Origin of the sequence: Actinocorallia libanotica, from assembly GCF_039525175.1 — a bacterium.
Taxonomy (GTDB): Bacteria; Actinomycetota; Actinomycetes; order Streptosporangiales; family Streptosporangiaceae; genus Actinocorallia; species Actinocorallia libanotica.
In genome coordinates, this window is record NZ_BAAAHH010000005.1 from 55667 (window position 1) to 113337 (window position 57671).

The window sequence follows — 57671 nt, forward strand, 5'->3', positions numbered from 1 at the left end:
TAAGCTCATACTGACCGAACCCCATTCGGTTTAATGGGACGGAACCCACCCCTAGATTCTTTGGAGGCGTTGTGGCCGAGGCGTACATCGTCGGCGCGGTCCGTACCCCCGTCGGCACCAAGAAGGGCGCGCTGGCCGGAGTCCACTCCGCCGACCTCGGCGCGCACGTCCTGAAGGCCCTCGTCGAGCGCACCGGGATCGACCCGGCCGCCGTCGAGGACGTGATCATGGGCTGTGTGTCCCAGGCCGGCATGCAGGCCCTGGACATCGCCCGCACCGCGTGGCTGTCCGCGGGCCTGCCCGAGAGCGTCCCCGGCGTCACCATCGACCGCCAGTGCGGCTCCTCGCAGCAGGCGATCCACTTCGCCGCGCAGGGCGTCCTGTCGGGCACCCAGGACCTCGTCGTCGTGGGCGGCATCGAGAACATGGCCGCCGTGCCGATGGGCTCCAACGTGCCGTTCGGGCCCGACGGCCTCAAGGCCGGCTTCCCCTACGGCGCCGGCTGGGCCGAGCGCTACGGCGACCAGGAGATCTCCCAGTTCCGCGGCGCCGAGCTCATGGCCGAGAAGTGGGACCTGAGCCGCGAGGACCTGGAGCGGTTCGCCCTGGAGTCCAACGTGCGCGCGGGCAAGGCCATCGAGGCCGGCTACTTCGACCGCGAGATCGCCCCGCTGAACGGCGCCGAGCGCGACGAGTGCGCCCGTCCCGACACCACCCTGGAGAAGATGGCGGGCCTCAAGCCGCTGCGCGAGGGCGGCCGGATCACCGCCGCCGTCTCCTCCCAGATCGCGGTCGGCTCGTCCGCGCTGCTCATCGCCTCCGAGGAGGCCGTGCGCACGCACAACCTGACCCCGCGCGCCCGCATCCACACCCTGGCGCTGGCCGGCTCCGACCCGGTCTACATGCTGACCGGCCCGATCCCGGCCACCGAGAAGGCCCTGAAGAAGTCCGGCCTGAAGATGGACGACATCGACGTCACCGAGATCAACGAGGCGTTCGCCCCGGTCGTCCTCGGCTGGCAGAAGGACCTGGGCGCCGACCCGGCCAAGGTCAACCCCAACGGCGGCGCCATCGCCCTGGGCCACCCGCTGGGCGCGACCGGCGGCATCCTCATGGCCAAGCTGCTGCACGAGCTGGAGCGCACCGGCGGCCGCTACGGCCTGCAGACGATGTGCGAGGGCGGCGGCCAGGCCAACGCCACCATCATCGAGCGCCTCTAGTACGGCGGACCCCTCTTCGGGGAGGGTGTCGGCGACCGGAACGGGCCGCGGCGGGACTCCGCCGCGGCCCGTTCCGCCTCCCCGGGTGCTGGGCGAAGCATGCCCCTGGCTTCACCCGCAGGTGGAAGACCCGTCGCTAGGGTCTTGCGCATGCCGACGACCGACGACGTCCAGCAGCCAGAACAGCCGCTCCACGAGACCCCGGAGGCCGAGGGGGCGCCGGCTCCGCAGCAGGCCGCGGTGCGTCGGCCGGCGGGCCGTCCCAAGAAGCGGCTTCCGATTCCTCCCCTGATGGGAATTCCGGGAGAATCTTCCGTCGAGTAACTTGACGAAACGGCTTGACCTGACTTCCCCCGCGGTGTTCGCTTTCCGTGATGGACGGTACACGCAGGCCGACGCTGATCGCCTCGGTGCAACGTGCGCTGCACCTGATGGAGGTGGTGGTGGCGCACCCCTCGGGCGCGCCGGCCAAGCAGCTCGCCCGGCTGGCGGAGCTTCCCCTGGCGACCACGTACCACCTGCTGCGCACCCTGGCGCACGAGGGCTACGTCACCAAGCTGCCCGACGGCGGCTGGGTGCTGGGGGAGCGCCTGGCGGACCTGTACGCCCAGGGCCGCGCCCAGATGACGCTGGCCCGGGTGCGCCCGGCCCTGACCGCGCTGCGGGACGAGCTGGGCGTCGCCGTCTACTTCGCGGTGCACCGCGAGGGCGGGATCGAACTGGTCGACGTGGTCGACGGGCCGCGCGAGCGCCGGGTCGACCTGTCCGTCGGCTTCGACGAGGCGGCGCACGCCACCGCCCTGGGCAAATGCCTCCTGGGCCAGCTCGACGAGCCCTCCCGCGGCGACTACCTCACCCGCCGCCGGCTGCTCGACCTCACCCCGCACACCATCACCGACCGCAGGGCGCTGTCCCGGGGGCTGGTCGGGCGCGACGGCCTGTCCTACGACCACGAGGAGTACGCGCTGGGCACCGTCTGCGTCGCGGTCCCGGTGGCGGACGCCTCCGGCGGCCTGACCGGCGCGCTGGCCGTCTCCTGCCGGGCCGACCGGCTGGCCCGCGTCCAGGGCGCGGGGCGCAGGCTGCACGAGACCGCCGCGCGCCTGTCCCGGCTCGCCGCGCTGAGTTGAAATACCGGACACCCGACGGTGCGCGGTACCAGCCGGTAAACTCCCCGTGATCCCGGAACCGAGCACGAGTGGAACCCATGTCTGAGAACTTCCAGCCGGTCCAGCCCGCGGCCGGCGAGGGCGCCCTGGAGAACCACCTCGGTGGCGACGAGGCGCGCAACTACCGCAAGTACGAGTACGACATGGTCGCTCCGCACGTGGGGCGCTCCCTGCTGGAGATCGGCTCCGGGCTCGGCCACTTCTCCGAGCAGTTCGCCGGCCGCCTGGACTACCTGGCCGTCAGCGACAACGACCCGTACTGCGTCGAGCAGCTGGGGAAGCGCTACGCCGAGGACCCGGACGTCGAGGTGCTGTCGCTGGCGCTGCCGGCCAAGGTGGAGATCCGCCAGAAGGTCGACACCGTGGTGATGATGAACGTCCTGGAGCACATCGCCGAGGACGCCCAGGCGCTGCGCGACCTGGCCGCGGTGGTCGAGCCCGGCGGGCGCATCGTCATCTGGGTGCCGGGCTACATGCAGCTGTACGGGGACTTCGACCGCAAGGTCGGGCACGTCACCCGCTACACGCCCAAGACGCTGGGCGCCACCATCGCCGCGGCGGGCCTGGAGGCCGAGGTGCTCAAGCCGATCAACTTCCTGGGCGGCATCGCCTGGTGGGCGGCGGTGCGCCGGGGCGGCGTGGGCTACCCCGACCCCCGGCTGGTGAAGATCTACGACCGCACGGTCATCCCGACCACCCGCTTCCTGGAGCGCCTCTTCCGCCCCCCGTTCGGCCAGACGGTCTTCGCCGTCGCCCGGGTACCCGGATAGAGCACCACGAAAAGTTTCAGGTACTGAAAACCGCGGCCGCCCTATCGGGAAGTCTTCCCATGCCGGAGGCGGGTTCGGCCGACAATGAGGGTGGCCGCGGGAGCGTTCTGTCGCCTCTCCGCCCGGACGTTGCGGGCGTGCCCCGAACAGGCGTCTCCGACGGCCAGCCACAATTCCCGTGTGGTCCGACGGCTCGGTGGCGGGGGGACGGAGAGGGTCCTCCCGCCATCGGGTCCGGATGGCGATCATGATCGCTGAGGGCGATAATTGCTGGGTTGTGGCTGAATATCCTGTCATCCTGGTCATATGCCCCCTTCTTCCCCGCTGATCGGCCGGACCGGGGAACTGGCGCGCCTGCGCGAGGCGTGCCGCCGCCTGCCCGGCGTCGTGCTGGTGGGCGGCGAGGCGGGCATCGGCAAGTCACGGCTGGTCCGCGAGTTCACCGCGGAGTTCGCCGCGGGCCGCGCCGGCGCCCGGGTGCTGACCGGCGGCTGCGTGGAGCTCTCGGCCGAGCTGCTGCCGTTCGCCCCCTTCACCGCCGCGCTGCGCGGGCTGGTGCGCGAGCTGGGGACCGGCGGGATCGAGGAGCTGCTGCCCGGCGCGCGGGGCCTGGCCCGGCTGCTGCCGGAGTTCGGCGACCCCGACGAGGCGCCCGCCGACGAGGCCAGGGCGCGGTTGTTCGAGCTGGTGCTGACCCTGCTGGAGCGGCTGGCCGAGCAGGGCCCGCTGATCCTGGTGATCGAGGACGCGCACTGGGCCGACCGCTCCAGCCGCGACCTGCTGGACTTCCTCATCCGCAACCTCGCCGGCGCGGTGCTGGTGCTGGTCACCTACCGCAGCGAGGCGCTGCACCGCGGCCATCCGCTGCGGCCGCTGCTGGCCGAACTCGACAGGGTCGACCGGGTGGAGCGGCTGGAACCGGGCAGGCTCACCCGTGCCCAGACCCGCAGGATGCTCGGCGAGGGCGCGGACGCACGGCGCGCGGCGGAGGTCTTCCGGCGCAGCGAGGGCAACCCCCTGTTCGTCGAGGCGCTGGCGGGCGAGGAGTCGGCGGACCTCCCCGAGTCGCTGCGGGACCTGGTGCTGGCCGGAGTGCGGCGGCTGCCCGGCGCGTCGCAGGAGGTGCTGCGGATCGCCGCGGCGGGCGGGCAGACCCTGGAGGACGGCCTGCTGGCCGCCGTGACCGGGCTGGAGGGCGCCGGGCTCGACGAGGCGCTGCGCCCCGCCGTCGAGGCGAACGTGCTGGCCGTGGACGGCGAGGGCTACGTCTTCCGGCACGCCCTGATCCGCGAGGCGGTCCGGGAGGACCTGCTGCCGGGGGAGTCGAGGCGGCTGCACCTGGCCTACGCCCGGACGCTGGAGGAGCGGCCGTGGCTGGTGCCGCCGGGCCGCGCCGCGTCCGAGCGCGCCTACCACTGGTACGCGGCGCGCGACCTCCCCCGCGCGCTGGAGAGCGCGTGGCTGGCCTCGGGCGAGGCGATGAGGTCCGCCGCGTACGCCGAGGCGCTCGCGCTGTCGGAACGGGTGCTGGAGCTGTCGGAGCGGGTGCCCTCGGCGGTCGACCGGACTGAGGTCCTGAAGCGGGCGATGATCGCCGCCGAGCTGGCCGGAGAGCTGGAACGGGGGGTCGAGCTGGCGGGCGCCGCGCTGGAGCGCGTGGACGAACCGGTGGCGCGGACGGAGCTGCTGAGCTGCCGGGGCCGGATGAAACTGCACCTGCACCGGGCCGAGGGTGCTGCGGACCTGCGGGAGGCCGCGGCACTGCTGGCCGACCGGCCGCCGTCCGCGACGCGGGCCAGGGCGCTGGCCACGCTCGCCAAGTACGCCTTCAAGCTCCCTGATTCCCTGGACGAGACCTGGCGCATGGCGCAGGAGGCGGTGCGGGCGGCCCGCGAGGTGGACGACGCGACCGCGCTCGTCAGCGCGCTGATGACCCTGGCGCTGCGCGACAACGTGCCGGACGAGAGGCGGCTGGCCCTGCTCGAGGAGATCGAGCCGCTGCTGGAACGCTGCGAGGACTACAACGAGGTGCTCCGGTACAAGCTGAGCGTCTCGCACGTGCTGGAGTCCGCGGGCCGGCACGAGGAGGCCCACCGGGTCGCCCGCTCGGGGCAGGAGGACGCCGTCGTCCGCGGGCTCGGCCGCATCATGGGCACCATCCTGGCCTACAACGCGACGGAGCCGCTGGTCTCCCTGGGCCGCTGGGACGAGGCGCTCCAGACCATCGAGGAAGTGACCGAACGGCTTCCGCTGAGCCGCCACATGGGCAGCCTGCGCGGCCTGTCCGGGGAGATCCACACCGCGCGGGGCGACCTGCGCAGGGCGGCGGCCGACCTCGACTTCTTCCTCAAGGCGGTCAGAAGAGGGCCGGTGCGCAGAGCCGAGGACCTCTTCGCGGTGATCCGCCTGGAGGTCTCCTTGCGGCTGGCGGAAGGCGACCACGAGGGAGCGCGCGGATCGGCGGAGCAGCTGCTGGACTGCGGGGAGATGGCGGACGACGCCCGGTACACCTGGCCGGTGCTGGCGCTGGTGGCCCGCGCCTGCCATGACGAGAAGGAACTGGACCCGTACCTGAAGCGGGCCGCGGAGCTGTCCGTCATCGGGCCGGTCATGGAAGCGCACCGGCTGGCCTTCGAGGCCGAGTGCGCCCGCATCACCGGCTCCGGCCCGTCCTGGACGGAGGCCGCCGAGGCCTGGCGTGCGCTCGGCCGGCCCTACCAGGAGGCCTACGCCCTGCTGCGCGCGGCCGTGGAAGACCGGAGCGGCGCCGCGGAACGGCTGGAGCGGGCCCGGAAGCTCGCCGCGGACCTGGGCGCCGTTCCGCTGCTGGCCGAGGTCGAGGAGGCGCGATCCCGGCTGGGCGGCGCGTCACCGGTGCGCGGCCTGACCACCCGGGAGACGGAGGTCCTGCGGGAGCTGGCCGAGGGCAGGGCCAACCGGGAGATAGCGCAGCTGCTGTCCATCTCGGCCAAGACGGTCAGTGTGCATGTGAGCAACATCCTGGGGAAGCTCGGCGTCTCCTCCCGGGGCGAGGCCGCCGCGCTGGCGCGGAGGCTCGGCCTGTGAACGGGAACTTGCATCAGAAATGTCCGATTGCGCTGGCATGCTGGGGGAATGGACGTGGGTAGGGCTGGCGTGTGCCCGGTGCTGGTCGGGCGGGAGACCGAACTCGACGCGCTGGACGGCGCGTTCACCGAGGTCCTGGCGGGGACGGCGCGGGCGGTGCTGCTGGGCGGCGAGGCCGGGATCGGCAAGTCCCGCCTGACCGAGGAGTTCGCCGGACGGGCCCGCGCGCGGGGCGCGCGGCTGCTCCTGGGCGGCTGCCTGGAGCTGGGCGTCGACGGCTTCCCGTTCGCGCCGTTCACCGCGGTGCTGCGCCAGCTCGTCCGGGAGCTGGGCACCGACGGGGTCGCCGAGCTGGTCGGCGGGCGGACCTCCGAGCTGGCCCGGCTGCTGCCGGAGTTCGGCGAGCCCGAGGGCGACGGCTCCGGCCACCACCAGGCGCGCCTGTTCGAGCTGGTGCTGACCCTGCTGGACCGGCTCGCCCAGCGCGGCCCGGTCGTGCTGCTGATCGAGGACGCGCACTGGGCCGACCGCTCCAGCCGCGACCTGCTGGCCTTCCTCGTGCGCAACCTCGGCGCGGTGGCCGCGCTGATGGTCGTCGTCACCTACCGCTCGGACGAGCTGCACCGCGGCCATCCGCTGCGCCCCCTGCTCGCCGAGCTGGACCGCCTGGAGCGGGTCTCCCGGCACGAGCTGGACCGGCTGACCCGCCAGGAGGTCGGCGAGCTGATGACCCGGCTGCACGGCACCGAGCCCAGCGGCCGCCGCGTCGAGGCGTTCTTCACCCGCAGCGAGGGCAACCCGCTGTTCGTCGAGGCGCTGATGGAGACGGACGGGGACATCGCCTGCGAGCTGCCCGAGTCGCTGCGGGACCTGCTGCTGGCCGGCGTCGAGCGGCTGCCGGAGGAGACCGGGGAGCTGCTGCGGGTGGCCGGCGCGGGCAGCGTCCGGATCGAGCACCGGCTGCTGGCCGCCGTCAGCGGCCTGGACGAGCGCGCCCTCACCCGGAGCCTGCGGCCCGCCGTGGAGAGCAACGTCCTGGTGGTCGAGGGCGAGGGCTACCGCTTCCGGCACGCGCTGATCCGCGAGGCCATCCACGAGGACCTGCTGCCGGGCGAGCACACCCGCCTGCACACCCGGTACGCCGAGGCCCTGGAGGAGGACGCCACCCTGGTGCCGCCGGGCCGCGCCGCCGCCGAGCTGGCCCACCACTGGTACGCCGCGCACAACCTGGAATGGGCGCTGATCAGCGCCTGGAAGGCCGCGCAGGAGGCCGATCGCGCCGCCGCGTACGCCGAGGAGCTGCGGATGCGCGAACGCGTCCTGGAGCTGTGGGAGCGCGTGCCGGACGCGGAGCAGAAGATCGGCGTCACGCGGCAGGAGGCGCTGCGGCGGGCGGTCTGGGCCGCGGAGTGGGCCGGGGACAGCGAGCGCGGCATCAGGCTGGCCACGGCGGCGCTGCGGGAGATGGACGGCGACGTGCTGAGCCAGGCGTGGCTGCTGGAGCGCCGCGGCCGGATGCGCCACCAGCTGGGCCGCAAGGGCTGGCTGGAGGACCTGCACGAGGCGGTCCGGCTGGTGCCCGCCGAACCGCCGTCCCCCGACCGCGCCCAGGTCCTCGCCGCGCTGGCGCAGCACCTCTTCCTGGGCATCGGGGTGGAGGAGGCCAGGCGGGCGGCCGAGGAGGCGCTGGAGGCGGCGCGGGCGGCCGACGACCCCAAGTCCGAGGCGCACGTGCTGCTCACCCTGATCTGCCTGATGGCCGAGCCCAACTACGAGAACGCCACGGACCAGGCGGGGGAGGGCTGGGACCTGCTGGACCGGGCGGAGCGCATCGCCCTGGAGATGGGCGCGGGCCAGCTGACGCTGCGCGCCGCGATCAACCGCTCCCACCTCCTGGAGGGCTCGGGGCGGCACGCCGAGGCGATCGAGGTGGCCGCGCGCGGTATCGAACGCGCCAAGGACATCGGGCTCTTCTGCATCCAGGGCTCCTTCCTCAGCATCAACCACGCCGAGTCGCTGCACTCCCTCGGCCGCTGGGACGAGGCGGTGGAGGTGATCGAACGGGCGCTGGAGTCCGACCCGCCGCGGGCGCACCGCGCCAACCTCGTGCTGCTGCGCGGTGAGATCGGCCTGGCCCGCGGCGAGCACGCGCTCGCCGAGCGGGGGCTGGAGGTGGCCTACCAGTTCACCCGCTGGGAGGTGGACCGGCGGCTCCAGGAGCACTATCCGGTGCTGCGGCTGGAGGTCGGCCTCCGTCTCGCCGAAGGCGACCGCCGGGCGGCGCTGACCGCGCTGGAACCGGTGCTGACGGCCACGGGCCGCCCCGACGACAGCCGGTACGCCTGGCCCGTCCTGGCCAACGGCGCGGCGGCGTGCGACACCGTCCTGGAACTGGAGCCGCTGGCCGCCCGGGCGGCGGGGATGGCCGTCCAGGGACCGGTCCAACGGGCCTGGTCGATGACCTTCCACGCGGAGTCCGCCAGGTGCCGGGGGAGGGACCCCCGCTGGGACGCGGTCGCCGACGCCTGGGGGGAGCTCGGCCAGCCCTATCCGCGCGCGCAGGCGCTGCACCGCGCGGCCGAGCACGCAGCGGCGGCGGGCGAGCGCGCCCGTGCCGCGGAGCGGCTGATCGAGGCGGCCGCGCTCGCCCGCGACCTGGGCGCGGCGACGCTGCTGGAGGCGATCGAGGACCTCAGGCGGCGGCTGGGCGCGGGGGGGCGCGCGACGCCGGCCCACGGGCTCACCGCACGGGAGCTGGAGGTGCTGGCCCGGCTCGCCGAGGGCGGCTCGAACAGGGAGATCGCCGAGGCGCTGTTCATCTCGGCGAAGACCGTCAGCGTCCACGTCAGCAACATCCTCGGCAAGCTCGGCGTCTCCTCCCGCACCGAGGCCGCCGCTGCGGCGCACCGGCTCGGCATCCTCCCGGCCGGCCACCCCTCCGTGGCCTGAGCCCGTCTTAGGCGTCCGTACCGGTTCTTAGCCGGACGGACCCTGGGATTTCCCCGTGGAATAAGGCATCTGCCTCATGTGCCCGGCGGGGTCTTAGCGCGAGATTGAAGGTGTCGGAAAACGGCGTCGACGAAAGCCGAGGACACCATGCTGCACCACGATTTCAGCCGGGCGGTCATCAAGGACCGGGTCGCGCGCTACCACGAGGAGGCGCGGGCCGACCGGGAGGAGCAGGAACGCGAGGAGCCCTCCGAGCGTTCCGGGAAGACCGCGGCCAAGTCGGTCTTCCTCCGGGTAGCCAGGTCATTACCGAGGCTCCTGTAGCCACAGACGGGGAACATGCCGGGTCCCAGCCGGCGTGTTCCCCGTCTGCATTCCCGGCCTCAGACGGCCAGGGCGGCGATCGAGTCGTCGTCGCAGGCCTCCCAGAAACCGCCCGCGACGTCTTCGAGGTGGTCCATGGACTCGGCGCGGAACAGAAGCGTCTGGTACTTGGTGATGTCGTAGTCGGCGCTTCCCATCTCCCGGACGTCCAGCGGCCGGACGTCCATGGCGCGGAACTCCTCGATCTCGCCGTAGGAGGAGAGGATGCCCGCGCCGTAGGCCTTCAGCTCCCCGCCCTCCTGGAGCACCCCGAACTCCATGGTGAACCAGAAGACCCGGGAGACGAACTCCAGCGCCTCCCTGCCCTCCACCCGGCGCGCCGCCTCTCCCGCGGCCCGGTACAGGGCGGCGAACCGGTCGGAGGCCAGCGCGTTGGCGTGGCCGATGACCTCGTGGACGACGTCGGGCTCGGGCGTGTAGAGCGGCATGCTGTGGTGCCGCAGGTACTGGGTGGAGTGGAAGAGCCCGTCGGCCAGGGAGCCGTAGAACTCCCGCAGCGGCACCAGCCCGGCGGCGGGCAGGTAGCGGAAGCCGGTGAGGGGCTCCAGCAGGTCCGAGACCTCCTGGAGCTGCGGGACGCGGTCCTCCGGCAGCCCCAGGCGCTCCTTGGCGTCCAGGAACTCCCGCACCGCGTAACGCCGGTGCCGGGACGCCAGCTCCGCCGAGACCAGCCGCCACACCTCCTGCTCCTCCCCGGTGTACGCGACCTCCGGGAGCGGGTCGCCGCGCCGGTGGCCGACGGCCAGCCCCGCGATCAGGTCGCGGCGCTCCCGGTAGGCGGGGTCGGCGAACCCGGGGTGGCCGCGGGCCAGCCGCACCGTCACCCTGCCGTGCTCGTCCTCGTTGACGGGCGAGAAGTACTGGGCTTCCTCGAACACGTCCGCGCCTCCTCGTCGAAGCGACGTCTGTACCTGTGAATGTGCCCACTCCGCGCTTGATCGACCGGCGCGCGGGCGGTCGCCGCAGGCCCGCGCGCCGTTTTGGCGGAACGTCCGAACGGCCGCCGCGGCGGGTCCGGCGCGGTTGTGGCTACGTCCGCAGACCCGCGGGCGGGTTTGGCGGGGAGTGGCGCGATGACCGATGCTTTGTCGGTGACATCTGTGAACGAGCTGCGGGGCATCCTGCACGGGCTGCCCGGAGTCGACCAGGTCGGCGTCGAGGCGCGTGCGGCACGGCTGGGCACCCGGTCGGTCAAGAACGAGAGCAAGGCCAGGGCGGTCGACCTGGCGATCTCCATGGTCGACCTGACCACGCTGGAGGGCGCCGACACCCCCGGCAAGGTGCGCGCGCTGTGCGCCAAGGCCGTGCACACCGCGCCCGGCGCGCCGAAGGTCGGCGCGGTGTGCGTCTACCCCGACCTGGTGAAGGTCGCCGTGGACGCGCTGGACGGCTCCGGAGTCGGGGTCGCCTCGGTGGCGACGGCCTTCCCGGCGGGCCGGGCGCCACTGACGGTCAAACTCGAGGACACCCGGCAGGCGGTCGCCGACGGGGCCTCGGAGATCGACATGGTCATCGACCGCGGCGCGTTCCTGGCGGGCGACTACGCCAAGGTGCACGACGAGATCGCCGCGGTGAAGGACGCCTGCGGGCGGGCCCACCTCAAGGTGATCCTGGAGACCGGCGAGCTGGCCACCTACGACAACGTGCGCCGCGCGTCCTGGCTGGCGATGCTGGCCGGAGCCGACTTCATCAAGACCTCCACCGGCAAGATCCAGCCCGCGGCCACCGCGCCGGTCGTCCTGCTCATGCTCCAGGCCGTCCGCGACTTCCGGGAGCGGCACGGGCGCACGGTCGGGGTGAAGCCCGCCGGAAGCATACGTAACACCAAGGACGCGATCAAGATGCTGGTCCTGGTGAACGAGGTCGCCGGGCCCGACTGGCTGGACCCCCGCCTGTTCCGCATCGGCGCCTCCAGCCTGCTCAACGACCTGCTCATGCAGCGGGAGAAGTTCGCCACCGGCGTCTACTCCGGCCCCGACTACTTCACACTGGACTGAGGCGAAGATGAGCGAGATGTTCGAGTACGCGCCTGCGCCCGAGTCCCGGAGCGTCGTACGGATCGAGGACTCCTACGGCTTGTTCGTCGACGGGGAGTTCGTCTCCGCCAAGCGGACCTTCCCCACGCTCGACCCGGCCACCGAGGAGGTGCTCGCCGAGGTCGCCGAGGCCGGGGCCGAGGAGGTCGACCTGGCGGTCGCCGCCGCCCGCACCGCGTTCGAGCGCGTCTGGGGCCCGATGCCGGGCCGGGAGCGCGCCAAGTACCTGTACCGGATCGCCCGGATCATCCAGGAGCGCTCGCGGGAGCTGGCCGTCCTGGAGTCCCTCGACAACGGCAAGCCCATCCGCGAGACCCGCGACTTCGACCTGCCCCAGGCCGCGGCGCACTTCTTCCACCACGCGGGCTGGGCCGACAAGCTGGAGTACGCCGGGTACGGCACCACCCCGATCGGCGTCGCCGGGCAGATCATCCCGTGGAACTTCCCGCTGCTCATGCTGGCCTGGAAGATCGCCCCGGCGCTGGCCTGCGGCAACACCGTGGTGCTCAAGCCCGCCGAGACCACCCCGCTGACCGCGCTGGCCTTCGCCGACATCTGCCGCCAGGCCGAGCTGCCGCCGGGCGTCGTCAACATCGTCACCGGCGGCCCGGAGACCGGGCGGCTGCTGGTGGCGCACCCGGGCGTCGACAAGATCGCCTTCACCGGCTCCACCGGGGTCGGCAAGGACATCGCGCGCGCCGTGGTCGGCACCGGCAAGCGCCTGGGCCTGGAGCTGGGCGGCAAGGGCGCCAACATCGTCTTCGACGACGCACCGCTGGACCAGGCGGTCGAGGGGATCGTCGACGCCATCTTCTTCAACCAGGGCCAGGTCTGCTGCGCCGGATCGCGGCTGCTGGTCCAGGAGTCGGTGGCCGAGGAGCTGCTGGACCGGCTGAAGGCGCGGATGGCCACGCTGCGCGTCGGCGACCCGCTGGACAAGAACACCGACGTCGGGGCGATCAACTCCGCCGCGCAGCTCGCCCGGATCACCGAGCTGGCCGCCTCCGGGGAGGCCGAGGGCGCCGAGCGCTGGTCCCTGGAGTGCGCGCTGCCCGACCGCGGGTTCTGGTTCGCGCCGACCCTCTTCACCGGCGTGGCGCTCAGCCACCGCGTCGCCCGGGAGGAGATCTTCGGCCCCGTGCTGTCGGTGCTCACCTTCCGCACCCCCGCCGAGGCCGTCGAGAAGGCGAACAACACGCCCTACGGGCTCTCGGCGGGAGTGTGGACCGAGAAGGGCTCCCGCATCCTTTCCATGGCCGAGAAGCTGCGCGCGGGCGTGGTGTGGGCCAACACGTTCAACCGGTTCGACCCGGCCTCGCCGTTCGGCGGATACAAGGAGTCGGGTTTCGGCCGCGAGGGCGGCCGTCAGGGTCTGGAGGCCTACCTTGCCCAGTAAGTCCGGGAAGCCCGCGCAGGAGAAGAAGGGCGCCGCGACCGCCCCGGCGCGGCTGCGGGTGCGCAAGACCTACAAGCTTTTCATCGGCGGGGCGTTCCCGCGTTCGGAGTCCGGCAGGTCCTACGTCGTGAACGACAGCAGAGGCGAATTCCTCGCCAACGCCTCCTGGGCGTCCCGCAAGGATGTGCGGGACGCGGTGGTCGCCGCCCGCAAGGCGTTCGGCGGCTGGTCCGGGAAGACTCCTTACAACCGGGGTCAGATTCTCTACCGGATCGCGGAAATGCTGGAGGGCAGACGGAGGCAGTTCGTCGAGGAACTGCGCGACACCGGCCTTTCCCGCCAGGACGCCGAAGCCGAAGTGGACGCCGCCGTGGACCGCTGGGTCTGGTACGCCGGATGGGCCGACAAAATCGCGCAGGTGGCCGGCTCCGTCAATCCCGTCGCGGGCCCGTTCCTCAACGTCTCCAAGCCCGAACCGACCGGTGTGGTCGGGGTGCTCGCTCCGAATGACTCCCCGCTGCTGGGCCTGGTGTCGGTGCTGGCGCCCGCCATCGTCACCGGCAACACCGCGGTGGTCATCGCCGACTCCCCGCTCGTCGCCGTCACCTTCGCCGAGGTGCTGGCGACCAGCGACCTGCCCGGCGGAGTCGTCAACATCCTCACCGGCCCCCGCGAGGAACTCGCACCCTGGCTGTCGGCCCATATGGACGTCAACGCCGTCGACCTCACCGGCGCCTCCGAAGAACTCGCGAACGCCTGTGAGACCGAGGCCGCGGGAAATCTGAAGCGCGTACTGCGCCCCGTCTCCACCGACTGGTCGGCCGACCCGGGAACGGAACGGATGACCGCACTCCTGGAGACGAAAACCGTGTGGCACCCCATTGGTGTGTAACCGCGTGTAAACGGTTCTGGTCAAGATGGGTGTAGCAAGAAGGTAAGTGTGGAATATCTCCCCCCGTAGCTGATCACTACGGGGGGATGGATCAGTGCCTACCAAAACGACAACGCGTGCGGCCTCTCGCCGTAGTACCGCGAAGAGCCGCACCCCGGCCGCCAAGAAGACGACCGGCAGGAAGTCCACGACCACGGCGAAGAGCACGGGCGCCAAGCGCGCGCCCGCCAAGCGGACCAGTGCCGCTGCCACGACCGGGACCCGGGTCACCACGCGGACGGCGGCGTCGAAGACCCGTCCGGCCGCGCGCAGGACCACCGCAGCCAAGCCCGCGACCCGTGCGGCGTCACGCACGACGGCGTCGCGGACCGGCACGACGGGCCGCGCCACCGGCACGGCCTCGCGCACCGGTACGCGGACGGCTGCGGCCAAGGGCACCACCCCGGCCAAGGCGGCGACCAAGGTCAACTCGGCGGCGAGCAAGATGACGACCGCCACCACCAAGATGACCGCGGCCGCCACCAAGGCGGGGACCTCGGCCAAGTCCATGAACGCGGCGATGACCGCGATGAAGAACGCGACCAAGTCGATGGCGACCGCCGCCAAGGCGATGTCGGACGCGGCCAAGGTGCTCAAGACGGTGAAGGCGCCCGCGGCTGCGGCCGCCGCCAAGCCGGCGGCACGGCGCACCACCACGAGCCGCGCCGCCACCGGGACCACGGCGCGCAAGCCCGCCACCCGGCGGGCCGGCACCGCGACGGGCACCCGCACCAGCGCGGCCCGCAGGTCGACGACCGGCAGGACCACCGCGACCACCCGCGCCGCGGGCACCCGCTCCACCGGTACCCGCGCCACGGGCACCCGGGCGACGGGCACCCGCGCCACCGGCACCCGCGCGGGCTCGACCGGTACGCGCTCCACCGGTACCCGCGCGGCGGGCTCGACCGGCACCCGGGCGACCGGCACCCGTGCGACGGGAACGCGCTCGACGGGGACCCGGTCCACCGGTACCCGGGCTACGGGGACCCGCTCCACCGGGACGCGGTCGTCCTCCACGGGGACGCGTTCGTCCTCCGCCGGGACGCGGTCGAACGGGGCGAAGGCGACCGGATCCCGCGCGGCGGGCACCCGTTCGACCGGTACCCGGGCGACGAGCAGCCGCTCCACCGGGACGGCCCGCAAGTCGGCGGCCAAGCCCGCCACCCGCCGTTCGACGGGGACCAGCCGCACCACGGGGAAGGCGGCGGCCGAACCGGTCGCCGAGACCCCCGCGGTGCGCCGGCCCGCGGAGCGGGGCACCATGCCCGCCATGGAGCGCGCTCCGGAGCCGTACCAGAGCGGGGAGGGCCGGTCCGAGTCCGGCTCGTCCCGCGGCGAGGAGGCGGAGCACAAGTCGGGACTGGCCGGCCTGTTCAGCCGGCTCTGACCGCGCACGCTCCGGGCCCCTTCCCCGTTCCGGGGGAGGGGCCCTGCGCATGTCGATCGATCCCCCCGGCCCGGGTCATCATTCGCCGAAACCGCGGGTCGCGACGGGGCGCACGGTGTACGGGCGACTACCGTGAGCTACCATGCGCCTCGCTCTCGCCGTCACCGGTCCCGCGCTCCTCCTGCTGCCGCTCGTGCCCGGCCAGGCCTCGGCCCGGGACGAGCTGCTGCCCGCCCTCACCCGCACGGTGCGCTACAAGGACTACAACCAGGACGTCCAGATCCTCCAGGAGCACCTGAGGCGCCAGGGGTACTCGCCCGGCCCGGTCAACGGCTACTACGGGGACGAGACCAAGACGGCGGTCTGGACGTTCCAGAAGGTCAACGGGCTCCGCCCCCTCATGCGGGTGGACGAGCGCACCCGCGACGCGCTCTTCGCCCCCGTCCGGGTCCGCCCCCTGGTCAAGGGCGCGCCGGGCCGCAGGATCGAGATCGACCTGCGCCGCAGGCTGCTCGTGGTGTGGAAGCGGCACCGCCCGGTGCTGGTCACCCACGTCTCCACCGGCGCCGACACCAGCTACTGCGACCACGGCGTCTGCGGCTACGCCCGCACCCCCGTGGGCGACTTCCGCGTCACCCGCCGCATCAGGGGCTGGCACACCGGCCGCCTGGGCGCCATGTACTACCCCGCCTTCTTCCACGGCGGTGTGGCCCTGCACGGCTCCCTGAGCGTCCCCCGCGCCAAGGCCTCCCACGGCTGCGTCCGCATCCCCATGCACGTGGCCCGCAAGATCTACCGCCAGGCCAAGGTCGGCACCCCCGTCTACGTCCGCAAACCCGCCAAACCCGCCAAGCGCGCGAAGCACACCAAGCACGCGAAGCACAGAAGATCCTGACCCACCGAACCCGCCGAACCCGCCGAACCCACCGAACCCGCCGAACCCACCGAACCCGCAGAACCCGCAGAACCCGCGGAGCCTGCGGAGTTTGCCGAGCCCCTGGAGCTTGCGGAGCCCGCCGGGCCCGCCGGGCCCACCGCGCCCGCCGAATCCGCGGAGCCCGCAGAGTCTGCCGAGCCCGCGGAGCCTGCCGAACCTGCGGAGCTTGCCGAGCCCGCCGAGCCCGCCGAGCCTGCGGAGACCGCGGAGCTTGCGGAGACCGCGGAGCCTGCCGGGCCCACCGCGCCCGCCGAATCCGCGGAGCTCGTCGAGCCTGCGGAGCCCGCAGAGTCTGCCGAGCCCGCGGAACCCGTCGAACCTGAGCGCGTTCGGGTCGGTGTGCGGGTGTGCGGGTGTGCGGGTGTGCGGGTGTGCGGGTCAGCGGGCTAGGGGGAGGCGGACGATGAAGCGGGCGCCTTCGGGGCTGTCGGCCACGCGTACGTCGCCCCGGTGGGAGTGGGCGATCTCGCGGACGATCGCGAGGCCGAGGCCGGTGCCGCCGGTGTCCTTGTTGCGGGAGGCGTCCAGGCGGGTGAAGCGGTCGAAGACCGCCTCGCGCATGGGGGGCGGGATGCGGTCGCCGTCGTTGTAGACCTCCAGGACGGCGCGGTCGCCCTCGGCGCGCACCCGCACGTCGATGGTCTTCTCGGCGTGGCGCTGGGCGTTGTCGAGCAGGTTGTTGACCAGCCGGGTGAGGTGCAGGACGTGGCAGTACACCTCGGCGGGCGCGGCCTCGACGGTGATGCGCGGGTCCTCGGGCCGCCGCGCGATCTCCGTCCGCACCAGCTCGGCCAGGTCGACGCGCTTGCCCCGCGCCGAGGCGCCCGCGTCCAGGCGGGCGAGCTGCAGCAGGTCGTCCACCAGCGCCTGGAGCCGGTCCAGGCTGCCCGACAGCTTCTCGGCGGTGACGGGCCAGTCGGCCTCGTCCGGGTACATCATGGCCTCGTCCAGTTCGGCGCGCATCGCGGTGATCGGGGCGCGCAGGTCGTGGGAGGCGTTGGAGGTGAACTCCTTCTCCTTGCGCAGCGACTCGTCGAGCCGGTCGAGCGCCTCGTTGGCGGAGACGGCCAGGGCGCGCAGCTCGTCGTCGTGCCTGGGAAGCGCTATACGGCGCCCTGAGACGTCGCCGCCGGTCGCCATCAGCCCGATCCGCATCGCCTCCCTGCGGATGTCGTTGACGGGTTTGAGGGCCCGGGAGACGGTACGGGCGGTGCCGATCGCGGTGAGGCCGATGAGGAGCCCGCAGGCGGACATCAGCAGCAGGAAGAAGCGCATGTCGACGTACCAGGGGATGACGGGGGCGAAGGCGTAGACGAACCAGTCGCCCTCCGGCTCGTACACCCGGAACACGACGATGATCGCGCAGTCGGGGAAGGCGGGCAGCGCGCACTCGATCCGGCCGGCCCGGGTGCTCTCCTCGGGCGGGACCAGCGTGGAGATGCGGGTCGCCGACCCCAGGTTGCCCGTCCCCGCGACCGCCCTGCCGCGGGCGTCGACCACCTGGATGCCGTGCAGCCAGGCCAGCTCGTCGTCCCGCCGGATCTGCTGGGGCAGGACGTCGCGCTTGATGTCGCGCACGATCCGCAGCGCGGCGGTGGTGGTGCGCTCGATCTGGTAGTTCGTCGCCTGGGTGCGGATCGCCATCAGCGCCAGGACCGAGGTGCCCAGCGTCAGGAAGGTCATGACCGAGGTGGCGATCACGGTCAGCCGGGTCCTGATGGACCAGCCTTGGAACACCACACCCCCCAGGTCGCCTGCAGCGTCTGGGGGGTGTCAGCGATTCTAGGGCCTGTCCGCGGGGAACTCACCGGTGATCGCGGAGACAGGCCGTCGTCGTACGGCGCCGGTGGGGGGACCGGCGGCTCACATGCGTTCGGGCACCTTGATCCCGAGCAGTCCCAGACCCGTGACCAGCGTGTTCAGCGCCAGCGCGCAGATCGCCAGCCGCGGCCCGCGCACCTCGTCGGGCACCGGGCCGTCCGGGCCCTTGACCACCGGGCAGTTCTCGTAGAAGCCGGTGAGCGCGTCGGCGACCCCGTAGAGGTAGGCGGCCAGCTTGTGCGGGGCCACCTCCTCGATGAGGGCGTCGATCGCCGCGCCGAAGCCCAGCAGGTGCAGCACCAGCGCGCGCTCGGCCGGGTGCGTGATGGTGATCGGGCCGGTGGCCGCCGCGGGGTCGGCGCCGGCCAGCCGGAAGATCGACCGGATCCGGGCGGCGGCGTACTGGAGGTACGGGCCGGTGTTGCCGGTCAGCGAGAGCATCCGGTCGAAGTCGAAGACGTACTCGCTGTCGCGGGCCACCGACAGGTCGGCGTACTTGATCGCGCCGGTGCCCACCGCGTGCGCGATCTCCGCTTGCGTGGCGGCGTCGTACCCGCGCTCGGCGATGACCTGGGCGGCCCGCTCCACGCCCTCGGCCAGCAGGTCGGCCAGCTTGAGCGGCTTGCCCGACCGGGTGCGCAGGATCTTGCCGTCGGTGCCCAGCACGTTGCCGATCCCGGCGTGGAACGGCTCGGTGTGCTCCAGCCAGCCGGCCTTGCGGGCGGTCTCGAAGACCATCTTCAGGTGCAGCGACTGCGGGATGCCGATCACGTAGACGACGCGGTCGGCGTGCAGCTTCTGCGCCCGGTGGCGCAGCGCCGCCAGGTCGGTGGTGCCGTAGCCGTAGCCGCCGTCGCTCTTGCGGATGATCAGCGGCAGCGGCTTGCCCTCGCGGCCGGTGAAGCCGTCCAGGAAGACGCACAGCGCGCCGTCGTCGACCACCGCCAGGCCCTTGGCCTCCAGCTCGTCGCACACGTCGGCGAGCAGGTCGTTGTAGGTGCTCTCCCCGGCCAGGTCGTCGTCGGTGAGCGTGATGTCCAGCTCGTGGTAGATCTTGTTGAAGTACGCCTTGGACATCTCGACCAGGCGCCGCCAGATGGCCAGCGTCTCGGCGTCGCCGGCCTGCAGCGCCACGACCCGGGCGCGGGCCCGGGTGGCGAAGTCGCCGTGCCCCTCGCCCTTCTCGGAGGCGTCGAACTTGGCGCGCGCCGCCTGGTAGAAGACGTTGGGGTCGGTCTCCAGCTCCCGCTGCGCCTCGGCCTCGCCGACCTCCAGCAGGTGCTCGATGAGCATGCCGAAGGGGGTGCCCCAGTCGCCGATGTGGTTCTGCCGGATCACCCTGTGCCCGCGGAACTCCGCGGTGCGGGCGAAGGCGTCGCCCACCACGGTGGTGCGCAGGTGGCCGACGTGCATCTCCTTGGCCACGTTGGGCGCGGAGTAGTCCACCGGGATGGTCTGCGGCCGGTCGGTCAGCGGCACGCCCGCCCGCTCGTCGCCCACCAGCGGGGACGCCTGTCCGGCGATCCACTCGTCGGACAGGGTCAGGTTGACGAAGCCGGGCCCGGAGACCTCGACCTTCGCGCAGATGCCCTCGACGTCCAGGGCCGCCACCAGGTCCTGAGCCACGTCGCGCGGCGGCCGTCGCAGCTTCTTCGACAGCGGCAGGGCCACGTTGGCCTGCAGGTCGGCGAACTGGGACGGCCGGATGACCGGGTCGGTACCGGCGAACTCGACGCCGAAAGCGGCGGAGATCGCGGCCTGCACCCGGGCGGCGAGCACGAGTTGTGGATCGGACATGCACCAAGGTTATCGGTCGCCCCGCCTGGGCTCGACTCGTTATCCACAGGCCGACGCCCGCCCGGCGGCGTGTCGAGGGCGTCGTCTTCAGGCGGGGTTGCCGCCCGGGGCGGGTTCGGTCGGGGGCTTGCGGGTGAAGATCGAGGGGATGGAGGGCTTGGCGGAGGCGCCGAGCTGCTCCTTCACGCGGTCGATCAGCTTGCCCCGGGAGAGGTCGTAGGCGAGCTTGCAGGCGGCCGCGATGCCGCGGGCGCGGGAGGCGCCGTGCGCGATGACGACGGCGCCGTTCAGGCCCAGGAGGACGCCGCCGCCGTAGGTCTCGCTGTCGAACCGGGAGGTCAGCGCGGTCAGCTCCCTGCGCTGCAGGGCGGCGCCGAGCTTGGCGGTGCGGCTGGAGGTCAGCGCCTGGCGCAGCTCGGCGGCGGCGACCCGCAGGGCGCCCTCCATCGTCTTGAGCGCCACGTTGCCGGTGAAGCCGTCGGTGACGACCACCTCGGCGCGGCCCAGCAGCAGGTCGTGGCCCTCGACGTTGCCGGCGAACTCCAGGGCGGAGGCGGCGAGCAGCTCGTGCGCCTTCTTCACCAGCTTGTTGCCCTTGGCCGACTCCGAGCCGATGCTCAGCAGCCCCACCCGGGGCCGGGGGACGTCCAGCAGGATCTGGGCGTAGGCGGTGCCGAGCATCGCGAACTGCAGCAGCATCTCGGGTTTGGCGTCGGCGGTCGCGCCGGCGTCCAGCAGGATCGTCGGGCGCGGCAGGGTCGGCAGGGCCACCGCGATCGCCGGGCGCACGATGCCGTGCTGGCTCTTCAGCCGCACCGCCGAGGTGGCCACCACCCCGGCGGTGGAGCCCGCCGACACCAGCGCCCCCGCCTTGCCGTGCTTGATCAGCTCGCACCCGATCGCCACCGTGGAGCGGGGCTTGCGCCAGGACGCCAGCGCCCCCTCGCCCATCTCCAGCGCCTGGTCGGTGTGCACGATGGGGATCCGCCCCGCCGCGTCGTGCTCGGCCAGCAGGGTCCGCAGCCGCCGGGCGGGCCCCACCAGGATGAGCGGTACGTCATGGTCGCGGACCGCGCTGACCGCGCCCGCCACCGCCTCCCGCGGCGCGTGGTCGCCCCCCATGCAGTCCAGCACCACCGGCAGCAACGGATCTCCTTCTCCTGACGGTCAGTCGCCCTTGCAGTCTGCACCCAGGCAGCTGGCGTTCTTCACCAGAGGCTCGCCCGCCACCAGGATCGTGTAGTACTCGGCCTTGCGCTCGGGCAGCGCGGAGCCGAACACCTGGACCTGCTGCCGGTCGGTGGTGGTGCCCGTACAGCGCACCAGCAGCCTGCTCAGATCGGCCTCGGGCATGTTCTGGCATGTCAGAGGCTGGGCGAGCTGCTTGCCGCGCGCGGTCAGCTCGGCCTTGGCGTCGGCGGGAAGGCCCTTCAGCAGCTCGGCCTGCGTCTGGTAGCGCAGCCCCCCGCCCCGCGACAGGACCACCGCGATGGCGGCGCCCAGCCCGGCGAAGATCGCGACGGCGATGGCGGCGATGAGGATCTTCTTGTTCTTCACGCCCTGAACGTCGCCTGCGGTGCGGCGGACCACACGCGACACCAGGCCGCTTTCCCCGAACTTGACCTCGGCCCCGCCCCCTTTTGGCGGGCGGCGGGCAGGCACCGGCCGATAGCGGATTAGTAGCGGCGCGGTGCATGGTGTGGTGACCTGTTTCGTCACCTTGCAGCCGGGTCGGAAGAGGAAGGTTCACGGGCGCGCGCCTCGGGGTGAACAGCTGACCGCGATGGGCCGGGGCGGGCGCCCGTGAACGCGAGCGCGGTCAGACGCCGTAGGTGGCGACGATGAAGGCGCGGGCGAGGGTGTGCGCGGTGATGTTGAAGCCCGCCTGGGCCGCCGGCGCGTCGGCCGGGACCCCCAAGGACGGGACGTCCAGGGCGTGCACGGCGAACACGTACCGGTGGGGGGCGCCGGGCGGCGGGCCGGCCCCGCCGAAGGCGTTGTCGCCGTAGTCGTTGCGCCCCTGGACGCCGATCTCGTCGTCGGCGCCGACACCCGCGGCGAGCTCCGTCACGTGCGCCGGGACGTCCCACAGCAGCCAGTGCCAGAAGCCGCTGCCGGTGGGCGCGTCGGGGTCGTAGACGGTGACGGCGAAGCTCCGGGTCCCGGCGGGGAAGCCGGACCAGGCCAGGTGGGGGGAGATGTTCTGGCCGGAGTGCCCCCAGCTGTCGAACACCTGCGCCTGGGAGAGCGTGCCGCCGTCGGTCACGTCCTTGCTGGTGAGGGTGAACGAGGGGACTTCCGGCAGGAAGTCGTACGGAAGAGGTGCGGGCATAGAAAGGGCCTCCATCGACCGACCGGTGATGGAGGCCACTTTAGTGACTCACTTGTTGATCGCCTCGTTGTACGCGGCGATCACTTCCTTGGGGTCCCCGTCCATGACGAGCCTGCCGTCGTCCAGCCACAGCACGCGGTTGCAGGTCTCCTCGACCACGTCGAGCTGGTGGGCGACGAGGAAGACCGCGCCGGCGTCCTTGCGCAGCTGCTCGATCTTGGCCTTGCTGCGCCGCCGGAACTTGGCGTCGCCGGTGGCCAGCGCCTCGTCGATGAGCAGCACGTCGTGGGTGCGCGCCGAGGCGATCGCGAAGCGCAGCCGTGCCCCCATGCCCGAGGAGTACGTGCGCATCGGGTACTTGATGAAGCCCTTCTTCAGCCCCGAGAAGTTGACGATCTGCTGGTACTTGGCCTTGACCTCCTCGGGGCTCATGCCCATGGCCAGGCAGCCCAGCACGATGTTGCGCTCGCCGGTGAGGTCCTTCATCAGCGCCGCGCCCACGCCCAGCAGGGAGGGCTGGCCGTCGGTGAACACCCCTCCGGAGTGCGGCGGCAGCAGGCCGGCGATCGCCTTGAGCAGGGTGGACTTGCCCGAGCCGTTGGTGCCGATGACACCGATGGCGTCGCCCTTGTAGGCGACGAACGACACGCCCTTGACCGCGTGGACGGTGGTGGTCTGCGGCCGGTCCTTGCGGCGCAGGACGCGCGCCAGGGCGGTCGCCCCCGAGCCCTTCTCCTTGGCCGCGCCGTACACCTTGTAGACGATGTGCAGGTCGTCGACGACCACGATCGGCTGCCTGGTGTAGTCGATGACGACGGGAGGCGGGGTCACGGCCAGGACCCGTTCCTGTGTCTCAGCCACGTCCGTACCTCTCCTCGGCGCGGTAGAACCAGTAGAAGCCGCCGACGAAGACGACCAGGGCCCAGGCCACGGCGTAGACCCACAGGAGACCGGGGTTGGCCATGGCCACCTGCGGGTCCGTCTGCGCCACGTACGAGGGGATCATGGCCTGCCGGGCCAGCTCGACGTAGACGTAGCCGGGGTTGGCCTCCATCAGCGTCAGGATCCACCCGTTGTCCCGCACCGTCTCCGAACGCTCGGCGAGGCTGGCCACGGGGAAGATCACGCCGGAGATGTAGAGCCAGGTGCGCAGCACGAACGGCAGGAGCTGGGTGATGTCCCGGGTGAACGCGCCGAGCCGGGCCACGACCATGCTGAGGCCGACGTTGAACAGCAGCTGGAGCAGGATCACCGGCACCAGCAGCAGCCAGGTGACGGCGGGTGCGACACCGCAGGCCAGCACCAGCAGCACCAGCACGATCAGGGAGATCAGCAGCTGCTGCAGCTGCACCGAGGTGTAGGCCAGCGGCAGCGTGGCCCTGGGGAAGTGCAGCGCCCGTACCAGCGGCAGGTGCCCGCCCACCGCTTTGGCGCTGGTGGTGAGGGACTGCTGGGTGAAGGTGAAGACGAAGACCCCGGTGATCAGCCAGGGGACGTAGTCGTCGATGCCCTTGTGCAGTTCCAGCAGCAGGCCGAAGATCACGAAGTAGACGCCCGCGTTGAGCAGCGGGGTGAGTACCTGCCAGATCTGGCCTAGTTTGGACGAGGTGTACATCGCCGCCCTCTTGGAGGAGGCGAACGTCCAGATGAAATGCCGACGGTCCCAGACTTTTCTGATGTACTGCCCGAGCGGAGGACGGGCGGAACTCTGGGTCAGGCCGTGTCGAGCGGCGAAGGCAGCCAGTGACTCGCCGGACTTCCCTTGCGGTGCGGGGGGTGCGGTGAGACTGCCGGCCGGGCCGCTTCCGGGCCGTTCCGGGTGACTCATGGCGCTGAGCCTATTGCAGGCGCAGCCGCGCACGGGACATTCATCGACATGTGATCAGTTCCTCTTCGATCTCTCTTTCGGGCCGCGCCCCGCCCGCCCATACCCTACTATAAAGGTAGGTTTATTGGGGAAGGGCCGGAGGACCCGTCCCGCCACATGAAACCACCGCGCGCCGCCCTCATGCCCCGCGGAGCCGTTCCCGCGCTTCCGCGGACGGTAGCCTTGGCGCGTGAGTCGAGAAGGTGTAACTCCTCAGTCTGAAGATTTCTCCGCCTGGTACAACGAGGTCGTCGTCCGGGCGCAGCTCGTCGACCGCGGCCCGGTGCGCGGGACGATGGTGATCCGGCCGTACGGCTACCGGATCTGGGAGCTGCTCCAGGGCGACCTCGACGCCAAGATCAAGGACGCCGGGCACGAGAACGCCTGCTTCCCCATGTTCATCCCCGAGTCCTACCTCAAGCGCGAGGCCGAGCACGTCGAGGGCTTCTCGCCGGAGCTGGCCGTGGTCACCCACGCCGGCGGCAAGGAGCTGGAGGAGCCGCTGGTCGTGCGGCCCACCTCCGAGACGGTCATCGGCGAGTACATGGCCAAGTGGATCGACTCACACCGCGATCTGCCGCTGCTGCTCAACCAGTGGGCCAACGTCGTGCGCTGGGAGATGCGCCCCCGCATGTTCCTGCGCACCACCGAGTTCCTCTGGCAGGAGGGCCACACCGCGCACGTCGACGAGGACGACGCCATGCGCGAGACCCTCTGGGCGCTGGACGCCTACGAGAAGGTCGCCCGCGACCTGGCCGCCATGCCCGTCGTCCCCGGCGAGAAGACCCCGGGCGAGCGGTTCGCCGGCGCCGAGCGCACCTACACGATCGAGGGCATGATGCGCGACGGGCGCGCCCTGCAGGCGGGCACGTCGCACTACCTGGGCACCAACTTCGCCAAGGCCTTCGAGATCGACTACCAGGACGCCGACGGCGACCTGGTGCTGGCGCACACCACGTCCTGGGGCATGAGCACCCGCATGATCGGCGGCGTCATCATGACGCACGGCGACGACAAGGGCCTGGTGCTGCCGCCGCGGCTCGCCCCCTACCAGGTGGTGATCGTCCCGCTGGGCCGCAAGGAGCAGGCCGAGACCACCGCCGCCAAGGCCCACGAGGTCGCCGCCGAGCTGAAGGCCGCGGGCGTGCGCGTCCACGTCGACGACAAGCGGCCCCAGCTGACGCCGGGCTTCAAGTTCAACGACTGGGAGATGCGCGGCGTCCCGCTCCGCCTGGAGCTGGGCATGCGCGACATCGACAACGGCGTGGTCACCCTCGCCCGGCGCCTGCCCACCGAGGAGGGCCAGGGCAAGGAGACGATCCCGTTCGGCGAGGTCGCCGCCCGCATCCCCGGCCTCCTGGAGGACTTCCAGGCGTTCCTGCTGCGCCGCGCCGAGGAGTTCCGCGACTCCCACACCCGCGCCGTGGACTCCTGGGACGACTTCGCGGCCCAGGTCTCCCAGGGCTGGGCCCTGGCCCTGCACTGCGGCCGCACGGCCTGCGAGGACGACATCAAGGCCGAGACGGCGGCCACCCCGCGCTGCATCCCGGCCGCGGGCGAGGCCGACTCCGGCGTCTGCGTGCGCTGCGGCGAGCCCTCCGCCTACGGCAAGCGCGTGATCTTCGGCAAGTCGTACTGATCCCGAACGCGACGAGAGGGGCCCGTTCCCACGGGCCCCTCTTCGCATACCGTCCGGGTCAGCCGCGCCCGGCCTCGGCCAGCTCAGCGGCCCGCAGGACGGGATTGACCGGCCGTTCGCGCTCGCGCGCCGTGCGCAGGGGAGTGGGCATCGGCCTGCCCGAGCAGGACAGGTCCTTCTTCGGGTAGACGCCGTCGATGAGGTACTTCTCGACGATGGCGTTCACACACGGGTTGTCGCCGGCGTAGAGGGCGTGGTCGCCTTCGTTCCTGACGGTGACCAGCCGCGAGTTCCTATAGGCCTTGTGCGCCCGGAGGGCACCGCCGTACCAGGTCGAGGGATCGCCCACGGAATGGATCATGAGTACCTTCGGCAGGCCGCGCCCGGTGGGACGGGGCAGCTTGAGCTGCCCGGAGGACCGCTTCCAGTGCACGCACGCGTCGAAGATCCGGGCGTAACCCAGCAGCGGATACTTCGGCCCCGTCCGTCCGGAGTAGGCGGCGATCTCCTCCGGCGTGCGCGTGGTCGGCGTGTCGTTGCAGCCGATGTTCTCGAAGGTGGGCGCCTGCCCGGCGTACGGGTCCTGTGCCCTCCGCGCCATCCGGGCGTCGCCGGCGTTCGCGGCCTCGGAGAGGTCCGCCAGGAAACCCGCCAGGTACTCGAAGGAGTACTTGGAGTACAGCGAAGCGAGGATCTCCCGGTCCATGCCGGGGGGAGAGAAGTCCCAACGTTCGCCGTCGTAGTCCACGTACTCGACCGTGCCCGCCTTGGCGACGGCGGCGCGGATCCTCTCGTAGGACGCGATGACGGCCTTCTGGGACGTCCCCAGACCGTAGGTGCCGTCATGGTGGGCGGCCCAGCGGGCGAACGTCTCGAACCGCTTCTGGAACGCCTTGGGCTGGGCGTCCCAGGTCGCTTCCCAGTCGGCCGTGAAGTCGACGACGGAGTCGAGGACGAAGCGTCCGGTGTGCTTGGGCCACTTGCGGGCGTAGTAGGCGCCGAGCCAGGTGCCCGCGGAGTAGCCGATCCAGTGGATCTTGTTGACCTTGCGGTTGTCGGAGGTCTTGAGGTTGCGGCGGATCCATTCCAGGTCGTAGACGGTCTGCGCGGTCGTCACGTACTTGGAGGGGAGACGCTTGTTGCCGCTGTTCTGGCAGGCTTTGGCGAACTTCTCGCTCCAGGCGAGCATCGCCTTGACGTTGCCCGCACTGCGGTTGCGGGGGTCCAGGGATGGGCCGTAGACCTTTTTGCAGGACGCCTGAGTGCTGTAGCCGGTGCCGCGGACGTCGATGCCGATGACATCCATGGAGTCGAGCAACCGATTGCGACCCGCGTCGACGAAGGCCAGAGGAAGCGCCCAGCCGGTGTCCCCGGGGCCGCCGGGATTGGTGAACACCACGCCGCGGGGCTTCTTGCGGGCCTTGAGGCGGCTGATGTGCAGGTTGATCTTCTTGCCGTTCGGCTTCTTCCAGTCCAGCGGTGCCTTGAGAGTGGTGCACTCTATGCGCTGGTAGGCGGCTTTCACTTTGCGTTCGTAGCAGGGTTCCCACTTGAGATTCTTGACGGCCAGACGCTGGACCGCGGTCCGTGCAGAGTCCTCGGTACGGCTGGGGAGGGCCGACGAGGCAGGGGTGAAGGCGACGAGGGAGAGCAGCGTCACCGTGGCCGTGGCCAGGGCGGGACGGCGCATGGGGGGTCCTCCGGGGAAAAGAATGGGAGGGCCCGCGAGGGCCCTCCCATCAGGTGAAGCGGTCTTCTCAGTTCTTGGTCAGCTTGCTGAGCTCTTCGAGGCTCCGCAGCGGGTCGAACTGCCGGGCGGCGCGGGCGTCGGCCCCGCCGGGGACGGGGAGCGGCAGGCCCTGGCAGGACTTGTCGCCCTTGGGGTAGACGCCGTCGATCAGGTACTTGTCGACGGTGTTGTCCACGCAGGCGTTGCCGCGGCCGTAGATGGCGTGGTCGCCCTCGTTCCTGACGGTGACCAGGCGCGAGTTCTTGTACCGCTTGTGCGCCCTGATGGCCTCGCCGTAGGGCGTGGCCGGGTCACCGACGGACTGGACCAGGAGCAGCTTGGGCAGGCCGCGTCCGGCGGGACGGGGCAGCTTGAGCTGTCCGGAGGGCCGCTTCCACTGCGAGCAGGGGTTGCCGATCTGGCCGTAGCCGAGCAGCGGGTAGCGGGCGCCGTTCTTCTTGGTCCAGGCGGCGTGCTGGGCGGGCTTGCGGCCGAACGCGGTGTCGTTGCAGGTGATGTTGATGTACGTCGGAGTCTCGCCCGCGTCGGGGTCGAAGGCCGCAGGAAGGCGCTTGGAACGGGAACGGGCCTGGGCTTCGAGGGTGACCATGCTCAGGAAGTCCAGGGTCTGCGCCAAGGGGACGAAGTCGTTCTTGGAGTAGATGTTCTGGCCGATGAGGTTGTCGAGGTCGGTGGCGTAGAAGTTCACGCTCGTGCCGTTGGAGTCGGTGATCCGGATCCTGCCCGACCTGGCGATCGCCTTGCGGATCCGCTCGTACCGGTTGACGACGGCCTTCTGCGAGGTGCCGAGCCCGTAAAGGGCGTTGTACTCGGCCGCCCAGCGGGCGAACGTCCCGAACCGCTTCTGGAACGCCTTGGGCTGGGAGTCGTCGGAGACCCGCCAGCTCGACGTGAAGTCGACGACGGAGTCGAGGACGAAGCGTCCGGTGTGCTTGGGCCACTTGCGGGCGTAGTAGGCGCCGAGCCAGGTGCCCGCGGAGTAGCCGATCCAGTGGATCTTGTTGACCTTGCGGTTGTCGGAGGTCTTGAGGTTGCGGCGGATCCATTCCAGGTCGTAGACGGTCTGCGCGGTCGTCACGTACTTGGAGGGGAGGCGCTTGTTGCCGCTGTTCTGGCAGGCCTTGGCGAACTTCTTCGCCTCCTTGAGCAGCCGCTTGGTGTTGGCGGCGCTGCGGTTGCGGGGGTCCAGGTACGGGCCGTAGACCCTCTTGCAGGACGCCTGGGTGCTGTAGCCGGTGCCGCGGACGTCGATGCCGATGACGTCCATGGAGTCGAGCAGCCGGTTGCGCTGCCCGTCGACGAGCATGAGGGGGGTCGACCAGCCGGCGCCGCCGGGGCCGCCGGGGTTGGTGAACACCACGCCCTTGGCCTGCTGCAGCGCCTTGAGGCGGCTGATGTGCAGGTTGATCTTCTTGCCGTTCGGCTTCTTCCAGTCCAGGGGCGCCTTGAGGGTGGCGCACTCCAGGCGGGCGTACTCGGGGGCGGGGGGCTGCTCGAAGCAGGGCTCCCACCGGATGTCCTTGATGGCGATTCGCTGCGCCGGGTCGCTGGACTCCGCGGGGAGTGCCGACGAGGCAGGGGCGAAGGCCACCAGCGAGAGCATCGTCACCGTGGCCGTGACCAGGGCACGACGGCGCATGTGTTCCTCCTCGGAACGTGGAGAGAGGCTCCGGACGCAGGCCGGAGCCTCTCTGCTCACAGGATCGTGAGGAGGATCTTACGGGTAAAACGGGCATAAAAGAGCAGTTCCCCAAATCTTACGAAGAGGCCCGGCCATCCCTTTTCTGGGATGGCCGGGCCTCTTCGAGAAGTGGATCAGGTGCCCCGTGCCGTGCCGCCGATGCCCCGAATCGCGCCGCGCGGGTCACGCCGCGCGGGCGGTCGGGACGTGTGGTCGGTGGTCGGAGAGCGCCTCGCGCAGCTGCTTGCGGCCCCGGTGGAGGCGGGACATCACCGTCCCGATGGGGGTGCCCATCATCTCGGCGATCTCCTTGTAGGCGTAGCCCTCGACGTCCGCGAGGTAGACGGCGTTGCGGAACTCCTCGGGCAGTGCGCGCAGGGCGGCCACCACGTCGTCGTCGGGAATGCGGTCCAGCGCCTCGTGCTCGGCCGAGCGCAGGCCCGAGACCGCCGACTCGGCCTGGGCCAGCTGCCACTCCTCCAGCTCGTCGGAGCCGGTGCGCTGCGGCTCCCGCTGCTTCTTGCGGTAGGCGTTGATGAAATTGTTCGTGAGGATGCGGTGCAGCCAGGCCTTGAGGTTGGTGCCCTCCTGGAACTGGTGGAAGTTCACGTACGCCTTGGTGAGGGTCTCCTGGACGAGGTCCTCGGCGTCGGCGCTGTTGCGCGTCATCCGGACGGCGCTGGCGTAGAGCGGATCGGCCAGGGGCAGGACCTCACGCTCGTAGCGCGCGGTGGCCCGCTCGGCGGCCGCGGCTCTCCGGGTCGACTCGATGGTGGTCATCATCCCTCCTCCGCACCGGCTGCCGGTCGCTTGGGGCAGGAGTCAAATCCAGTCCAGCACGAGCTACCGTGATTTCCTACAAACGGGTGGTAAAACCGTGAAGTGAGTGACTTAACAGTCAAACCGCCACAGTCATGGTCGGTTCTCTCCTGATAACGAATGATGGACGAATACGGGTTCCATGGACTCGATCACACTCCGTTCGCTACCCTTGCCCACTGACCGTGCACCTGCACGTGCAGTCCAGGAGGGTGCTGATCGATGAGTTCCGGCTCGATGACCGGCCGGATGCAACTGGGTTCCCGGCTCCGTGGGCTGCGGGAGGCCAGGGGCATCACGCGTGCCGACGCCGGCTACGCCATCCGCGCCTCCGAATCCAAGATCAGCCGTCTGGAGCTGGGGCGGGTCGGCTCCAAGATCCGTGACATCGAGGACCTCCTGGCCCTGTACGGCGTCACCGACCCCGACCGGATCGCCGAGATCATGGACCTGGCGGCCGAGGCCAACCGCCCCGGCTGGTGGCAGCCCTACAACGACCTGCTCCCCGCCTGGTTCGCCACCTACCTGGGCCTGGAGGAGGCGGTCACCCGGCTGCGCACCTACAGCGCCCAGTTCGTCCCCGAACTCCTGCAGACCGAGGAGTACGCCCGCGCCCTCCTGGCGTCCGCCCACCCCGGCGTCCGCACGGCCGAGCTCGACCGCCGCGTCGAGATCACCCTGTCCCGCCAGCGCGCCTTCTTCCGCCCCGGCGGCCCCCGCCTGTGGGCGGTCCTGGACGAGTCGGTCCTGCACCGCGCCGTCGGCGACGCGGGCGTCCACCGCCGCCAGCTGGAGCACCTCCTCACCCTGAAGGCCGTCACCCTCCAGGTCCTGCCCTTCTCCGCCGGCGAGCACCCCGCCCAGTCCGGCGCCTTCGCCCTCCTGCGCTTCCCCCAGCGCGAGCTCGGCGACATCGCCTACGTCCAGTCCCTGGCCGGCTCCACCCACCACGAGAAGCGCGAGGAGGTCGACATCCACCTCCAGGCCATGGAATACCTCTGCGTCGCCGCCCACCCGCCGGAAACCTCCGCCGAGCTCATCACCGCCCTGCTCCGCCGCTCCTCCTGAGCCCGGTTTTTTCGCTCCGCCGCTCCTCCTGGCCCCGGGGGCCTTCCGGGCTCTGGGCGTTCTGTCGTCGCTCCCGGCTTTGAGCACCCTGTGCCGTTCCCGACTCGGGCGTCCTGCCGTCGTGCGCGGCTCCGAACATCCTGCGCGACCTGCGCGGTTCCCGGCGATGAACGGCTGCCGTCGTGCGCGGCTCAGGGCGTGGCTCGTCGCTGTCCGTGCTTCGGCTCAGGTCTTCGCACGCTCTTCAGGCGGTCTGGGCGGAAGCCGGTGACGAGAAGCCGGTGACGACGGGTCTCGGGAAACGAAAAGACCGGTCGCGGAACGCGACCGGTCTTGCGCACTGCGGCCCCGAGAGGATTCGAACCTCCGACACACGGTTTAGGAAACCGTTGCTCTATCCCCTGAGCTACGGGGCCTCAACGACGCCAAAGCCTACTGGACCCGAGCCCGCCACGTCCTCTCCGGGGAGATCGCTCCGGGAGCCTTCCGTGACGCGCCACTCGGCCTCCGGCTCCGCGACCCCGCTAGATTACCGCTTCCCGCGCCCTGATGCCCTCCCATAACCCCATCTCCGCCGTCCGCGGCCCTCCCGACCACCCGTCTCCCGTCCACGGAGCTGTTCGGAAGCTGTCACAGGCGCCGTACGAATGGCAGCACAGCCCGCTCGGACATCCCACTTCCCTGTCAACCCCCTTTGTCAAAATGGCCTGCGGAACCGCCCTGCTCCCGATGTCGAACCCGAACGGGTGCTCCGGCCGGGTGGCGAACGCCTCAGGGCGCGTTGCCGGCCGGTGGGCCGGAGCGCTGCGGCCCGCGGTGGATGCGAGAAGTGCCCCGGCGGAGCGGGCGGGGGCTGGGGGCGTACCGACACGACACCGGCCCGGACGCTGCACGGACGGGATCGCCCGGCCAGGGGGCCGCGCGGACGGTTCCGTTCGGCCTGGAGGTTTCACGGGCGGGGCCGGGCTTCCCGAACCGCCTTCCCGAGTTGTCGAAAACATACCTAAAAACTGGGGATTGTCCTAGAGGGGTTGACGATGGAGCGTTCCCGGCTGTCTACTGCGTTGCCAACTATTCCTACCTGAGAGGTTTAATATGAGCGCGTCGTTGTCGCGGCGTTCCTTCGCCGGGCTCGTCGGAGCGGGGACGGCCGGGACGGTCCTGACCGGTACCGCCGCTTTCGGCTCGCCGTCCGACCCGCGGGGTGACGAGAAGGCGTTCCGGGCGCTCGGCCGCAGACCGAAGAAGCAGCCGAACATCCTGGTGATCATCGCTGACGACCTGGGCGCCTCCGACCTGTCCGCCTACGGCTCCCCGCACATCAAGACGCCCCACCTGGACAGGCTCGCCGCCCAAGGCGTCCGTTTCACCCAGGCGTACTCCGGTTCGTCGACCTGCTCGCCCACCCGTTTCTCGCTCTACACCGGCCGCTACCCCGGACGCCTGGCGGGCGGCCTGCTGGAGCCGATCAACGCCAAGGGCGTCGGTCTTCCCCCCGAGCACCCGACCCTGGCGTCCCTGCTGAAGAAGGCGGGCTACGACACCGCCCTCATCGGCAAGTGGCACGCCGGCTTCCTGCCGGACTTCAGCCCGACCAAGTCCGGTTGGGACCTGTTCTTCGGCAACTTCGCCGGAGGCCTCGACTACTTCTCCAAGATCAACACGCAGGGCGAGTACGACTTGTACGAAGGCGACGCCACCTACCAGGACCTGCGCTACTACACCGACATCCTCACCGAGCGCGCCGTGGACTACGTCCGCGGCGACCACGACCGCCCCTGGCTGCTCAACCTCAACTTCACCACCCCCCACTGGCCGTGGGAGACCAGGGACGACAAGGAGGTCAGCGACCGGCTCACCGCGAAGATCGCGTCCGGCGCCAACCCCACCCGGGTGCTGCTCCACAACGACGGCGGCTCCCTGGAGACCTACACGCGCATGGTCGAGTCCCTCGACACCGCCGTCGGCAAGGTCCTGGACGCCCTGCGCCGCAGCGGCCAGGAGAACGACACCGTCGTCCTGTTCTCCAGCGACAACGGCGGCGAGCGCTTCTCCTACAACTGGCCGCTCACCGGCGCCAAGTCCAGCCTCCACGAAGGCGGCATCCGCGTGCCCAACATCCTGCGCTGGCCCGGCGCCATCGCCCCCCGCCAGTACAGCGACCTGCCGGTCTTCAGCCCCGACTGGACCGCCACCCTCCTGGAGTTCGGCGGCGCCGCCCCCGCCCCCACCCACCCCCTGGACGGCGAGAACCTCGCCGGCCACCTCCTCCGCGGCGAGGAACTCCCCGAACGCGACCTCTTCTGGCGCACCCGCGGCTACCGGGCCCTACGCCGCGGAGACTGGAAGTACTTCCGCGGCGCCACCGGCACCGACCAGCTGTTCAACCTCGCCGTGGACGAACGCGAACAACACGACTACGCCACCACCGAGCCCACCCGCCTGTCCGACCTGAAGTCCGCCTGGGAAAAGGTCAACACCACCCTCCTGCCCTACTCCTGACTCCCAACCCCCGCCCCGCCCGCCCCCGCCCAAGCCCTCACCCGGCCATTCGCCCCCGACCGCCTGTCCGGCAGTCCGTGTGGGCATTTGCCCGCCTGGGACTACCCGGCCAATTGGTCACCCGCCCCCGACCGCCTGTCCGGCAGTCCGGCAGTCCGGCAGTCCGGCAGTCCGGCAGTCCGCGTGGACATTTGCTCGCCTGGTACCACCTGGCCAATTGGTCACCCACCCCTGACTGCCTGTCCGGCAAGCCCGCGTGCCCACTCGGCCACCCGGCCACCCGGCCACCCGGCCACCCGGCCAATTGGCCATCCGCCCCGACTACCTGCTTGGCAAGTCCGCGTGGGCACTTGCCCGCCCGGAACCGGACCACCTGGCCGCCCGGCCAGCAGAGTCACCTGGACGCTCGGCCGACGGGGCTGCGCGATGTTCGGCCAGTAAGACCGTGCGGACACATGGCCGAGAGGGGGCGTTGCACTGCTTGGCCGACGGGACTACTTAGGCGTTCGGCCGAGGAGCTGTGCGGCGTCCGGTCGGTAGGGCCGCGCGGACGTTTGGTCGGTGGGACTTGCGGCTTCTGTGCGGAATGCGGGAAGCGGTCGGATGCCATAGGCGCTTCAGACGGGATCTGGTCTGCTCGGGTGCGGGTGCGGGTGCGGGTGCGGGTGCGGGTGCGGGTGCGGGTGGACGGGCGGGTGGGTGTGGCGCGGATTCTGTGGCTTTGTGTAGTCGGGTGAGCGTGCTCGGTCGTGGCGGGACGGTTCTTCGGCGGTGGAGGGCACGAGGCGGGATCGGGCATTGAGTCAGGTGTAGTACGGTTCGAGCGCTGCCCCTGTTCCTTGTATCGCCCCGGAGGACCGCACGTGCCGACCCCTCGGTCAGCGAAGCTGGCCGCGGTGCTCCTGATGACGGTGTCACTCGTGGTGACGGGTGTACCCCCGGAGGTCGCGGCGCTGGCTCCTGGGATCGAAGAGGTCGAGTCGCTGCGGCGCAAGGCCAACGACGCGCGGGACGAGCTGCAGAAGCTCGACAAGTCGTGGAAGAGCCAGCAGACCGAGCTCAAGAAGTCGAAGAAGCGGCTCCGGGAGACGCTGGAGCAGCTGGCGGTGGCCGACGCCGAGTTCGAGAAGATGCGCGAGCCGCTCTCGGAGCTGGCGAATTCCGCCTACCAGGCGCCGACGGCCTCCGGCACTCTGTCGCTGTTCGGCATGGCCTCCGCGACGGACGCGCTGCGCGGCTCGGCCGACGTGTCGTTCCTGGCGAACAACAACAACGGCATGCTCAAGACCGCCAAGGAACTGCGCGAGCGGCGGGAGAACCTGGCGAACCAGGCGCAGGAGCTGCAGTCCAGCACGGCGATCGACCAAGCGAAGATCGCCAAGCAGAAGAAGACGCTCTTCAACCGCATCAACCAGCTGACCAACCAGCTCAACAAGATGCTGAAGAACCTCGACTTGGACCGCGACACCCGCCTCACTTTGACCTGCGACACCGCGCTGGCCGAGGAGGCGTCGCAGTTCCCCAACGGCCTGATCCCCAGCAAGTACCTGTGCAAGCTCCCGCAGAAGGGCTTCATGCTCCGCGCGGACGCCGCCCTGGGCTTCTACAAGCTCAACGCCGCCTACAAGAAGCATTTCGGCCAGGACATGTGCGTCCGCGACGCCTACCGCGACCTGGCCGAGCAGCGCAGCATCTACTACCAGCGCCCCGGCTTCGCCGCCATCCCCGGCCGCAGCAACCACGGCCTGGGCCAGGCCCTCGACCTGTGCGGCGGCATCCAGAGCCAGGGCACCACCCAGTTCAACTGGCTGGAGGCCAACTCCCGCAAGTACGGCTGGTTCCACCCCTCCTGGGCCTACTCCAGCCCCTTCGAACCCTGGCACTGGGAGTTCGGCACCGAAGCCGAACGCGAATGACCCGCCCCACCCCCGACAGGCCTGCCTGAAGGACCGGTGAGGCAAGCCACGCGAGCGGTCGTAAGGGAAGCCCACGAGGACAGACCCGGGAACGTCTCGCGCGCGGTCGCGGGAGACGTTCATATGGGTGGACCTGGAACGTCTCGCGGACGGACGTAAGAGAAGTTCACGAAGGCGGACCTGGGAACGTCTGGCGGGCAGTCGCGGAAGAAGCCCACGTGGACAGACCAGGAACGTCTGGCGGGCGGCCGTGGGAGAAGCCCACGAGGACAGACCAGGAACGACTCGCGGGAGGACGTACGGGAAGCCCACGAGGACGGACCCGGGAACGTCTGGCGGGCGGCCGCGGGAGAAGTTCGCATGGGTGGACCTGGGACGACTCACGGGGGTGGATGCAGGGTGAGGGTCAGGTGAGGCGTGGCGGCCAGGGTCGTGGCTTCCGGGCGGGTGACGGCCAGGAGTAAGAGGGCTCCGGTGGTCTCGTCGGTCGGAGGGGCGGCGAGGACGGGGGCCGCGGTGACCAGAGGGCCGCTCGGGGGAGCGGAGGAGCCCGGTGTGGTGAGGTGGCCTTCGGGGGCGGGGAGGACGTCGACCCGGTCGCCGGGGCGGACCAGCGAGGCGAGGGACCGGTCGGAGATGCGGACGGGGGCGGCCACGAGGCCGGGACCGTGGGCGGCGAGAAGGTCCGGGCCCAGGAAGCGGAGGTCGGTCAGCGGCTCGCCGCGGCGTACGGGCGCGGCGAGCGCCGCGTTCTCGGGAAGGCGGACGAGCGCTCCGGACGGCGGAGGCTGCAGGCGGACCGTCCGAACGTCCTCGGCGGTGAGGCGGGTACCGCTCGGCAGGTCGCGAGCGGCGGCCAGGACGGGGCTTCCCGTCAGGGACGGCGGAGCCGAGGGCAGACGGACCAGTAAAACCGCCAGGACGGCGCAGAGCACGGCAAGAGGACGGCGGTAGCGGAAGAGCTGCGGTTTCATGAGCCCGACGCTAACCGCCGGACCGAACCCCCGCGTTCCGGCCTGTGGATAACCCGGAGATCCACGGAGACGACCGCACCCGGATCACCCGGCACCCGGGTATACACGACCGTCGAGCCGTCGAGCCGTCGAGCCGTCGAGCCGTCGAGCCGTCGAGCCGTCGAGCCGTCGAGCCGTCGAGCCGTCGAGCCGGCTGAAGCGCGCCCCGTTCCGGGGGTCCGGGGCGGGGCGCGCGGGGCGTCAGGAGGCGGCGGCGGTGCTCGTCGAGGAGGACGAGGAAGTCGTCGAGGACGTCGTGGACGAGGAGTCCGACTTGGCGGAGCCGGAGCTCGAGGAGTCCGACCCGGAGCTCTCGGACTTCTTCTCCGTGGAGGAGGTGGTGGTGACCGGGGCCGTCGACTTGCCGGAGCCTCGGCTGTCGTTGCGGTAGAACCCGGAGCCCTTGAAGACGATGCCCACCGCGGAGAAGACCTTGCGGAGCGAGCCGCCGCAGGCGGGACACTCGGTCAACGCGTCGTCGCTGAACTTCTGGACGACTTCCAGGCCCTCACCACAGGCGGTGCACGCATACTGGTACGTGGGCACTGGCCCCTCCTTCAAAAGAAAACAACTCGGCAAGAGTCGGCGACTGGTTGGCACTCGGCATTGCCGACTGCCAATAGTACGTCTAGTCCCCGCGCTCTCCGAACCAGCCCGCCAGCTTGCCCTGCCTGCTCACGGCGCGCAGCCGACGCTCGGCCACCTCCCGGTCGGTCGCCGTGGTGACGACGAGCAGCTCGTCCCCGCCCTGCAGGACGGTGGTGGGCGCGGGTACGAAACTCCGCTTCTCCAGCACTTTGTCGGCTCCGACGATCTCGCGGAGCACCAGGGTGATCTGGGCGCCGGGCGGCAGCCGCAGCTCGAAGATCTCCACGCCCGCGAGCCGCGAGTTCTCCGGGATCTTGATCTGCAGCAGATCGGCCTTGAGCTCCTCCAGCGGCGCGGCCTCCACGCCCAGCTCGGTCGCCTTGCCCTCCTCGGTGATCTGCAGCTTCTGCGCGAACCACGGCAGCGTCGGCCCCTGGATCACGGTGAAGACGACGACGAGCACGAAGACGGCGGCGAACAGCTGGTCGGCGCCGGGCAGGTCCACGGTCATCGGCACGGTGGCCAGGATGATCGGCACGGCGCCGCGCAGCCCCGCCCACGACAGGAAGGCGCGCTCCCGCCAGCTCACCCCGAACCCGGTGGTGGCGATGATCACCGAGAGGGGCCGTGCCACGAACGACAGGACGAGCCCGGCGACCAGCCCGTAGACGAGCTGTCCCGGCAGGTCGGCGGGGCTGGCCAGCAGTCCGAGCATGATGAACAGCCCGATCTGCGCCAGCCAGGCGATGCCCTCGGCGAACCCGAGGGTGGCCGGCCGGTGCGGCAGCCGGGCGTTGCCCAGCACCAGCCCGGCCAGGTAGCAGGCCATGAACCCGGACGCGTGCAGCAGGATCGCCCCGCCGTAGGCGCCGACGGCCAGCGACATCACGGCCAGCGGGTAGAGGCCGGACGCCGGGAGCGCGACCTGCCGCAGCACCCAGGCGCCGCCCCAGCTGATGGCCAGGCCGACGACGGCGCCGACGGCCAGCTCGTAGACGATGGTGCCGATCAGCTCCACGTTGCCGGCGGCGTGGTGGCTCCCGCTGAGCGCCAGCACGAGGATGACGACGGGCGCGTCGTTGAATCCGGACTCGGCCTCCAGCATTCCGGCGAGCCGGTGGGGGAGCGGCAGCCGCCGCAGGACGGAGAAGATCGCCGCGGAGTCGGTGGGCGCGAGGATCGCCCCGAGCAGCAGGGCCAGCTGCCAGTCGGTGCCCAGCAGGTAGTGGGCGGCGCCGCCGACGATGAGGATGCTCAGGGAGGTGCCGACGACCGCCAGGGAGAGTGCGGCCGGGACGCTGCCTTTGACGTGCCGCCAGTTGGTGCTCAGCCCGCCCTCGACCAGGATGATCATCAGGGCGAGCAGGCCGAGGGTCTTGGCGAGTTCCGCGTCGTCGAACCGGATGCCGAGGCCCGATTCCCCCAGCAGCAGACCGAGGCCGAGATAGGCGAGAAGACTGGGAAGGCCGAGCCGGTGGGACATCCGGACCGCCACGATCGCCACCAGGACCATCGCCGCACCGAGCGCAAGCCACGCTTCCAGTTGCAATCGATCACCTCCGGGGATGATTATCCCGAACGGTGCGGTACGGCCGTGACCGTCGCGCGCTCACCTCCTGCGCACAACGCGCGTTCAGCCCACGATTAGTGCGCCGTCAAGCGTGCGTCTTTCTGTGAATCAGCGGCGGCAACCCGTTGACGACGTGCTCGACCGGCTTCCCGTCGAGGACCGCCGTGATGTTCGCCATGACCTGTCCGATGACGTTCAGTTGCGCCTGCGCGCTGGCTCCGGCGGCGTGCGGGGACAACAGCACCTGTTCGTGGGAGCGCAGCGGGTGTTCCGACGGCAGAGGCTCCTGCTCGAAGACGTCCAGAGCCGCCCCCGCGAGCCGTCCGGAGTCCAGCGCGGCCAGCACGGCGTCGTCCGGGACGATCCCGCCGCGCGCCACGTTCACCAGTAGCGCGTCCTTCGGGAGCAGGGCGAGCTGTTCGGGCCCGATGAGCCCGGTCGTCTCCGGAACGAGCGCGATGGCCACGACCAGCACGTCACTACCGGCGAGCAGTTCATCGAGCTCAAGGTAAGTGCCGACGGCACCGTCCTTGGGCGTCCGGCTCCAGTAGGAGACACGGCACCCGAGCGCCTGGAACAGCCGCGCCGACTCGGCCCCGATCGCCCCGTACCCGACGATCCCCACGCGCTGGGCGTGCAGTTCACGTCCCCGGACGTCGAGCTGCGGCCAGCCGCCTTCGCGCATGCGCCGGTCGGTCCAGGCGAACTTGCGGCACAGCGCGAAGGCCGCCCCGACCGCCCACTCGGCGACAGAACGGGTGTTGGCGCCGGCGGTGTTGGCCACCGCGGCGCCCGCAGCCGTCAGCGCGTCCAGGTCGCAGGTGTCGACACCCACCTGCGGCTGCTGGAGGAAGACGAGCCGGGGCGCTGCGGCAACGGCCTCGGCGTCCATCGGCAGCTCACCGGTGAAGTCCCCGACGACGATGTCGGCCTCGGCCAGTACGGCATGCTGTCCGGCCCGGTCGCGGGAGGACGGTAGAACGACCTCCGCACGGTCCTTCAACGGCGCGAAGAGCAGTTCGATGACTTCCGGGGGCAGCGGCAGCAGCACCGCGATCTTCCACACGGGGCCGAGTCTACGAATCTCCTACGAGCCCCATGAAGGGGTACGGGACGGGTGGCGTCATGAGTCTCCCAGCGGCAGCCGGTGGAAGCCCGAGGGCGTGACGACCGCGCGGACGGGCTGGTCGTGGGGCTCGGCGGGCAGTTCCGGCACGAACTCCGCGTCGTAGACCACGCCGATGGTGAGGACCGCGGGGCTCACCCGGGCCAGCACCCGGTCGTAGGAGCCGCCTCCCTGTCCGAGCCTGCGCCCCTGCCGGTCGATGGCGAGGGCGGGCACCAGGACGACGTCCGCCGCCTTGATCGCCTGGACCCCGCGGGGAGGTTCGGTGGGTTCGAGGAGACCGCCCGGGGCCGCGACGAGCGAATCGGGTCCTTCATACGAGGCCCAATCGAGGTCGCAATCCGGCAACAATCTGGGTAGAAGCACATAAGAGCCGCGCTTCCATAGGGCGAACAGCAGACTCCGCGTGCCCGGTTCGTTACCTTTTGAGGCGTATGCTGCGATTGAAGATGCCATCTCAAGCTCCGGGAGGCTCAGTAGAACATCCCGTATCGCGGAACTTGCTCCGGCTAGATCCGTGTCCGTCATCTCTCGCCGCGCTTGCCGTATATGGGTTCGCAACGAGGGCTTCGCGTCTTCCTGCACCCGAGACTCCCGGAGTTGACTAGGGTTTTTCTTATGGCCGACATCTCACCCGTAACCAAGGCAGTGGTTCCCGCGGCCGGGCTCGGAACCCGATTCTTGCCCGCCACCAAGGCGACGCCCAAGGAAATGCTGCCGATCGTCGACAAGCCCGCGATCCAGTACGTCGTGGAGGAGGCCGTCTCGGCCGGACTCTCCGACGTCCTGATGATCACCGGGCGGTCGAAACGTTCCATTGAAGACCACTTCGACCGCGCCTACGAGCTGGAGGAGGCGCTGCGCAACAAGGGTGACTCCGCCCGGCTCGCCTCGATCCAGGAGTCGGCCGAACTTGCTCAGATCCACTATGTCCGTCAGGGCGAGCCCAAGGGCCTCGGCCACGCCGTGAGCTGCGCCTCCCAGCACGTGGGCGACGAGCCGTTCGCGGTGCTGCTGGGCGATGACCTCATCGGCTCCAGCGACCTGCTGCTCAAGCGCATGATCGAGGTCCGCCAGCAGTACGGCGGCAGCGTCATCGCGCTGATGGAGGTCGAGCACGACCAGATCTCCAAGTTCGGCTGCGCGGCGATCAGCCCGACCGACGAGGCGGACGTCGTCGAGGTCACCGACCTGGTCGAGAAGCCGGCCGTCGAGGACGCGCCGAGCAACTGGATCGTCATCGGCCGCTACGTGCTCGACCCCGCCGTCTTCGAGGTGCTGGAGAAGACGCCGCCCGGCCGCGGCAACGAGATCCAGCTGACCGACGCGCTGCGCACCCTGGCCACGACGCCCGCCGAGCACGGCGGCGGCGTGCGGGGCGTGCTGTTCCGCGGCAACCGCTTCGACACCGGCGACAAGCTCGACTACCTGCGCACCGTCGTGCAGTTCGCCAGCGAGCGCGACGACCTGGGCGCGGAGTTCCGCGGCTGGCTGAAGGAGTTCGTGGAGAAGAACGGTTCATGAGATACATGGGTGCATGAGACGCGTCTCCGAACATCTGTCCGAGATCCTCTCCCGGCTCACGCCGCTGCCCCCGGTACGGCTGCCTCTGCTGGAGGCGGCCGGGACGGTGCTCGCGGAGCCGGTCACCGCACCCGTGGACCTCCCCCCGTTCGACAATTCGGCGATGGACGGCTACGCCGTCCGCGCCGCTGATCTGGAGGCCCTGCCGGCCGTACTGCCCGTCACGGGCGATGTCCCGGCAGGGGACCTCGGGCGGGCCGTGATCCCCCCCGGCCGGGCCGCCCGCATCATGACCGGCGCGCCGCTGCCCCCCGGGGCCGACACCGTGATCCCCGTGGAATGGACGGACGGGGGAGCGGAGGTCGTCCGGATCACCAGGGGCGCGCCGGAAGGCAACTACATCCGCCGGGCGGGAGAGGACGTGCGCGCGGGCGCCGTGGTCCTCCCCGCCGGCACCCGGCTGGGCGCCGCCCAGCTCGGCATGGCCGCCGCGGTCGGCAGGCCGGATCTGCTGGTACGGCCCCGGCCGCGGGTCGCCGTGTTGTCCACCGGCGACGAGCTGCGCGACCCCGGCGACCCGCTGGAGCACGGCCAGATCTGGGACTCCAACAGCTTCATGTTGGCCACCGCCGTCCGTGAGGCGGGCGGAGAGCCGCTCCGACAGTCCTTCCTAGGGGATAACCCGAAGAAAGTTCGGGAAGCCCTCCAGGCGGAACTGGCCCGTGCGGACGCCATCATCACCACCGGTGGCGTCTCCATGGGCGTGTACGACGTGGTGAAGGCGGCCTTCTCCGGCGGCGGGGAAGTCGACTTCCACAAGGTCGCGATGCGGCCGGGCAAGCCCCAGGGCTTCGGCCTCCTGGACGGCCGGTGCCCCATCTTCACCCTCCCGGGCAACCCGGTGAGCGCGTACGTGTCGTTCCAGGTGTTCGTCCTACCGGCCCTGCAATACCTGCAAGGACTCGAACCGACGGGCCTCCCGCGCGTGAAGGCGCGCTCCGCGAGCACCCTGTCCTCGCCTTCCGGCCTCCAGCACTACCTGCGAGCCGACCTGACGTTCGCCGACGACGCCTACACCGTCCGCCCCGCGTCCGCCCAGGGCTCACACCAGATGGCCGCCCTCGCCGAAGCGAACGGCCTCATCACCCTCCCGCCGGACGTGACAGAGGTACCGGAAGGCGCGTTCGTCGAAGTCCTTAAGCTGCAGTCGTGAAGTTCTCGCATCTGGATGAGTCCGGCGCGGCACGGATGGTCGACGTGTCCGCCAAGGAAGTCACCGCCCGTACGGCAACCGCGCGCGGCTTCGTCCGCCTCAGCCCCGAGTGCGTCGCGGCCCTGCGCGACGGAACGGTGCCCAAGGGGGACGCGCTCGCCGTCGCGCGGATCGCCGGGATCATGGGCGCCAAGAAGACGCCCGACCTCGTGCCGATGTGCCACCCGATCGCCCTGCACGGGGTGAAGGTGGAGCTCACCGTCGTCGACGAAGGCGTCGAGATCGCCGCCACCACCAAGACCGCCGACCGCACCGGTATCGAGATGGAGGCGCTCACCTCGGTCACCGTGGCCGCCCTGGCACTGATCGATATGGTCAAGGCCGTCGACCCCGCGGCTGTCATCACCGAAGTACGGGTAGTAGAGAAGACCGGTGGCAAAACCGGAACCTGGACCCGTCCCGGGGAGGACACATGAGCATGCGCGCCCTGGCGGTGACCGTCTCTACCAGGGCTGCGAACGGCGTCTACGAGGACCGTTCGGGGCCGGTACTGGCCGAGTTGCTGCGTGAATGGGGCTGTCAGACCGACGGCCCCCGCGTCGTTCCCGACGGTGAAGCCGTCCTGGACGTCCTCCGCGAAGCCGTGGCGGAGGGCTACGACGTCGTCGTGACGTCCGGAGGCACGGGCCTGACGCCCACCGACCGCACACCCGAGATGACGCGCCAGGTGATAGACCGCGAGGTCCCGGGCATCGCCGAAGCCATCCGAGGCATCGGGACGGTGAAGACCGCGATCCTCTCCCGAGGGCTGTCGGGGCTCGCCGGAGCCACCCTGATCGTCAACCTTCCCGGCTCCACAGGGGGCGTACGCGACGGCATGTCCGTCCTCGGGCCCGTGCTGGAGCACGCCGTCTCCCAGGTACGGGGGGGCGACCATCCTCGCGTTCCGGATGGCGTGTAAGGGCCCTGTCAGGCAATCATGGAGACGTGGAACGCATGAGAGGGTGGCCGGTCACCCTGAACGAGGGGCCGGTCGGTCTTCGCCCCATCCGGATGCGGGACTCCGCCGTCTGGCGTGATGTTCGCGTCCGCAACGCCGAATGGCTGCGCCCATGGGAGCCCACGAACCCCGAAACCCCTCTGTTCCGCACCGGCCTCGGCCCGTACGTCACCATGGTGCACACCATGCGGAAAGAGGCGCGCAACGGCATGGCGCTCCCGTGGGTCATCACCTACGACGGCCAGTTCGTCGGCCAGCTGACCATCGGAGCCATCGTCTGGGGCTCGGCACGCAGCGCGCAGCTCGGTTACTGGATCGACCGCGACTACGCCGGCCGCGGTGTGACGCCCACCGCAGTCGCCCTCGCCGTCGACCACTGCTTCTTCAACGTCGGCCTCCACCGCGTGGAAGCCTCCATCCGCCCCGAGAACGCCGCGTCCCGGCGCGTCGTGGAGAAACTGGGCTTCCGCGACGAGGGCACACGACGCCGTCACCTGCACATAGACGGCGCCTGGCGCGACCACATCTGCTACGCCCTCACCGCCGAGGACGTCCCCGACGGCCTCCGCGCCCGCTGGCGAGCCCGTAGCGCCCGCCACTGACAGCTAACCCTCCGTCCCGTTTAATGATCAAGAAAGCTTCGCCCAACAACGGGTCATAACCACAGAGATCTCACGACACACCGCCCCGTATGCTCGTCAAGCGCAGACAGTGGGTCCTACCGTGCGGGACGTGAGCATGTATTCGTCCCGGAGCCACCCGGCTCCCGAACGTGCTCGCCGACCGGCCGACGCGGGAGGGACGTAAGTGAGCAGCACCCTCCTTTATCTGGCGATAGTCGCCGTCTGGGCCGTCGTCCTCGTGCCCATGTGGCTCCGCCGCGAGCCCGAGACCCCCACGACGACCGGCCTCAACCGCCTCATCCCGCGCCGCCCCGCCGCCGAGGACGACTTCGACGACCCCGCGACCGAAGACCCAGCCCCCGCCCCCATCCCCGCCACCCGCCCCGAGGACCACGACACCGACGCGGACTTCCCCCCTCCTCTCGCCTCCCCCCGCCCCGCCCCCTCCATCCGCCGCGCCGCCATCATCGCCCGCCGCCGCCGCCGCACGGCCGCCCTCATCCTCCTCACCCTCACCGGCCTCCTCACCGGCGCCTTCACCGCCGCCTCCTGGTGGATCTGCCTCCCCCCCTTCCTCCTCCTCCTGGGCCACCTCGCCCTCCTCCGCACCGCCACCAAGATCGACCAGTCCCGCCGCCACGAAGCCCTCACGGCCCGCCGCACCGCCCCCGCCCCCACGATCGAGGCCGAGCAGGAAGAGCCCCTTCCGAGCGCCGAGATCATCACCTTCACCCCGTCCCCCGACGTCTTCGACCAGTACGCCGACCCCGACACACCCCCCGCCCCCAGGGCCGTCGGCGACTGACGACCGCCGCTTGCACGAACACCCTCCAAAGTTTGCTAAGGTTGACCCGTTCCTCGGGGATGTAGCGCAGTCCGGTAGCGCACTTCGTTCGCATCGAAGGGGTCAGGGGTTCGAATCCCCTCATCTCCACCTAGGAGAAGGGCCGGTTCCGTTCGTGGGGCCGGCCTTTTTGGTGTCCATGCTCCGGCGGCGGCTCGGTTGGGCTGTGGCTCTCCACAGGCTCGGCCCCTCGCTACGCTCGGGACTGTGCCCACCGGGGCTTCGCCCCGGACCCCGTGCGAGGGGCTCCGCCCCTCCCGCTCCCCGCCTTCGAGAGCGGTCCTTCTTCTCCTTGCGGGAACCGGGGTTCGTTCTCCGTTCAGGGGGCTGCTTTCGTACCGCGCGGCTCTCCCCGGGCCTGGCGGCCCGGTCGCCGCGCTCCACCCGTCGGGATCCTTCGAGGTCAGTGCCTTCTGGTGGTTCTTGAGATGGTGGGTTTCTTGTTGAACCAGGCAGGGGGCGTTGCGGAAACCGAATTTGGTTCTGATCGCAATGACTTAGGGAAGGGCGAGGAAGCACACGCGAAGGTGATGAGTCGAAATCGATTGGGACGATGCCCTGCTCTTCGGCAAAGGCTGACGGGCTCTACGTCGGATTTGATGCATGAGAGCGCAGGGCGGCCAAGGGGCAAGCACAATCGGAGGATCAGCTCTGAAGCACCCAGTGAACTGCGGTCGCGTCATCGCGTGTCTTGCCCCGAGGCCAGCGTTTCCCGTCCGGATCGGTCGCTTCCGCTTTGCGGGTCTGCCGGATCAGTTCCGCCGGTCCCTCGGCGTTGAGGGTGTGCAGCGTCTTGGCCCAGGTGTGCAGGCCGAACAGATCGACAAGGCGGGTGGCCCCATCCGTCATCACTGACACCGAGGCCACTGCGTCGAGGGAAAGCACCCCGGTGAGCGCCTCTCGGGCCGCGGCTGGTTTGGTGCTGGCCACCCAGAACCCGCCTGGCTGATTGCGGTAGGCAGCGAACTTCTCCGCCCGTGACAGCAGCGCGAAGGCGTGCACGTCACTGCCGCTCGGCGGGATCTCCTCACGTCTGTCGATCTGCCGGCGCAACAGCTCCAACCGGTCATCAGTGACCGCCAACGGCTCCCCAGAAGCCCGACCGAAGAGAACCGTCGAGTCCGCCAACACCAGGTATTCGAGCCTGTCACCAGCCGCTCTGGCGACGGCGACCGTCGCCGAAGGAGAGTGCGGACTGCCGACGTCGCAGGTGCCGCCATGGGCCAGGACGACGCGCTCAATACTGTCTTCGAGCGCTTCGGCCAGCGTCAATGATTGATCTGTGACGGCCCCGGCCAGCAGCCCACCGAGGGTGCGCGCATACCAGGCGACCGAATGCGAGCACCCCGACTCCAGCCCCGCCGGTGCGCTGGCCCCATCGATGACGACCACCGCGCCGGGCAGCACGGCCGCGAAATCCTCGTTCTCCCGTCCCGGCTCGCCAGGCTCAGTGCCGACCACGACTTGCACGCTGAACTCCTATGACTGGTCGTGCTTGTAGAACGGCGTCAGCAGCCCCGTCCGTACCTGATCATGAGCGACCGGGTCGTCGGTGTCGACCACCGCAGAGAATGGCTCATTGCCGACTTGCCCCCACAGGGCCCTGATGTCGATGGCCAGCAGATGCACCACCCACCGCAGTCGAGCCGTCGCCTTCTCATACATTTACCGGACGAACTCGATCAGCTGCCGAGACCCTGCTACCTCGAGCCTCAGCGCTTCGATGCGCCGAACGATGATCCCGACATCGGCCACCCGGTTACCTGCCTCCGCCCAGGACACCATCGGCTGAAGCGCCCCAGTCGCTGAGCCAGCTCAGTCCCCGGCACGCCGACCTCCGGCCGAAGCGTCAGTAACCCATACCGAGCGTTCTAGCACTCGGCCACCACCAACGCTCTGAACGCCAGAAGACCGAAGCCAACCACCAACCACATGCCGGGGATCCAAGCGTCAGGTATCACCAAGTCTCGACACGCGTGACCAGCGGGAACAGCCGATGTCTCTGTTGCCGATGAGGACTTTCTCTACGGGTTCAAGGCGCACGCACACGTGCGTTGTGGGCTGGGAGAGTCGGGCGTGCGGCCTCTCCGGGCCGGTCCCGCCTCCCCAGCCCACAAGAAACACAGTCGCACTTGGGGAACTTTGCAACCACCGATCAAGCTGTACATATATGCACCAGGCACCCAGAGTGCCATAAGAACGACTTTGGGTCACGAGGTTCCGCTCCTGAACTCTTGATCTTTGGCTTTGTCGCAGCTTGGCCAAAGTCGGTGGCGAGCTTGAATCTCCGTACATAAGTATGTACATTAAACAGAGGCCAGCCCAGCAGGAGGCACAGTGAACCACGCCGCCCCGTTCACCGAGGTTAGGGACAGGCTTAGAGAGATTCTCGATGTTGTTGTTGAGACAGGTGATCAGTTCACCGTCACGCGTCACGGTCGACCCGTGGCAGTGATCGTCTCGGCGGAAGAGTACGAATCTTTGATCGAGACCCTCAACATCCTCTCCGATGACAACGCCATGGAAGCAATCGCCGAGGCTGAGTCCGAGATCGGCTAAGGGACCGTAGATGGCACAGTTTACGAAGCGAGCCGAGCGAGATCTATCCAATCTTCCTGAAAGTCTTCAGGGAAAGGCTCGTGCTTTGATCGCAAGGCTCGAGACTGAGCCAGCTCTCGGGAAAAAGCTTCTCGGTCCTCTCGCGGGAAAGCGTTCGATTTGGCTGGGAAGATCGCATCGGATTATCTATACTCTAGATCCGATCGTTATCCTTACCATCGTACCCAGGAGGGATGCCTACCGATGAGCCACTACCCTCGCCTACCCTCGGAAGGCAAGGGTAGGCAGATATTTATTGCGGCTCTTCGCACCTATCGCGATGATTGTCAACCTCCAGAGCTTACTCCAGGGTGTCCATACTATGCTTGGACTCCAGATGGTCCAGCATGCGGCGAGGAATGCGCTGATATAATCGCTGCATGCGCTCCTGAGTCAGGGAGTGAAGATATTGATCTGGGCGGCGGAATAGTCATTAGCAAGCGATATCCGCGTCGACGTCCACGGAGAGGCCCAAGTACCAATATTCGCCCCTTCGATCCGCGTCAGATTCTTCTTGCAGATCAGGATCGGCCACATGATCAGCGCAGAACTCCTGCGCTGATTACAGAGCTTTCCGATCTGATAATGAAACCGCCATCAGCCTGGATTGACCAGGCAGAGCGTGATTACGACATCCACGCAGCCATGGAGCAACTCGCGCTCCGTGGTTTCGACGTCGAATCGATTATTAGATATGGCCTCGGGCCCAGGCTAGTGATGGCAATAGTTTTCACTAACGCCATGGCTGTCGAAGGCCTCGTTAAATCCCTTTCGGGTCAGGACGCTCAGGCTCCCCATGCCCCTGATGGGTGGGCTGAGTTTTTGAGTCCGCCGGAGCAGAGAGGTGAACAGGCCAGCCTTCAAGGTGACCCTTCTAAGGTGGTCAGAGATCTTGTCGGCCCTCGCAATATGGGTCGGGTCCACGATTGGGTAATGCTCGCGCCCATCGAAGATGTTGTAAGCTGGATTCCCCCCACGCGGGGAGTCGTCTTTGATGGAACTGACGCTGACGATCAAGAAGTTCGAAACACTGCGATTTGGCTTGTAGATCGCTTCGGTGAAGCCGACGTCAAAGACTGGCAACTCTCGTCGCTCCATCTTGAATGGCTTTACTTGCATGGCCGGAAACCGGTGCCAATAGTTAATGCCGCAATGGCTGAGCGCCGTGTCGATAGCCTGGAAGTAGCTAAAGAGATCGCGAACGAGACCACGCTTAAGTGGAACAATAGAAAAGAAGAAGGGTTGCAGATCAGCCCTTCTACCTTCGTCGAGCCGGCGATCAGGTATCTCCAGGAAGGTCAGCATGAGGCTGCCATTGCCCTATTTGCTACCCTAACAGCCCTCTTTCCGCATAATTCTGAAGCGCAGAATAACTTGGGCTTCTGCATGATGCCTGCAAATGCTCCTCTGGCTCTTGAGGCATTTGAGCGAGCTGAAGCGCTTAGTGGTGAAATTTCTCTTATGACTCTAGCGAACCGTGCGCTAGCACTTCACTTGCTGGGGCGCGATGGCGAAGCTCACAGCATTCTCATTTCGGATATTGCGATGAACACAGCCTCTAGTCAGTCTTGGGTCTGGGAACCCAATGAAGATCACTCCCTGGCGCTAGCGGGGCCTATATCGGTTCCTGCTTACATGGAGTCGCTTCGATCGCATATTTTGAATTGCTCTATTCGGATTAGCTAACACATGTCCCGCTCGCATGGCTTTTTCTCGTAGAGGTAGAGCGCTTCCTGCAGTCCGGGCATAATTTCGATTATGAAATGTCTGTAGCTGGATTGCTTGATTGGAGATAAAGAAGCCATAGGCTAAAGTGAGGCTCAAAGTGGGGGTCTCGCGACCCCCAGCCCCCGCGAGCCGGAGCACTCGCCCGCGCGAATCCCTCTGTCACACCGTCCCACCGTTCGCGCGGACGAGCGCCCCGAAACGAGCGCGCCAGGTAACCGGTCGGCGATGGTTTGCTAACGCCAGTACTAACAACAGCCCTGGACAGCGGTGGATCAGGCTGGACATCACGAAGGCTCAGCAGTTCAGAGGGCAGATGTGGACGGTCCTGGACGCCGTTCGTTTGACTCGTAATGCGTAGGCCTGCTGGTGGTTTTGAGTTTTTGAGGGTTAGGCTTTCTTAAGATGGATACCCTCGCACTCGATCACGAGATTGTTCTCGTCATTGTAGAAGATAATCGTCGATGACGAAGCCGTATGGACTGCGCTCGACGTGCGCTTGGGTGAACTCTGTGAGGTCCCAGTCGGCAACTGGTCGGGACAACCGTAGATCTCTCACGCCCTCAAAGACGAGGTGGCGTTCCGTGGTCGTATCTCCCCTGTGGAGTGAGACCGGCATCGTCACACAACGTTGTGTGAGATCGATCTGCAGGTCTTGGTAGATATAGCCAGCCCACAAGGCATCAGTGATCTCGGACATCGCCTTAGCATGCCGGACAGCGGACGGGGTTCTGACCTTGAACATGCTGTTGGTTCAGGATGACAGTCTTAGATAGCTCTGGACAGCTTCGAGTGAGTGTCTAACTGGGTGACAACCGAGGAGGATCAAGGCGGACGTTGCCGGATGCTAAAGAATCGGTGGCATGGGCTGAGGGGAGTCGAGGCCTGCTGGGGCTGTGGGGCAGATGCTTCGCACCGAAGGGGTCAGGGGTTCGATTTCCCGCATTTTCGCTGAACTAGATCTTCTTTCTAGATCTGCCTACCGAAGCCGTGTCCGGTGCGGTTCAGTCGCGGGGGCGGTCGCGGTGGGTGCTGTTTGTGACGAGGCTGATGAACTCGCTGGCGATTCGGCGGGTCTCGGGGAAGCTGCCGTTGTGGTGGATGACGCTGATGGCGAGGGAGTTGATGATGGCCCAGAGCATGGAGGCGGCGTCCTCCGGATTCTCGGTGCCGAGGGTTGAGAAGTCCTCGAGGAAGACGGCCTTGCCTGTGTGGGTCATCTCGGTCAGGACGGTCTGTACTTCCTTGTCCTTGGCCGAGTACAGGAGGTTGGTCGTTTTGAAGAACTGGAGGTCGGTCTCGAAGGCGTCGATGGCGGCGTTGGTGCGGGCGCGGATGCGGGTTTCGGCGTCTAGGTGGGGGAGGGGGAGGAGGAAGCGGCCGCTGAGGGACCACTTTTGGAGGGCGAAGGCGTAGAGGAGTTCCTTGGATGGGAAGTAGCGGTAGAAGGTGCCTAGGGCTACCTGGGCGCGTTGGGCTATGTCGGTTACGTGGATCTGCTCGTATGGCTGTTCGCGTAGGGCGTCTAGGGCGGCGGCCACGATTCGGTCGCGGCGTTGGAGTTGGGCGGGGGGCATCGCCTTGTCCGTGCGGGGGGCGGGGGCGGGTACCGGTTCGGGGTGCTCTTGATGGGGGGATCGGTCGACCGTTCCGGCATTTCGGGGGTCATAGAGGTCGATGAATCCGGTGGTGAGGCGGTACACCTCGGAGAACGGGATGCGCTGGTGGACCGCGCCGGTGAGCAGGGAGTTGATGAGGGCCTGCAGCATCGCGGCCGCGTCCTGCGGGGAGGGGACGCCGAAGGCGGCGAAGTCGGCGGCGAAGAGGCGGCGCATGCGTGCGCCGGTGGCGGAGAGCTCGGCTTGGACTTCGGCCTCTGTGCTGGCGGACAGGGTGATGCTGAGTTTGTGGAACTGGGGGTGGCGCTCGACGGCGGAGACGATCGCGTCGACCCGGGTTCGTGCGCGTTCGGCTCCGGACTCCGACGGGGTGCTGAGCCGCTGCGGCTCGGTCTCGGTCCACTGGCGGAAGATGACGGCGTACAGGTGTTCTTTGGAGATGAAGTAGTTGTAGAGCGTGGCTCTGGCGAGGCCGGCGGTGTCGGCCACTTCGCTGACCTTGATCTCCTCGTATTCGCGCTGCCGCAGCGCGGTCAGGCCCGCGTCGAGGAGCTGCTGGTAGCGGGCCCGTTTGAATTCGGGCATCGGTCCGCTGCCGGCTTCGCCGGCGGGACGCGGTCTTCGCGCTTCGGAGGTGTCGGTCATCTTCCGTCTCTGGGTTCGCCCCGGCTGACGAAGTGCGGGTCGTCGGCTCGCCGGGCCGGGCCTGTGGGCTTCGGCAGCGAGGGCCTGGGATGCGTCGCCATTTTAGTGGTCGGTGCCTGATCCCGCCGGACGGGCCGGAGCCGCTGCGCAGGTCCGGAGCCGTTCAGGCCGAGGCCACGCCCCCTCGGGAAGGCGCCGTGGGGACGTGGCCGAACGGTCCCTGCGATCAGAGGAGGCGGAGCCACGGATCGCCGCGCCATGAGCAGTGCGCCAGGACGGGGTAGATCGTGTCCCGGTCTTCGGCCGGTGTGCCGTATGAACGGCCCGGATGGTGGTGAGCGGATCCGCGGTTCAGGCAGCCCGGCCGTGCCAGGGCGGCGTCACCACAGGTAGTCGTCGGGGGTGCCGTCGTTGAGCATGGCGTGGGTTCTGGCGTTGAGGAGGGCGGCGGTGCGGCGTTCGGTGCCGGCGGTGCGGCCGTCGCACAGGCGGTGGGCCTGGTCTTCGGTGGTGTGGATCCAGAAGGAGCGGTTGATGATCCCCTCGATGATCACTTGGGCGAACTGTTCGGGTTCGACGACGGCGGGGGGAAGCCCGGCTTTGGCGAGGTTGTGTTCGATGCGCTCCCAGTAGGAGAGGTCGTCGCCAGCGAGGTTGGTGCGGGTGAGGGGCGGGAGGACGACGCCCAGGTGCAGGTCGATGCCGGCGTCTTTGAGCTGGCCGTACAGGCTTTCCATGACGGTGGCCTGCGCGTTCTTGGCGGCGGCGTAGGCGGCGGTGCGGTAGGAGACGCCGTGGACGCCCGCGCCGGAGCTGGTGGCCAGCAGGCTGGCGCCGGGGGTGTCGCGCAGCGCGGGCAGGAAGGCCTTGATGCCGTTGAGGAGGCCGTAGAGGTTGGTGTCGATGGTCTGCTTCCACGCCTCGATGTCGAGGTCGAGGAGGGAGCCGCCGTCGGCGATTCCGGCGTTGAGGAAGGCCAGGTCCAGGCGGCCGAACCGGTCCGCGGTCGTCCGGGCTGCGCGTTGCATGTCGGACGCGTCGGCGACGTCGGCCGGTATGGCCAGCACCGTGTGGCCTTGTGCGGCGAGCTCCTGGGCGGTCGCGTCGAGGCGGTCGGCGCGGCGGGAGACCAGCACGATCTTCATGCCGCGTTCGGCCAGGGCGTGCGCCGTGGCGCGGCCGATGCCGGTGGAGCCGCCGGTGATGACGGCGACCTTCCCGTGGAATTCCATCAGAGGGCGACCTTCGCGAGGAGGAGGGGTGAGGCGGCCGGGACGCTGTCCGTGGTGGGGGGCACGGCGTCGCGTGCGGGAAGCCTCGGCCAACGCGGTCTGCTCATCGCTCAGGGCGATGCCCCTCAGCACTCCGATCGTTCACGGCGGCTTCCGTCGGCCAGAAGTTATAATCCGGTTCTACTGAAGTCAACTGCCGTTCCGGCCGGAACGCGTGCATGAAGGTATCGGCTTCAGCTGGGTCTTTCGTGAGCGATCCCGGCGACTTACCGCTCGGTCCTCCTTCTGTTGGGTGGGAGGCCGCTTGACGGAAACTGGACTGACGTTACAGTCTGGGCGCCGACGTGCCGCGGGATCGGCCCGCGAGCGAGGAGGCAGGATGAGGATCGATGCGTTCGGCGGCGGGCAGACGCTCGGCGCGGTCGGGCACGCCGCCCGGCGGGCCGATCGGACCGGGTTCGACGGCTTCTGGATCCCCGAAGGCGGGGCGCCGGCCTTCTCGCTGGTCACCGCGGCCGCCTCGGTGACCGACGGCTTGGCGCTCGGGACGGGGATCGCCGTCGCGTTCGCGCGCAGTCCCATGGTCACCGCGCAGGCGGCATGGATGCTGGCCGAGGCCACCGGCGGGAACTTCCACCTGGGATTGGGCACCCAGGTGAAGGCGCACGTCCAGCGCCGCTACTCCGCCGACTTCGACCCGCCCGGCCCGCGGATGCGCGAGTACGTCCATGCGGTGCGCGCGATCTTCGCGGCGTTCGCGCGGCGCGAGAAGCTGTCCTTCAAGGGCGATCACTACTCCTTCACCCTCCTGCCAGAGGCCTGGGCCCCGGCGCCGATCCCGTACGCGGACCCGCCCGTCCACCTGGCGGGCGTCCGGCCGTGGATGTGCCGCATGATCGGCGAGGTGGCCGACGGGGTCAAGGTGCATCCGCTGCACACCCTGGACTACCTCGATACGGTCGTCCGCCCGAACCTGGAGGCGGGCCGCGCCGCCGTCGGCCGCACGGTCGATGATCTGGAGGTCGTCATCCCCGTCATGACGGCCGTGGCCGACGACGAGGAGTCACTGCGGCGGCAGCGTGAGAAGCTGCGCCAACGGCTCGCCTTCTACGGATCCACGCCGGGCTACGGGGTGGTCTTCGACGCCTCGGGCTGGCCGGGAACCGCGGAGCGGCTCAACGAGCTGATGCGCGCGGGCGACCTGCCGGAGATGGCGCGAACGATCACCGACGAGATGCTCGACGCCATGACGGTGAGCGCCACCTGGTCCGACCTGCCGAGGGCGCTCGCGGACAAGTACCGGGGCAGGGCCACGCGCCTCGTCTGCTACTCCGCGCTGGAGCAGTGGGCCGACGACGAGTCCAGCGTGGAAAGGTGGCAGGACGTGGTCCGCGAATTCAAGCAGGTGGCGCATGACTGACTCCCGAACCGCGCTCTCGGAGACGACCGGAGACGTGACGCTCGCGGTCTCGGACGGCGTCGCGGTCATCACGCTGAACCGGCCGGAGAAGCTCAACGTGTTCTCCGGGTCGATGGGCGCGCTGCTCTCCGCCGCCTACGCGCACTGCGACGCCGACGACGACGTCCGCGCCGTCGTGGTGACCGGGGCCGGACGCGCGTTCTGCGCGGGCGCCGACATGCAGCCGGAGGCGGACTCCTTCGCCGAGACCGGCCCGGGGTTCTCCGCCCAGCCGCTCACGCCGCCCGCCTGGGACGTCCGCAAACCGGTCATCGCCGCCATCAACGGCCACGCGATCGGCATCGGCTTCACCCTCGCGATGCAGTGCGACATCCGGTACGTGTCCGCGACCGCCAAGCTCGCGATCCCCCAGGTGAGGCGCGGGGTCTTGGGCGACGCCGGATCCCACTGGACGGTGGCCCGCGCCTCCTCCCGCGCCATCGCCGCCGACCTCCTCCTCACCGGACGCACGTTCCTCGGCACCGAAGCGGCACGGCTCGGACTCGCCTCCGCGGCCCTGGACCCCGAAGAAGTACTTCCGACCGCTCTCCAGGCGGCCCGGGACATCGCGGAGAACTGCGCCCCGATGTCGGCCGCCCTCTCCAAGCGCCTGCTGTGGACGGACGCCCCCCTCGACCGGGTGTGCGACCTGGAGACCCGCTACCACGAGATCGTGATGGGCAGCGAGGACGCCCGCGAGGGCCCCATGGCCTGGATGGAGCGCCGTCCTCCGCAGTGGTCCTACCGCGTCGGCGAGCAGTGGCACCACGTCGCCGAAGCCGAACGCACCACCCCGCCGTCCGACTCGGCTCCCACGCCCCCGACGCCCTGACCTGCTGTTGTGCCGGCTCCCGCCGGGAGAGCAGGTGTCAGGGGGAGGGGCAGTTCTGAAGCGGCGGGCGGTCCCTGGTCCGTACGGCGGGGAGCCAGGCGGCGGACGCCGGGTCGTCGGGGAGCCGCACCCGGAACCATCGGGTGGACCGCAGGCCCTCCTCGTCGACGACGGGCAGGCCGTGCGGCAGCTGGCATTCGGTGGTGAGGACGTCGCCGTGCCACACCCGGGTGGGGGTGACGTTGTCGGGGGTGTACGGGAGCGTCGGGTCGATCGCCAGCCCCAGACTGCACCCCAGGTCCCGGTCGGTCCGGTCCTGGCAGCCTCGTTCGGCGTTGAACACGGTGAGTTCGGCGGCGGGCCGGAAGGCGTCCTTCCCGGGGGCGTCGCCCGAGAGGGTCCCGCCCGCGACGGCGCACAGGATGACGGCGCACAGGGCCGCGGCGAGCAGGACCGCGCGGGCCCGGCCGCGCGGCCGGGCGCTCCCGCGGCGGCGTGTCGGCCGTTCGGCGGCGATGCGGGCGAGCAGGCTGTCGGCCGTGTGCCCGGCGCGTGCCTCGTGCGTCGGGGCCAGGCAGTCCGCGGCCAGGTCGCGCCAGAACGGCGGGACGGCGGGATCCATGTGCAGCGGGGCGCGGCCCTCGCCGTACTCCTGGACGGCGGCGCCGCGCGCCACGGGCGTGGCGCCGGCGAAGGGCGAGGCGCCGGAGGCGAACACCTCGTGGATGATGACGCCCAGGGCCCAGATGTCGGCGCTCGGCCGGACCTGCACGCCCAGCGCGCCGAGGGGCGCCTTCCAGCGCTCGGGCGGCAGGTAGTCGAGGGTGCCCAGGGGCGGCACGTGGCCGTGCGTGCCGGTCAGCTCGGTGGCGAGGCCGAAGTCCGAGAGCTTCACCGAGCCGTCCCGGCCGAGCAGGATGTTCTCGGGTTTGAGGTCGGCGTGCACCCAGCCCGAGCGGTGGAGGTGGGCGAGCCCCTCGCAGATGCCCTCGATCAGCCGGCCGCGCTCGGCCTCGGGCACCCCGGCGTCGAGGAGTTCGCGCAGACTGCGGGTGGCCCGTTCCATCACGAGGACGATCGCGCCGTCCGACGACGGCCGGTCCGGCGCCCTGAGGACGAACGACTCGAGGAGGCCGATCAGGCGCGGGTGCCCGGCCCGGCGGCCGAGCTCGACCTCGCGGTGCGCGGACTCCACGATCCGCTGGGCCTGACGGGGCGCGAGTCCGGCGGTCGGCATGACCTTGAGCGCGACCTCGGCGGGCCGGTCCTCGGCGTGCTCGGCCGGCCGGGCGGCGTAGACCGTGGACCAGCCGCCGGCGCCGATCCGTTCGACGACCACCCACTCGCCCGCGCGGTAGCCGCACGGCAGGAGGTCCGCGGGCTCTTCCGCGGTGTCGTCCGGGCCGTGCAGCGGTGTCATCGCGCCGACTGCCGCTCCCGCCTGGCGGTGCCCGCCGGCGATGGCAGCAGTGCGAGGTGCTCCTCCCGGACGAGACCGAAGCGGAGCGCGAGCGTGACGATCTCCTCCCGTTTGCCGTTGCGGCGGTCGCCTTTGCCGGGGTCGTGGACGTCCGGCGGGCCGATGCGCAGCTTCTGCTCGGCGAGGTAGTCGATGTGGGAGCTGATCGCCCGCGCCGTCAGGGCGCCGGAGGCGGTGTGCCCGTTGAGGCGCTCCGCGATCTGGGGCGTGGTGGGGACCGCGACCCGCGACTGGTCGCGCAGGCGCGGCTCGCACAGGGCGACCAGGACGAGGAAGTACGTGGCCGTCTCGTCGAGGGAGTACGCCAGGACGGTGCGGCTTCCCCACGGCACGCCCATGGCGTCCGGGTCGAGGTAGACGTGGTCGGGCGCGAAGACCTGGAAGGAGACGGGCACCTGGCCGCGGGTGGGCAGCACCACGCGCGAGAACTCGAAGGGGATGGGGGCGCCGACCCTGCGCGGCTGGACCCTCAGGTACTCGCCCGCGCCCTCCGGATTCTCCACCAGGTAGCTGTGGCTGGTGCTGTGGTTCGTCAGCTGCCAGTGGTCGTCGGTCACCCGGATCTCGCCCGCGAGCCGGGACACCGCGTCGTCGTCCAGGCGGAGTTCGACCGGGGTCGTGGGGGAACCGCGTCCGAAGCGCGCGACCTCGCCGGGGCCCAGTCGCAACGTCACCGGTTCACCGCCGTCGGTGCCGCTCCTTCGCGGCAGATGGACGACTACGCCGCTCACCGCTCACCCCGGTTCCGCGTGTCCTGAACTATTGGACGATCGGCACGATATCAGCCGCCGGAAGAGGTGATCAGGTGGGCCCGCGGCCCTTGCTCAGAGGGCGGGGCGGCCCGACACGACCGGTGCGACGGGACGGTCGCCGAAAGCCGACCACGACCCCCACCCGCCGCTCGGCCGGACCTGGACCCGTCGGCGTATCCGGCCCTCGGCGGTGACGGCGAAGACGTGGTTCCGTCCGGTGGAGTCGGTCGCGACCGCGGGCGTGGCCGCGAGCCGGAGGCCGGGTTCCCCGAACTCCGCGCCGGGATCCCAGCCGCCGCCCGGGGAGACCTGCCAGCGGTGGCTGAGCCGTGCCCCGCCGGGCGACAGGGCGAAGACCTCCAGGCGGCCGTCGGCGTTGACGGCGGGAGCC

General features: G+C 69.9%; 50 protein-coding genes and 2 tRNA genes (1 of these 52 cut by a window edge). 27 read left to right on the forward strand and 25 right to left on the reverse strand.

Features of this window, described 5'->3' with window-relative positions:
- The first annotated feature begins 71 nt into the window (after positions 1-71).
- The 6 genes from ABD140_RS08700 (at position 72) to ABD140_RS08725 (ending at position 9498) form a co-directional block, all read left to right on the forward strand.
- Positions 72-1220 carry an acetyl-CoA C-acetyltransferase gene (locus ABD140_RS08700; RefSeq protein ID WP_344238659.1) on the forward strand — a complete coding sequence of 383 codons (1149 nt, stop codon included), beginning with the start codon at positions 72-74 and terminating at the stop codon, positions 1218-1220.
- A gap of 374 nt (positions 1221-1594) precedes the next feature.
- Complete coding sequence (locus ABD140_RS08705; RefSeq protein WP_344238661.1) at positions 1595-2350, forward strand: IclR family transcriptional regulator; 756 nt, start codon at positions 1595-1597, stop codon at positions 2348-2350.
- 77 nt (positions 2351-2427) lie between these two features.
- Positions 2428-3159, forward strand: coding sequence for a class I SAM-dependent methyltransferase (locus ABD140_RS08710; RefSeq protein WP_344238663.1), 732 nt, complete (start codon positions 2428-2430; stop codon positions 3157-3159).
- Between the two features lie 306 nt (positions 3160-3465).
- Positions 3466-6225 carry a helix-turn-helix transcriptional regulator gene (locus ABD140_RS08715; protein ID WP_344238665.1) on the forward strand — a complete coding sequence of 920 codons (2760 nt, stop codon included), beginning with the start codon at positions 3466-3468 and terminating at the stop codon, positions 6223-6225.
- A 48-nt stretch (positions 6226-6273) separates the two neighbouring features.
- Positions 6274-9174, forward strand: a complete 2901-nt coding sequence (locus ABD140_RS08720) for a helix-turn-helix transcriptional regulator (protein ID WP_344238667.1) — start codon at positions 6274-6276, stop codon at positions 9172-9174.
- A gap of 147 nt (positions 9175-9321) precedes the next feature.
- Positions 9322-9498, forward strand: a complete 177-nt coding sequence (locus tag ABD140_RS08725; RefSeq protein WP_344238669.1) for a hypothetical protein — start codon at positions 9322-9324, stop codon at positions 9496-9498.
- A 59-nt stretch (positions 9499-9557) separates the two neighbouring features.
- Here the strand turns inward: ABD140_RS08725 and ABD140_RS08730 are convergent, their stop codons facing one another.
- Positions 9558-10436 carry a phenylalanine 4-monooxygenase gene (locus ABD140_RS08730; protein WP_344238671.1) on the reverse strand — a complete coding sequence of 293 codons (879 nt, stop codon included), beginning with the start codon at positions 10434-10436 and terminating at the stop codon, positions 9558-9560.
- A 195-nt stretch (positions 10437-10631) separates the two neighbouring features.
- Between ABD140_RS08730 and deoC the strand changes: the two genes are divergently transcribed.
- The 5 genes from deoC to ABD140_RS08755 all read left to right on the forward strand — a co-directional run bounded on the left by deoC (position 10632) and on the right by ABD140_RS08755 (position 16203).
- On the forward strand, positions 10632-11555 hold the full coding sequence (gene deoC / locus ABD140_RS08735) for a deoxyribose-phosphate aldolase (RefSeq protein ID WP_344238673.1): 924 nt from the start codon (positions 10632-10634) through the stop codon (positions 11553-11555).
- Between the two features lie 7 nt (positions 11556-11562).
- Positions 11563-12990 carry an aldehyde dehydrogenase family protein gene (locus tag ABD140_RS08740; protein WP_344238675.1) on the forward strand — a complete coding sequence of 476 codons (1428 nt, stop codon included), beginning with the start codon at positions 11563-11565 and terminating at the stop codon, positions 12988-12990.
- Positions 12980-13882 carry an aldehyde dehydrogenase family protein gene (locus tag ABD140_RS08745; protein ID WP_344238677.1) on the forward strand — a complete coding sequence of 301 codons (903 nt, stop codon included), beginning with the start codon at positions 12980-12982 and terminating at the stop codon, positions 13880-13882. Before ABD140_RS08740 ends, ABD140_RS08745 begins: the two co-directional genes overlap by 11 nt.
- A gap of 94 nt (positions 13883-13976) precedes the next feature.
- Positions 13977-15308 (forward strand): hypothetical protein, encoded by a 1332-nt coding sequence (locus ABD140_RS08750; protein ID WP_344238679.1) that lies wholly within the window; start codon positions 13977-13979, stop codon positions 15306-15308.
- A 142-nt stretch (positions 15309-15450) separates the two neighbouring features.
- Positions 15451-16203 carry a L,D-transpeptidase family protein gene (locus tag ABD140_RS08755; protein ID WP_344238681.1) on the forward strand — a complete coding sequence of 251 codons (753 nt, stop codon included), beginning with the start codon at positions 15451-15453 and terminating at the stop codon, positions 16201-16203.
- 420 nt (positions 16204-16623) lie between these two features.
- Here ABD140_RS08755 and ABD140_RS08760 read toward each other — a convergent pair whose 3' ends face one another.
- The 7 genes from ABD140_RS08760 to ABD140_RS08790 all read right to left on the reverse strand — a co-directional run bounded on the left by ABD140_RS08760 (position 16624) and on the right by ABD140_RS08790 (position 23939).
- Positions 16624-17946 carry a sensor histidine kinase gene (locus ABD140_RS08760; RefSeq protein WP_344238683.1) on the reverse strand — a complete coding sequence of 441 codons (1323 nt, stop codon included), beginning with the start codon at positions 17944-17946 and terminating at the stop codon, positions 16624-16626.
- 162 nt (positions 17947-18108) lie between these two features.
- Positions 18109-19863, reverse strand: coding sequence for an arginine--tRNA ligase (argS, locus tag ABD140_RS08765; protein ID WP_344238685.1), 1755 nt, complete (start codon positions 19861-19863; stop codon positions 18109-18111).
- An 87-nt stretch (positions 19864-19950) separates the two neighbouring features.
- Entirely contained in the window at positions 19951-20985 is a 1035-nt protein-coding gene (gene plsX / locus ABD140_RS08770) for a phosphate acyltransferase PlsX (RefSeq protein WP_425544094.1), read from the reverse strand.
- 45 nt (positions 20986-21030) lie between these two features.
- Positions 21031-21462, reverse strand: coding sequence for a hypothetical protein (locus ABD140_RS08775; protein ID WP_344238689.1), 432 nt, complete (start codon positions 21460-21462; stop codon positions 21031-21033).
- Between the two features lie 220 nt (positions 21463-21682).
- Positions 21683-22195: a YbhB/YbcL family Raf kinase inhibitor-like protein gene (locus tag ABD140_RS08780; protein WP_344238691.1), complete on the reverse strand. Its 513-nt coding sequence runs from the start codon at positions 22193-22195 to the stop codon at positions 21683-21685.
- A gap of 48 nt (positions 22196-22243) precedes the next feature.
- Positions 22244-23056 (reverse strand): ABC transporter ATP-binding protein, encoded by an 813-nt coding sequence (locus tag ABD140_RS08785; RefSeq protein ID WP_425544086.1) that lies wholly within the window; start codon positions 23054-23056, stop codon positions 22244-22246.
- A complete protein-coding gene (locus ABD140_RS08790; protein ID WP_425544095.1) occupies positions 23049-23939 on the reverse strand; it encodes an ABC transporter permease in 891 nt (296 codons plus the stop codon). The genes ABD140_RS08785 and ABD140_RS08790 overlap by 8 nt, the downstream gene beginning before the upstream one ends.
- A gap of 313 nt (positions 23940-24252) precedes the next feature.
- Here ABD140_RS08790 and proS point away from each other — a divergent pair, with 313 nt between their 5' ends.
- Positions 24253-25701, forward strand: coding sequence for a proline--tRNA ligase (proS, locus tag ABD140_RS08795; RefSeq protein WP_344238695.1), 1449 nt, complete (start codon positions 24253-24255; stop codon positions 25699-25701).
- A gap of 58 nt (positions 25702-25759) precedes the next feature.
- Here the strand turns inward: proS and ABD140_RS08800 are convergent, their stop codons facing one another.
- From ABD140_RS08800 to ABD140_RS08810, 3 genes are all read right to left on the reverse strand, one after another.
- Positions 25760-27391 (reverse strand): alpha/beta hydrolase, encoded by a 1632-nt coding sequence (locus tag ABD140_RS08800; RefSeq protein ID WP_344238697.1) that lies wholly within the window; start codon positions 27389-27391, stop codon positions 25760-25762.
- A gap of 67 nt (positions 27392-27458) precedes the next feature.
- Complete coding sequence (locus tag ABD140_RS08805; RefSeq protein ID WP_344238699.1) at positions 27459-29090, reverse strand: alpha/beta hydrolase; 1632 nt, start codon at positions 29088-29090, stop codon at positions 27459-27461.
- 225 nt (positions 29091-29315) lie between these two features.
- Entirely contained in the window at positions 29316-29912 is a 597-nt protein-coding gene (locus ABD140_RS08810) for a sigma-70 family RNA polymerase sigma factor (RefSeq protein ID WP_344238701.1), read from the reverse strand.
- 261 nt (positions 29913-30173) lie between these two features.
- On the opposite strand from ABD140_RS08810, the gene ABD140_RS08815 reads away from it, so the two are divergent.
- Complete coding sequence (locus tag ABD140_RS08815; protein WP_344238703.1) at positions 30174-31019, forward strand: helix-turn-helix domain-containing protein; 846 nt, start codon at positions 30174-30176, stop codon at positions 31017-31019.
- Positions 31020-31362: 343 nt separating this feature from the next.
- Here the strand turns inward: ABD140_RS08815 and ABD140_RS08820 are convergent.
- Positions 31363-31435, reverse strand: a tRNA-Arg gene (locus ABD140_RS08820).
- A gap of 679 nt (positions 31436-32114) precedes the next feature.
- On the opposite strand from ABD140_RS08820, the gene ABD140_RS08825 reads away from it, so the two are divergent.
- Complete coding sequence (locus ABD140_RS08825; RefSeq protein ID WP_344238705.1) at positions 32115-33521, forward strand: sulfatase-like hydrolase/transferase; 1407 nt, start codon at positions 32115-32117, stop codon at positions 33519-33521.
- 863 nt (positions 33522-34384) lie between these two features.
- A complete protein-coding gene (locus tag ABD140_RS08830; RefSeq protein WP_344238707.1) occupies positions 34385-35437 on the forward strand; it encodes a D-alanyl-D-alanine carboxypeptidase family protein in 1053 nt (350 codons plus the stop codon).
- 380 nt (positions 35438-35817) lie between these two features.
- Here the strand turns inward: ABD140_RS08830 and ABD140_RS08835 are convergent, their stop codons facing one another.
- From ABD140_RS08835 to ABD140_RS08855, 5 genes are all read right to left on the reverse strand, one after another.
- The gene (locus ABD140_RS08835; RefSeq protein ID WP_344238709.1) at positions 35818-36411 is read right to left on the reverse strand and encodes an SAF domain-containing protein; all 594 of its coding nucleotides are present in this window, start codon (positions 36409-36411) and stop codon (positions 35818-35820) included.
- 240 nt (positions 36412-36651) lie between these two features.
- Positions 36652-36996 carry an FmdB family zinc ribbon protein gene (locus ABD140_RS08840; RefSeq protein WP_344238711.1) on the reverse strand — a complete coding sequence of 115 codons (345 nt, stop codon included), beginning with the start codon at positions 36994-36996 and terminating at the stop codon, positions 36652-36654.
- 82 nt (positions 36997-37078) lie between these two features.
- A complete protein-coding gene (locus tag ABD140_RS08845) occupies positions 37079-38587 on the reverse strand; it encodes a potassium/proton antiporter (protein ID WP_344238713.1) in 1509 nt (502 codons plus the stop codon).
- A gap of 106 nt (positions 38588-38693) precedes the next feature.
- Positions 38694-39674 (reverse strand): NAD(P)-dependent oxidoreductase, encoded by a 981-nt coding sequence (locus ABD140_RS08850; RefSeq protein ID WP_344238715.1) that lies wholly within the window; start codon positions 39672-39674, stop codon positions 38694-38696.
- Between the two features lie 57 nt (positions 39675-39731).
- Complete coding sequence (locus tag ABD140_RS08855; RefSeq protein ID WP_344238717.1) at positions 39732-40319, reverse strand: 5-formyltetrahydrofolate cyclo-ligase; 588 nt, start codon at positions 40317-40319, stop codon at positions 39732-39734.
- Positions 40320-40352: 33 nt separating this feature from the next.
- Between ABD140_RS08855 and galU the strand changes: the two genes are divergently transcribed.
- The 7 genes from galU (at position 40353) to ABD140_RS08890 (ending at position 45028) form a co-directional block, all read left to right on the forward strand.
- Positions 40353-41258, forward strand: a complete 906-nt coding sequence (gene galU, locus ABD140_RS08860; protein ID WP_344238719.1) for a UTP--glucose-1-phosphate uridylyltransferase GalU — start codon at positions 40353-40355, stop codon at positions 41256-41258.
- 13 nt (positions 41259-41271) lie between these two features.
- Positions 41272-42471, forward strand: coding sequence for a molybdotransferase-like divisome protein Glp (gene glp, locus ABD140_RS08865; RefSeq protein ID WP_344238721.1), 1200 nt, complete (start codon positions 41272-41274; stop codon positions 42469-42471).
- Positions 42468-42947, forward strand: a complete 480-nt coding sequence (gene moaC, locus ABD140_RS08870) for a cyclic pyranopterin monophosphate synthase MoaC (protein WP_344238723.1) — start codon at positions 42468-42470, stop codon at positions 42945-42947. The genes glp and moaC overlap by 4 nt, the downstream gene beginning before the upstream one ends.
- 2 nt (positions 42948-42949) lie before the next feature.
- Positions 42950-43432, forward strand: a complete 483-nt coding sequence (locus tag ABD140_RS08875; RefSeq protein ID WP_425544096.1) for a MogA/MoaB family molybdenum cofactor biosynthesis protein — start codon at positions 42950-42952, stop codon at positions 43430-43432.
- Positions 43433-43467: 35 nt separating this feature from the next.
- The gene (locus tag ABD140_RS08880; protein ID WP_344239142.1) at positions 43468-44073 is read left to right on the forward strand and encodes a GNAT family N-acetyltransferase; all 606 of its coding nucleotides are present in this window, start codon (positions 43468-43470) and stop codon (positions 44071-44073) included.
- A 205-nt stretch (positions 44074-44278) separates the two neighbouring features.
- Positions 44279-44899, forward strand: a complete 621-nt coding sequence (gene sepX / locus ABD140_RS08885) for a divisome protein SepX/GlpR (RefSeq protein ID WP_344238727.1) — start codon at positions 44279-44281, stop codon at positions 44897-44899.
- 55 nt (positions 44900-44954) lie between these two features.
- A tRNA-Ala gene (locus ABD140_RS08890) sits at positions 44955-45028 on the forward strand.
- A gap of 555 nt (positions 45029-45583) precedes the next feature.
- On the opposite strand, the gene ABD140_RS08895 is transcribed toward ABD140_RS08890, so the two are convergent.
- Both ABD140_RS08895 and ABD140_RS08900 read right to left on the reverse strand, forming a co-directional pair.
- Positions 45584-46408 carry a protein phosphatase 2C domain-containing protein gene (locus tag ABD140_RS08895; protein WP_344238729.1) on the reverse strand — a complete coding sequence of 275 codons (825 nt, stop codon included), beginning with the start codon at positions 46406-46408 and terminating at the stop codon, positions 45584-45586.
- Positions 46409-46417: 9 nt separating this feature from the next.
- Positions 46418-46570: a hypothetical protein gene (locus ABD140_RS08900; protein WP_344238730.1), complete on the reverse strand. Its 153-nt coding sequence runs from the start codon at positions 46568-46570 to the stop codon at positions 46418-46420.
- 705 nt (positions 46571-47275) lie between these two features.
- Between ABD140_RS08900 and ABD140_RS08905 the strand changes: the two genes are divergently transcribed.
- The 3 genes from ABD140_RS08905 (at position 47276) to ABD140_RS08910 (ending at position 49222) form a co-directional block, all read left to right on the forward strand.
- On the forward strand, positions 47276-47497 hold the full coding sequence (locus tag ABD140_RS08905) for a type II toxin-antitoxin system Phd/YefM family antitoxin (RefSeq protein WP_344238732.1): 222 nt from the start codon (positions 47276-47278) through the stop codon (positions 47495-47497).
- A 10-nt stretch (positions 47498-47507) separates the two neighbouring features.
- Positions 47508-47744 carry a type II toxin-antitoxin system RelE family toxin gene (locus ABD140_RS40065; protein ID WP_425544087.1) on the forward strand — a complete coding sequence of 79 codons (237 nt, stop codon included), beginning with the start codon at positions 47508-47510 and terminating at the stop codon, positions 47742-47744.
- 533 nt (positions 47745-48277) lie between these two features.
- Positions 48278-49222: a tetratricopeptide repeat protein gene (locus tag ABD140_RS08910; protein WP_344238734.1), complete on the forward strand. Its 945-nt coding sequence runs from the start codon at positions 48278-48280 to the stop codon at positions 49220-49222.
- Positions 49223-49703: 481 nt separating this feature from the next.
- On the opposite strand, the gene ABD140_RS08915 is transcribed toward ABD140_RS08910, so the two are convergent.
- The 3 genes from ABD140_RS08915 to ABD140_RS08925 all read right to left on the reverse strand — a co-directional run bounded on the left by ABD140_RS08915 (position 49704) and on the right by ABD140_RS08925 (position 52757).
- A complete protein-coding gene (locus tag ABD140_RS08915) occupies positions 49704-49961 on the reverse strand; it encodes a hypothetical protein (RefSeq protein ID WP_344238736.1) in 258 nt (85 codons plus the stop codon).
- A 304-nt stretch (positions 49962-50265) separates the two neighbouring features.
- On the reverse strand, positions 50266-51465 hold the full coding sequence (locus ABD140_RS08920) for a TetR/AcrR family transcriptional regulator (RefSeq protein ID WP_344238738.1): 1200 nt from the start codon (positions 51463-51465) through the stop codon (positions 50266-50268).
- Positions 51466-51905: 440 nt separating this feature from the next.
- Positions 51906-52757 (reverse strand): SDR family NAD(P)-dependent oxidoreductase, encoded by an 852-nt coding sequence (locus ABD140_RS08925; RefSeq protein WP_344238740.1) that lies wholly within the window; start codon positions 52755-52757, stop codon positions 51906-51908.
- Positions 52758-53136: 379 nt separating this feature from the next.
- Between ABD140_RS08925 and ABD140_RS08930 the strand changes: the two genes are divergently transcribed.
- Positions 53137-54177, forward strand: a complete 1041-nt coding sequence (locus ABD140_RS08930; RefSeq protein ID WP_344238742.1) for a TIGR03617 family F420-dependent LLM class oxidoreductase — start codon at positions 53137-53139, stop codon at positions 54175-54177.
- A complete protein-coding gene (locus ABD140_RS08935) occupies positions 54170-55048 on the forward strand; it encodes an enoyl-CoA hydratase/isomerase family protein (RefSeq protein WP_344238744.1) in 879 nt (292 codons plus the stop codon). Before ABD140_RS08930 ends, ABD140_RS08935 begins: the two co-directional genes overlap by 8 nt.
- Before the next feature lie 37 nt (positions 55049-55085).
- Here the strand turns inward: ABD140_RS08935 and ABD140_RS08940 are convergent, their stop codons facing one another.
- From ABD140_RS08940 to ABD140_RS08950, 3 genes are all read right to left on the reverse strand, one after another.
- On the reverse strand, positions 55086-56468 hold the full coding sequence (locus ABD140_RS08940) for a serine/threonine-protein kinase (protein ID WP_344238746.1): 1383 nt from the start codon (positions 56466-56468) through the stop codon (positions 55086-55088).
- Entirely contained in the window at positions 56465-57259 is a 795-nt protein-coding gene (locus ABD140_RS08945) for an FHA domain-containing protein (protein ID WP_344238748.1), read from the reverse strand. Before ABD140_RS08945 ends, ABD140_RS08940 begins: the two co-directional genes overlap by 4 nt.
- A 93-nt stretch (positions 57260-57352) precedes the next feature.
- A protein-coding gene (locus ABD140_RS08950) for a DUF8189 domain-containing protein (RefSeq protein ID WP_344238750.1) crosses the window boundary here: on the reverse strand, positions 57353-57671 show its 3' portion. The gene runs 1700 nt beyond the window's last position; only the last 319 of its 2019 coding nucleotides appear in the window; its start codon lies off the right edge, out of view; its stop codon occupies positions 57353-57355.

Bases quoted from the DNA above. Each gene is read 5' to 3' on its own strand.
- ABD140_RS08925 (WP_344238740.1), bottom strand. From the start codon at position 52,757: ATGGAATTCCACGGGAAGGTCGCCGTCATCACCGGCGGCTCCACCGGC.
- ABD140_RS08835 (WP_344238709.1), bottom strand. From the start codon at position 36,411: ATGAAACCGCAGCTCTTCCGCTACCGCCGTCCTCTTGCCGTGCTCTGC.
- plsX (WP_425544094.1), bottom strand. From the start codon at position 20,985: ATGGGGGGCGACCACGCGCCGCGGGAGGCGGTGGCGGGCGCGGTCAGC.
- ABD140_RS40065 (WP_425544087.1), top strand. From the start codon at position 47,508: ATGGCACAGTTTACGAAGCGAGCCGAGCGAGATCTATCCAATCTTCCT.
- ABD140_RS08935 (WP_344238744.1), top strand. From the start codon at position 54,170: ATGACTGACTCCCGAACCGCGCTCTCGGAGACGACCGGAGACGTGACG.
- deoC (WP_344238673.1), top strand. From the start codon at position 10,632: ATGACCGATGCTTTGTCGGTGACATCTGTGAACGAGCTGCGGGGCATC.
- ABD140_RS08725 (WP_344238669.1), top strand. From the start codon at position 9,322: ATGCTGCACCACGATTTCAGCCGGGCGGTCATCAAGGACCGGGTCGCG.
- ABD140_RS08715 (WP_344238665.1), top strand. From the start codon at position 3,466: ATGCCCCCTTCTTCCCCGCTGATCGGCCGGACCGGGGAACTGGCGCGC.
- ABD140_RS08710 (WP_344238663.1), top strand. From the start codon at position 2,428: ATGTCTGAGAACTTCCAGCCGGTCCAGCCCGCGGCCGGCGAGGGCGCC.
- ABD140_RS08780 (WP_344238691.1), bottom strand. From the start codon at position 22,195: ATGCCCGCACCTCTTCCGTACGACTTCCTGCCGGAAGTCCCCTCGTTC.
- glp (WP_344238721.1), top strand. From the start codon at position 41,272: ATGAGACGCGTCTCCGAACATCTGTCCGAGATCCTCTCCCGGCTCACG.
- ABD140_RS08915 (WP_344238736.1), bottom strand. From the start codon at position 49,961: ATGTCCGAGATCACTGATGCCTTGTGGGCTGGCTATATCTACCAAGAC.
- ABD140_RS08825 (WP_344238705.1), top strand. From the start codon at position 32,115: ATGAGCGCGTCGTTGTCGCGGCGTTCCTTCGCCGGGCTCGTCGGAGCG.
- ABD140_RS08800 (WP_344238697.1), bottom strand. From the start codon at position 27,391: ATGCGCCGTCCCGCCCTGGCCACGGCCACGGTGACGCTGCTCTCCCTC.
- ABD140_RS08920 (WP_344238738.1), bottom strand. From the start codon at position 51,465: ATGCCCGAATTCAAACGGGCCCGCTACCAGCAGCTCCTCGACGCGGGC.
- ABD140_RS08910 (WP_344238734.1), top strand. From the start codon at position 48,278: ATGGCTGTCGAAGGCCTCGTTAAATCCCTTTCGGGTCAGGACGCTCAG.
- galU (WP_344238719.1), top strand. From the start codon at position 40,353: ATGGCCGACATCTCACCCGTAACCAAGGCAGTGGTTCCCGCGGCCGGG.
- ABD140_RS08810 (WP_344238701.1), bottom strand. From the start codon at position 29,912: ATGACCACCATCGAGTCGACCCGGAGAGCCGCGGCCGCCGAGCGGGCC.
- ABD140_RS08755 (WP_344238681.1), top strand. From the start codon at position 15,451: ATGCGCCTCGCTCTCGCCGTCACCGGTCCCGCGCTCCTCCTGCTGCCG.
- ABD140_RS08940 (WP_344238746.1), bottom strand. From the start codon at position 56,468: ATGACACCGCTGCACGGCCCGGACGACACCGCGGAAGAGCCCGCGGAC.
- ABD140_RS08740 (WP_344238675.1), top strand. From the start codon at position 11,563: ATGAGCGAGATGTTCGAGTACGCGCCTGCGCCCGAGTCCCGGAGCGTC.
- ABD140_RS08705 (WP_344238661.1), top strand. From the start codon at position 1,595: ATGGACGGTACACGCAGGCCGACGCTGATCGCCTCGGTGCAACGTGCG.
- argS (WP_344238685.1), bottom strand. From the start codon at position 19,863: ATGTCCGATCCACAACTCGTGCTCGCCGCCCGGGTGCAGGCCGCGATC.
- ABD140_RS08880 (WP_344239142.1), top strand. From the start codon at position 43,468: ATGAGAGGGTGGCCGGTCACCCTGAACGAGGGGCCGGTCGGTCTTCGC.
- ABD140_RS08720 (WP_344238667.1), top strand. From the start codon at position 6,274: ATGGACGTGGGTAGGGCTGGCGTGTGCCCGGTGCTGGTCGGGCGGGAG.
- ABD140_RS08805 (WP_344238699.1), bottom strand. From the start codon at position 29,090: ATGCGCCGTCGTGCCCTGGTCACGGCCACGGTGACGATGCTCTCGCTG.
- ABD140_RS08930 (WP_344238742.1), top strand. From the start codon at position 53,137: ATGAGGATCGATGCGTTCGGCGGCGGGCAGACGCTCGGCGCGGTCGGG.
- ABD140_RS08815 (WP_344238703.1), top strand. From the start codon at position 30,174: ATGAGTTCCGGCTCGATGACCGGCCGGATGCAACTGGGTTCCCGGCTC.
- ABD140_RS08875 (WP_425544096.1), top strand. From the start codon at position 42,950: ATGCGCGCCCTGGCGGTGACCGTCTCTACCAGGGCTGCGAACGGCGTC.